This is a genomic window from Micromonospora trifolii (assembly GCF_022229005.1).
Lineage (GTDB): Bacteria > Actinomycetota > Actinomycetes > Mycobacteriales > Micromonosporaceae > Micromonospora > Micromonospora trifolii.
This window is the reverse complement of the sequence record NZ_JAKKFD010000023.1, coordinates 57,672-115,036: the sequence shown is the minus strand read 5'-3', so window position 1 is coordinate 115,036 and position 57,365 is coordinate 57,672. Positions and strand designations below refer to the sequence as shown.

The following is a 57,365-nucleotide window of genomic DNA, read 5'->3' as shown; positions in this document are numbered from 1 at the left end:
GCGTCGGTGAGCAGGGCGAGCACCGCGTCCTTCACAGTGGTCATCCGCTGTCGGGCGCCCATCGAGCCGCTCGCGTCCACCACGAACAGCACCAGGTTGCCCTCGCGCCCCTCACGAACCGCCTCGCGCAGGTCGTCGCGGCGCAGTCGCAGCGGACCGGTGACCCGGCCCCGGGCCGCCTGGTGCGGCGCGGCGGCGCGGATCGTGGCCGGCAGGTGCAGCGCGCCCACCCGACCCGTCGGCACCCGGGCGCCGGTGGTGCGGCCCCGCCCGGTGCGGGCCCGCGACCGTCGGCCCGGCACCCCGTCACCCAGGCCGGGCGCGGTGAGCACCCGCGCCTTCAGCCCACCCTTGGGTACGGCCACCGGCTGGGACTCCCCGCCGCCGGTCGGGTCGTCGGCACCGGTCGCCGATTGCCGGCCACCGCGCGGGCGGGGGTTCTGGCCGTCGCCGCCCTGCTGGTGCTGCGGCCAGCCGTCGTCGTCGCCCCGGTCGCCCGGCTGGCGCTGCGGCCAGCCGTCGGTGCCGTCCGGGCCGTCGGTGCGCCCGTCGGGGCCAGCGCCGCTCCGCGCCGCAGAGTGCTCCGTCGACCCGTGCTCAGAGTGGTCGACGCCGTCGCCGCCCTGCGGTCCGCCGCCACTCGGGCCGGCCCCGTTCGGGCCGCCGCCACCGGCCGGGCCACCGCCCTGCGGGCCGGCGTCGTCCGGGCCACTGTCGTCCGGCCCGCGGTCGTCCGGCCCGGCGTCGTCCGGGTCGTCGGGGTGGGCGTCCTGGGCGCGCTGCAACGCCTCGTCGAGGCGCTTCTCGTCCAGCCCCGGGGTGTCGAACGGATCGCGGCGGCGGCGGTGCGGCAGGGCCAGCCGGGCGGCCACCCGGACGTCGTCGATGGTGACCCGGTCCCGGCCGAGCCAGGCGGCGTGGGCGAGGGCGGTCCGGGCGGTGACGATGTCGGCGCGCATCCCGTCCACGTCGAACGCCGCGCACACCTCGGCGATCTGCCGCAACGCGGCGTCCGGCAGGCGTACCCCGGGAAGCCGGCGGCGGGCGGCGGCCACCTGGTTGGCGATCTCCGCGTCGGCGTCGGCCCAGCGGGCGGCGAAGCCCGCCGGGTCCGCGTCGGCGGCCAGTCGGCGGCGGACCACCTCGACCCGAATCTCCGGGTCGCGGCTGGCGCCCACCTCCACTGTGAGCCCGAAGCGGTCGAGCAGCTGCGGACGCAACTCCCCCTCCTCCGGGTTCATCGTGCCCACCAGCAGGAACCGGGCCGCGTGGCTGACCGAGACGCCCTCCCGCTCGACGTGGCTGCGGCCCATCGCCGCAGCGTCGAGCAGCAGGTCGACGAGGTGGTCGTGCAGCAGGTTGACCTCGTCGACGTAGAGCACGCCCCGGTGCGCGGCGGCGAGCAGGCCCGGCTCGAAGGCGCGTACCCCCTCACCGATCGCCTTCTCCAGGTCCAGTGCGCCGACCACCCGGTCCTCGGCGGCGCCCACCGGCAGCTCGACGAGACGGGCCGGACGGGTCTCGGCGGCGGAGCCGGTCGGGTGCGGGCCGTCCGGGCAGGCCGGGTCGGGCTCGGCCGGGTCACAGCCGAAACGGCAGCCCGCCACCCGCCGCACCGGAGGCAGCAGCGCGGCGAGAGCCCGCACGGCGGTGGACTTGGCGGTCCCCTTCTCACCCCGGACCAGCACCCCGCCGATCGCCGGGGAGACCGCGTTGAGCAGCAACGCCAACCGCATGTCGGCCATGCCGAGCACCGCACTGAACGGGTAGGTCACGGTCATGCCCGGTCCTCCAGATCGCCCTCACTGGCCAGGTACGTGTCCCGCAGCCGGTCGAGGGTGGCCGGCTCCGGCTTGGCCCACAGACCCCGGTCGGCGGCCTCCAACAGCCGCTCGGTGATGCCGCGCAGCGCCCACGGGTTGGACTGCTCCAGAAACTCCCGGGTGGTCTCGTCGAAGAGGTACGCGGCGGCAAGGTGTTCGTACATCCAGTCGTCGACCACACCGGCGGTGGCGTCGTAGCCGAACAGGTAGTCCACAGTGGCCGCCAGCTCGAACGCACCCTTGTAGCCGTGCCGGCGCATCGCGGCGATCCACTTCGGGTTGACCACCCGGGCCCGGAACACCCGTCTGGTTTCCTCGCCCAGGGAGCGGGTGCGCACGTCGTGCGGCATCGCCGAGTCACCCACGTACGCCTGCGGCGACGTGCCGGTGAGGTGGCGGACCATCGCCACCATTCCGCCGTGGTATTGGAAGTAGTCGTCGGAGTCGACGATGTCGTGCTCGCGGGTGTCCTGGTTCTTCACCGCCACCGCGATCCGGGCGAACGAGCGCTCCATGTCGGCGCGCGCCTCCCGCCCGTCCAGGCCCCGGCCGTACGCGTAACCGCCCCACACCGCGTACACCTCGGCCAGGTCGGCATCGCTGCGCCAGGTCCGGGCGTCGATCAGGGGCAGCAGGCCCGCCCCGTACGCGCCGGGCTTGGAGCCGAAGATCCGGGAGGTGGCCCGCCGCTCGTCGCCGTGCTCGGCGAGGTCGGCGGTGACGTGCGCCCGCAGGTAGTTCTCCTCGTCCGGCTCGTCCAGCGCGGCGACCCGCCGGACGGCGTCGTCGAGCAGCGCCACCACGTGGGGGAACGCGTCGCGGAAGAAGCCGGAGATGCGCACTGTGACGTCGACGCGCGGGCGGCCCAGCTCGGCGGTCGGCACCACCTCGATGCCGGTGACCCGCCGGGACCTGTCGTCCCAGACCGGTCGGCAGCCCAGCAACGCGAGAACCTCGGCGATGTCGTCGCCCTGGGTCCGCATCGCGCTGGTGCCCCACACGGTCAACCCCACCGAGCGGGGGTACGCGCCGGTGTCGGCGAGGTGCCGGGCCAGCAGCGAGTCGGCGAGGGCCACCCCGACGTCCCAGGCGTTGCGGCTGGGGATGGCCTTCGGGTCGACGGAGTAGAAGTTGCGGCCGGTGGGCAGCACGTTGACCAGGCCCCGGGTGGGTGAGCCGGACGGGCCGGGCGGCACGAACCTGCCGTCCAGCGCACCGAGGGTGTTGGTCAGCTCGTCGGTGGTCCGGTCCAGTCGGGGCACCAGCTCGGTGGCGGCGAAGTGCAGCACCGCGGCGACGTCCGGGATGGACTGGCCGGTCACCTCCGCCACCACGGCGTCGACAGCGTCCACGGCCCAGTCCAGGGTTTCCATGCCGATGACCAGCCGCCGTGCGAGGGCCTCGATGAGGTCGATCGCGTCGGCGGCGGTGCCGGCCGGCCCGTCCACCACGTCGGTCAGCGCCGCGGGCAGCGCCAGTCGCTGTCCCGGCGACGCGAGCAGCTCCTGCTCGTCGAGGGAGTACGCGACGGCGAGGGCCTGTCGCAGGCCGGGCAGGGCGCGGGCGCCGCCCCAGATCTGCGGGGCGCGCAGCACCGCGAGGACGAGGTTGACCCGTGGTTCGCCGGTGGGCGCGTCGGCGAGGATGTGCAGCCCGTCGCGGATCTGCACGTCCTTGACCTCGCACAGGTAACCGTCGAGGTGCAGCACGAAGTCGTCGAAGTCGTCCGCGTCGGGCATCGCCTCGGCGTGCAGGTCGTGGTGCAGCTCGGCGGCGCGCACGAGGTCCCAGATCTGGGCCCGCACGGTGGGCACCTTGGCCGGGTCGAGGGCCTGCACTGTCGCGTACTCGTCGAGCAGTTGCTCCAGTTTGGCCAGGTCGCCATAGGTCTCGGCGCGGGCCATCGGCGGGACCAGGTGGTCGACGACCACGGCGTGCGCCCGCCGCTTGGCCTGGGTGCCCTCGCCGGGGTCGTTGACGATGAACGGGTACACCAGCGGCAGGTCGCCGAGGACCGCGTCGGGCGCGCAGTCGGCGGCCAGACCGAGGCCCTTGCCGGGCAGCCACTCCAGGGTGCCGTGCTTGCCCAGGTGCACCACGGCGTCCGCGCCGAAGCCGCCGTCCGCGACGGGCGCTGTCAACCAGCGGTACGCGGCCAAGTAGTGGTGGCTGGGCGGCAGGTCCGGGTCGTGGTAGATGGCGATCGGGTTCTCCCCGAAGCCGCGGGGCGGCTGGATCAACAGCACCACGTTGCCGAAGCGCAGCCCGGCGAGCACGATGTCGCCGCCCTCGGTGTACAGCTCACCCGGCGGCTCACCCCAGTGCTCCCGCATCCGCTCGCGCAGCTCGGCCGGGACCTGGTCGAACCACCGCCGGTACGTCGACCCCGGAATACGGGCCTCGGCGGCGGCCAACTGCTCCGGGGTGAGCCACTCCACGTCGTGACCACCGGCGGCGATCAGCGCGTGGATCAGCGCGTCGCCGTCGTCGGGCGGTGACGCGTCACCCAGGTCGTAGCCGGCCTCGGCCAGCGCGGCGAACAGCCGGACCGCCGAGGCCGGGGTGTCCAACCCGACGGCGTTACCGACCCGGGAGTGCTTGGTGGGATACGAGCTGAGCACCACTGCGACCCGCTTGTCGGCGTGCGGCACGTACCGCAGCCGGGCGTGACGTACCGCGATCCCGGCGACCCGGGCGGCGCGCTCGGCGTCGGCGGCGTAGACCGAGAGCCCATCGGCGTCGATCTGCTTGAACGAGAACGGCACTGTGACGATCCGACCGTCGAACTCGGGGATGGCCACCTGCATGGCGGCGTCCAACGGGGACAGCCCGGCGTCGCTGTCGGCCCACTGCGCGCGGGTGCTGGTGAGGCAGAGCGCCTGGATGACCGGCACGTCCAGGGCGGCCAGGGCACCGACGTCCCAGGCGTCCTCGTCGCCACCACCGGAGGCGTCCGCGGCGACCGCGCCGCCGGCCGCGAGCACCGTGACCAGCAGCGCGTCACAGCGGGCGAAGAGCCCGAGCGGGCCGGCACCTGCGGTCAGTCCGCGCAGCGAGCCGCAGAAGATCGGCAGCGGGTTGCCGCCGGCGTCGTGGACCGCGTCCGCGAGGACGTCGACGAAGTCGGTGTTGCCGGCGAGGGCGTGCGCCCGGTAGAACACGATTCCCACTGTGGGCCGGTCCGGGTCGGCGGGGTGTTCGCCGTGCACGCCGTACGCCGGGGTGGGCGCGGGCGGGGCGAACCCCTCGCCGGTGAGCAGCACCGTGTCGGAGAGGAACCGGGCCAGCTGCCCCAGGTTGTCCGGGCCGCCCTCCACCAGGTACGCCAGCGCCTGGGTGACGACCCCGGACGGCACTGTGGAGATCGCCATCAGCTCCGCGTCGGGCAGCGCCTCGCCGCCGAGCACGACCGTCGGCACGCCGGTGGCGAGCACTGCGGCGAGGCCGTCCGGCCACGCCTGCCGACCGCCGAGCAGGCGTACGACGACGAGGGCGACCCCGTCGAGCAGGGCGGGCACCTCCTCGGCGGCGACCCGGGCGGGGTTGGCCAACCGGTAGTCGGCGCCGCTGGCGCGGGCGGCCAGCAGGTCGGTGTCGGCGGTGGACAGCAGCAGGATGCGCACGGCAGGCTCCGGAAAGTGACGCCCTGGGCCCTCGCGGGGGCAACCGGGGCGATGCGGGTGGGTGCGGCGTCAGCCGGTACGACGGCTCGCGCGAACGGCGCACCGACGCAGGCGTCGGGGCCGATCAGCGCCGGGCGATCAGCTCAGCGGTGCCGGTGGCCGGTGTCCTGGGAGCGCGCTGCCTGGAGCGCAATACGACGATGATTGTCGATGAATGAGACGCCGTGCGTCATCGGGTCCTCCTCGGGTGTCCACGCCCTGGGGTACATCCCGACGGCCGAAGTATCCTGGCTTCCGGATCGACGCTCTCCCCCGGCCTTCCAACCGCAGACACACGGCCGTGACTCACGAGGGGGGATCGCTCCCCGGTGACAGTGGCGGGACCGCGTCGGATTCGCACCGACTTCCTTCACTGCCGTCAGGCCGCGAATGCTGCCACACCGCCGCGCCGCCGGTCAACGCGGACCCCACCGCCACACGGCCACGCTCACCACATTGACCTGCGGAGATATCGGCGCACGGGGGTTGCCTCTCGCCGCGATGGCGGGCTGGGAGAACTGGTTGATCGGCCTCGCGGACTGGCCCCGGGCCAGGGGGCGGACTGGTCACGCGGACCCTTTGGAGCTGATGTCGTAGACGATTCAGCCGCCTCGGCTTCCGGCCCGCTCCTCGGCTTCCGGTCCGGACGTACGGCGATGCCGTCAACGATTCAGCTCCGAAGGCGCCGGACGACACACGCCCGGGACCAAACACGCCACGCGCGACAACCGACACCGGTCGACGCTCCGATCAGCGGGCGTGGCGTTCCGGGTGGGCTCGGCTCCAGGTTCGCATCCGCTCCGGGTAGCCGGTGCGCGCCGCCTCGTACAGCGGCACCGCGTGCTTGCGGGCGATGGCCCCGGCCGCGCGGGGCGTTCCGGTACGGCGGCGGATCCACTCGCCGTCGTGGGCGATCGCCACCACTGTGGTGTCCGTCGCGGTCGTCTCCGGCTCCAGGTAGAACTCCACCCCGCGTCGGGTGGCGATGAACGCCTCCAGCGCCGCGAGGTCGTCGCGGGTCGCCTCCCGGTCCAGCTTCGTCGGGGTCGCCTCGGCACCCCGTGACCGCCGATTGAACCAGCTCATGCCCCGCCCCTCTCGTCGACGCCCCTCCAGTGCAGCACCGGTTCCTGGCAATACGCTGCACGCCGGATGGGAGAGAGCTGACCCGCGTCGGGATCCCTGTGGAACCCGTGGCGGGTGGGCGGTGTCATGAGTGTGATCCGAACGGAGGCTCCCCTGGACGACGAGGCACTCGTCACCCGCGCTCGGGCAGGTGACCTGGAGGCGTACAACCTCCTGGTCGCCCGGCACACCGCATCCGCGTACCGGACCGCGGTGCTGCTCGGCGCCGGCTCGGACTCCGAGGACGTCATCCAGGAGGCGTTTGTGAAGGCGTACCGGAAGCTGTCCCGTTACCGGGGCGACGCGTCCTTCCGGTCGTGGCTGCTCGCGATCGTCGCCAACGAGACCCGCAACCTGCACCGCTCCCGGGGTCGGCGCGACGGGCTCGTCCTGCGGGCCGCGGCAGCGGACCCGACGTCCGAGGTCGCCGAGGACGACGCGGTCGGCGCGGTCCTCGCCGGGGAGCGTCGGGCGTCGCTGGTGCAGGCGCTACGGCAACTGCCGGTACGGGACCGCGAGGTGATCGTCTGCCGGTTCTTTCTCGATCTCACCGAGGAGGAGACGGTGTCGGCTCTGGGCTGGCCCCGGGGCACTGTGAAGTCGCGCACGTCCCGGGCGTTGGCGAAGCTTCGCGGCCTGCTCGACAGTGCGGAGGTCCGGCATGGGTGACCTCGAACGGGAACTGCGCGACCTGTCCGCCTGGCTGGACACCCCCGATCCGCCCGACGTGACCGCCCGGGTCCGCGTACGACTCGGCACGCCGGCGCCCCGGCGGCGCCGGTGGCGGTCGCTCGCCGCGGTGGCGCTCGTCACCCTGCTGGTGGCGGTGTTGCCGCCGACGCGGGCCGCCATCGCCGACGTCGTCACAGGGCTGCTGCGCTTCGCCGGGGTCAGCATCGCCACCTCAACCGCCCCGACGCCGACGCCGCCCGGCGGCACCGCGGCGCCGTTGCCCGGGCAGCGGGCCGTCGTCCTGGACGAGGCGCAACGGGCGGTGCGGTTTCCGATCCGCCTGCCGGCGATGCTGGGCCCGCCGGAGCAGGTGCTGGTCGCCGACCCGGACGCCACGGGCCGGTACCGGGTGGCGACGCTGCTCTACGACGGGGGCGCGCTGCGCGTCGACGCGTTCGACGGTCACCTCGACCTGGCCTTCCACAAGGAGGTCACCCCGCCGGGCGCGAACTGGGTCCAGGTCAACGGGGACTTCGCCGTCTGGGTCGACGGCCCACACGCGTTGTCCTACGTGGACCGGGCGGGCGAGATCCGCAGGGAGACCGCCCGGCTTGCCGGCTCGACCCTGATCTGGCAGGACAACGACGTGAGCTACCGGCTGGAGGGCAGCCTCACCAAGGCCGAGGCGATCGAGATCGCGCGCTCACTGGGCTAGTACGCGTTCGGGTCCCATTCCGCGAGCTGCTCCATCGGCTGGATGTCGCCGGTGGTCTCCAGGCCGTCGAGCGGGACTCGCTGGTAGAAGTAGAGGACCATCTCGCTCGCTGCGCCTCGCATCGCCATGTCGCCTGGCTCCGCGTCGGCGGCCAGGTCGTCGCAGCGGACGCCGTCGGCGTTGAGGGTCAGGCGCCAGGAGCGGCCTTCGATCGTGTGCAGGTCGATGGTCGCCGGCTTGAACGGCCAGGGGACTGTCGTCGCCGCGACGGTCGTCAGGAACTCGTCGACGCCCTCGACCGCGACGTCCGTCGGCAGCGGCTGTGCGGCCCCCTGGGTGAGCTGGGCGTCGTAGGTGTGGACCGCCAACTCCTGGATCTGGTGTCGGGCCACGGCTCCGCTGGTCTGCGGGGCCTGCGAGCGCCCCCACCAGGTCCAGCAGCCGCGGTCCGAACCGGCCTCGCGCATCGCGTCGAGCATGAGCGCGGTCGACTCGGCGAGCCAGGCGTCCAGGGCTTCGCGGTCGCGGGGCGCGGTCAGGGCGCCCTTCGGGTCCGTCCTCGCCGGGGGCTCAGCGTCCGGGCCCGCCGCGATGATGGCGGCCTGGCGGCGGCGGCCGTCGCCGAGGTGCTGCGCCAGTTCGCGCAGCGTCCAGTCCGGGCAGGTCGGGACCTGGACGTCAAGGTCGGGGGCGGACGCGATCGCGGCACGGAACGCGGCCGAGCGGTCGTCGATCAGCCGTAGGACCTCGGGGAAATCCACAATGTTCTGCACTTCGGTTGTGTATCACTACGCTCCGGCCACCGGACAGCGAATTTGTCGGACGAACGCGTTACGCCTCAGGGCAGCAGTAGTTCCTGGCCGGTCAGCCCGGTCTACGAGTCGTCTCGGCCCTGCCAGGTCGTCACACAAGCCTCGTTGCCCTCGATATCAGCGAGAACCCAGAAGGCGGGAGCATGGGCCGCGGATACGAGTCGGCCACCGGCCGTCAGGGCGGCTTCGATCCGCCGTGGTGCCTCGTCGTGCGGGACACAGATGTCGAAGTGGACGCGATTCCGGTCCGGGCGTGGCTGATCCATCTGCTGAAACCACATCGCCGGACCCTGCCCGACCGGGTCGACGATCGGATCCTTGGGACCGTCGGCTCCCGCCTCGTCCGTGTAGCCCAGCACGGCCTTCCAGAACGGCCGGACCGCTGCGATGTCGAGCGCGTCCACAGCGATCTCCACGAGCTGGACCGACCGCGGCGCTCCCGTACCAACCTCCGGCTCGGTCCGTAGCCCGACGTCCCGCATGGCGGCGGAAAGCCGACGCGCAAGGTCGATATCGCAAGCGGTGAGCGCCGCCTGATCCACCGACTGCAGGGTCAAGACGACCCGGTCTGGCCGGATATCAGCGCGTAGGTGGCCATCGGCGTCGCTACCGCACAGCGCCACCACACGCGCCGCCACCTCGGTTGCCTGGACCAGTGAGCCGACACGGACCGACGTACGCAACGCGCCCAGCAGATACCGCCATCCCTGGTCGCTGACCGCGTCCGAGGCCGCCTGCCGACCCAGTGTCTGTTCCACGTAGGCATCCTCACATGCGCCCGTGATTCCCCTCTGGCCCCGCCAGCCGGGTGGACATTCCCGGTCACTAGGAACCCTGCGGGCCTGGGCGGTGTCGGAAAGGTGCGATGAGTCCTCGGCGCGTACCGGAAAGGGGCGAGATGGGTTCCTGGGGCAGGTTGATGCTGGCGTCCTCGGTGGTCCTGCTGGCGGGGTGCACGCCCACGACCAGCGGCGCGGCGCCGACGGCGGGTTCGGCCACCACAGCGAGCGCCGCGACCGCCTGCGCGGCGCGGGTCGAGACGGGATCGCTGCCCGACTGGGCGGACGCCGGGTTCAGCGGGGACGCGCGCGTTCCGCACGTCTTCGGCGCGAAGGGTGACATCGTGGCGGTGCTGTTCGCCCATCCCCTGCGGCAGGTCCGGACGGACGGGTCGAACAACAAGATCCTCTGGGTGGCCCGCGCCGCCACGACCTCGCCCGACCCGACGGCACCGGCAACCCTGGTGATCACCGCGCGCCGGGACGGCACCGACACCCGGGTGATCCGGGAGGTCGCCGGCGGACCCGGTCCGTCGATCATCGACCTGCCGCAGGCCGGTTGCTGGCGCCTCGACCTGCGCTGGTCCGGCCACACCGACACGATGGACCTGGTCTACGCCCCCTGAGCCACCCCGGTCTCAGCGATCACCTCGAGCAATGCGGGAACGCGAGGTCCTGGCATGTCCGCACCACCACCGCCGCTTAGGGTGTGGTCGTGTCGATCACCTTTCAGCTTCCCGGGGATCGCAACGTGCTGATGGACCGGACCGCGGATCGGACCGAGGAGGAGCTGTCATGACCGTCCCAGGCCATGAGCCGTACTGGCATGCGGCGATCCACGTGGGTGAGCTGGCGGCAGCGGCATGACGCCGCTGTACGTGGCGGCGGACATTCACGGTCACCGGACCGAGTTCGGGGAGTCACTTCGCGAGGCCGGGCTCGTCGACCACACGGGGCACTGGTCCGGGGGTGACGCGCGGTTGTGGCTGCTCGGCGACTACGTCGATCGGGGCCCGGACGGTGTCGGCGTCATCGATGACATCCGGCGGCTCGCCGTCTCCGCGAGGGCAGCGGGCGGCCACGTCGGGGCACTGTTGGGCAACCACGAGGTGCAGTTGCTCGCCGCGCACCGGTTTGGTACCAGGTCCGTAGCCGGATGGGACGAGCCGGGCGGGTTTCGCGGTGGCTGGGCCCGATTCGGCGGACGTGAGAAGGACCTGCACCAGCTGACGCCACAGCATGTCGAGTGGATGACGCGTCTGCCCGCGGTCGCGGTCGTCGACGGGTTCCTGCTCGTGCACTCCGACACCGCCCGGTACCTGGAACTTGGATCGAGTGTGGCCACCGTGAACACGGCAGTCACAGCGGCTCTCGGCTCCAGTGACCCCGCTGCGTGGCTGGACTTCTGTGGCCGGATGAGCGATCGGGGCGCCTTTCGTGACGCCGTGCAGGCGAACCCCGACGATCCGGTGTCGCTGATGCTGCGCACGCTCGGGGGCGACGTGCTCGTCCACGGCCACAGCACCCTCACCAAGCACTTCGGCGTGGCACCGCAGGACGTCACAGTCGCACTGCGGTACGCCGACGACAGAGTCATCGCCATCGACGGCGGCGTCTACGAAGGCGGCCGGATCCTGCTCACTCGACTCCGCTGACCCTGGCTAGGCTGCCCGATGTGCTGAAGGACGCGCTGATGGCGGCGGCCCGCAACAACGCCGAGTGGTGCGACATCGTCTGTGGCAGCCACGGGCTGGCCGGCCGTACCGACGCCGACGCCTGGTCGGTCCCCGACCGTTCGCCACAGTGGTACCCGGACGCGGTCACAGTGCGGCCGGGCGTCGACGCCGAGGCCCTGCTGGCCCGGATCGACGCGGGGCCCGGCGCGTCGGTGAAGGACAGCTTCGCCGACCTCGACCTGTCCGGGTACGGCTTCCGGGTGCTCTTCGACGCGCAGTGGATCCACCGGCCACCGTCGGCACCGCCTGTCGGCACACCGCTGGCCCCGGTCACCACACCCGACGGGTTGGCGGCCTGGGCGGCGGCCCACGGCGGTGGGAAGCTGTTCCGGCCCGCGCTCCTGGCCGACCCCCGGGTACGGGTGCTCGCCCGTCACGACGACCGGGGTGTGGTCATCGGCGGGGCGGTGCTCAGCGGCGACGGCCCGTACGGCGTCTCCAACCTGTTCACCAGCACCGACGACCCCCGGGACATCTGGCGGGCGGTGTGCGCCACAGTGCCCGACGCGCCGCTGGTCGGCTACGAAACCACACCGGACCTCACGCCGGCGCTCTCCGCCGGCTTCACCACCACCGGCCCCCTCCGCGTCTGGCTGCGCGCCTAGCGCTCCGGCCACTGGCTCCGCGCACGGACAGCTATGCTGGGCGGCATCGGCACCGATCCGGCCATCACCGGGGAGCCTCCGGAAGAACGGGCAGCTCGGCCGCCCCAGTAGAACCGGACGTCGCGGCACGTCACGTCGCGAAATGGAGCGGCGCCCGCACCATCGAGGCGCAAGCGGGGTGGTACCGCGGGGTCCTGGCCATACGCCTGGCGCTTCGTCCCCGCGTGGGCAGTGAGCTGATGCCCGCGCGAGCGGATGTGGAGTGTAGGGAGAACGTCGGTGCCGGACGGACCATCGAAGTCGCCATTCGTGCCACTGCCCACCAAGATCGACCTTGGTGGGATGGACCGTGCGGTCATCGAGTGGTGGCAGGCCAACAACGTGTTCAACCGGAGTCTGGAGCAGACGGCCGACGGTCCTCCGTGGGTGTTCTACGAGGGGCCGCCGACCGCCAACGGCACGCCGGGCACCCACCACATCGAGGCGAGGGTCTTCAAGGACCTCTTTCCCCGGTACCGGACGATGCGGGGCTTCTCGGTGCCACGCCGTGCCGGGTGGGACTGCCACGGCCTGCCGGTCGAGCTCGCGGTGGAGAAGGAACTGGGGCTCAGCGGCAAGCCCGACATCGAGAAGATGGGCGTCGCGGAGTTCAACGCCCTGTGCCGCACCTCGGTGCTGCGGCACGTGGACGAGTTCGTCCAGCTCAGCGAACGCATGGGTTACTGGATCGACCTGGAGCATCCGTACCAGACCATGTCCCCGGAGTACGTGGACAGCGTCTGGTGGTCACTGAAGCAGATCCACGACGGTGGGCGCCTGGTGGAGGACTTCCGGGTCGCGCCGTACTGCACCCGCGACGGCACGACCCTCTCCGACCACGAGGTGGCGCAGGGGTACGAGACCGTCACCGACCCCTCCGTGTACGTGCGGTTTCCGTTGCGCGGGGAGATAGCCGGCCACAGCGGCGTCGACCTGCTGATCTGGACCACCACCCCGTGGACCCTGGTGTCCAACACCGCCGTCGCCGTACACCCCACTGTCACGTACTCCCTCGCCCGCACCGAGCAGGGCACGTTCGTCGTCGCCGAACCGCTGACCCGGCGGGTCCTCGGCGACGGGGCGGAGATCCTGGCGACCGTACCGGGGTCGGCCCTGGAGGGTTTGCGGTACGAGCGGCCGTTCGACCTGGTGGACATCCCGGACGCGCACCGGGTGGTCCTCGCCGAGTACGTCACGACCGAGGACGGCACCGGCCTGGTGCACCAGGCGCCGGCCTTCGGCGCGGACGACCTCGCCGTCTGCCGCGCCTACGGGTTGCCGCTGGTCAACCCGGTCGCCCCGAACGGGCGGTTCAACGACGGCATCGACCTGGTCGGTGGGGTGTTCTTCAAGGACGCCGACGCGCTGCTCATCGACAGTCTCCGGACGTCTGGCCGGTTGTTCCGGCACGAACCGTTCGAGCACCCCTATCCGCACTGCTGGCGGTGCCACACCCCGCTGATGTACTACGCGCAGCCATCCTGGTACATCCGGACGACCGAGGTCCGCGACGAGCTGACGCGGGAGAACGAGAACACCAACTGGTTCCCGGAGCACATCAAGCACGGCCGCTACGGCGACTGGCTGAAGAACAACATCGACTGGGCGGTGTCCCGCTCCCGGTACTGGGGGACCCCGCTGCCGCTGTGGCGATGCCCGGACAACCACGTGACAGCTGTCGGTTCCCGTACGGAGTTGGGAGAGCTGGCCGGCGCCGACCTGTCCGAGCTGGATCCGCACCGCCCGTACGTGGACGAGATCACCTTCGCCTGCCCGGACTGCGGCCGGATCGCCACCCGGGTCCCCGAGGTGATCGACGCCTGGTACGACTCCGGAGCGATGCCGTTCGCGTCGTTGGGCTACCCCCACGTGCCGGGTAGCAGGGAGGTCTTCGAGCGCACCTACCCGGCCCAGTACATCTGCGAGGCGATCGACCAGACGCGGGGGTGGTTCTACACGCTGATGGCGGTGGGCACGCTGGTCTTCGACAGGTCCCCGTACGAGAACGTCGTCTGCCTCGGGCACATCCTGGCCGAGGACGGCCGCAAGATGAGCAAACACCTGGGCAACATCCTGCTGCCGATCCCGTTGATGGACACGCACGGCGCCGACGCGGTGCGCTGGTTCATGGCCTGCTCCGGCTCACCGTGGTCGCCGCGCCGGATCGGGCCCGGCCCACTCGACGAGATCGTCCGCAAGGTGTTGATGACCTACTGGAACACCGCGGCGTTCTTCTCCCTCTACGCGGCGAACTCGACGTGGTCCCCGCACCTGGCCCAGCCGGTCGCCCAGCGACCGGTGCTGGACCGGTGGATCGTCGGCGAGGTCCACGCTCTCGCGGCCGCCGTCGACGAACGACTCCAGAACTACGACACGGCGCGCGCCGGCCGACTGCTCGCCGACTTCATCGACGACCTGTCGAACTGGTACGTGCGGCGCTCGCGGCAGCGTTTCTGGGAGGGCGACCCCGACGCGCTCACCACCCTGTACGAATGCCTCGACATCCTCACGCGGCTGCTCGCGCCGTTCGTTCCCTTCGTCACGGAGGAGGTGTGGCAGCAGGTCGTCCGGCGGGGGGTCGCGTCGGCCCCGGAGTCGGTGCACCTGGCAACCTGGCCCACGCCCGACACCACACTGATCAGCACCGAGTTGTCGGCCCAGGTGGCCACGGCGCGGGCGCTGGCCGAGGCGGGCCGGTCCGCGCGGAAGACGAGCAGTCTGCGGATCCGGCAGCCGTTGAGCCGCGCGCTCGTGGGGCTGCCGGCCGGCACCGTTCTCCCGCAGGCGTTGCTGGACGACATCGGCGACGAGTTGAACGTCAAGGTCCTCCAGCCGCTCGATCCCCAGGGCGGTGTGATCGACGTGCAGGTCAAAGCGAACTTCCGGGCCCTGGGCCGCCGGTTCGGCAACCGCACCCAGCACGTCGCGAAGGCCATCGCCGGCGTGGCCCCCCGGGAGCTGGTCGAGGGCGTCCGGGCGTACGGGACGTACCCGCTGTCGGTCGACGGTGCCCGGGTCGAGGTGGGCCTGGACGACATCCTGATCACGGAGGTGCCGCGCACCGGTTGGGTAGTGGAGTCCCAGCGTGGCGCGACGATCGCGTTGGACACCGAGATCACCCCCGAACTGGCAGCCGAGGGCGTCGCACGCGACGTCGTCCGCATCATCCAGCAGGCCCGCCGTGACGCTGACTTCGAGGTCGCCGACCGGATCACTGTGTCGATCGCCGCGCCCGCGGAAGTCGCGGCGGCGATCTCCGCGCATCAGAAGCTCATCGCGCACGAGACCCTCGCACTCCAACTGACCGTCGTGGACGCGTTGTCGGAGGGGTTCTCCGGCACCGTGGGCGACGGTCAGGAGATCGTCGTGCACGTCGTACGGGCCTGAGCGGTGACGCCGCGCGGACGATCAATGAAGACGGGTCAGGTCCTCCGGGGTCAGGCGTAGGGCTCCGGCGGCGATGTTCTGCGCCAGGTGGTCCGGGTCCGCGGTGCCGGGGATGGCGAGCACGTGGGCGCCCTGGTGCAGGGTCCAGGCGAGGCGTACCTGCTGCGGGGTGACGCCGTGGGCGCGGGCGACCGCCTCCACGGCCTCGCCCTGCGCGGTGCTCGCGCCCGCCTCCCGCCCGGTGCCGGCCAGCGCGAAGAACGGCACGAAGGCGATGCCCCGCTCACCACAGAGCCGGACGAACGCGTCCTGCTCCCGGTAGGCGTCCACCCCGTAGTTGTTCTGCACGCAGACCACCGGGGCGATGCCCGCCACCTCGTCCAGATGGTGCGGCCGCGCGTTGGAGAGCCCCAGGTGCCGGATCAGCCCGGCGGCCCGCAACTCGGCGAGCGCGCCGAACCGATCGGCCACCGGCACCGCACCCGGCCCCCGACCGAGGCGCAGGTTCACCACGTCGAGCTGGTCGCGGCCGAGCCGGCGAAGGTTCTCCTCCACCTGGGCCCGCAACTGCGCCGGGGTGAACGCCTCGGTGAAGCCCGCGTCCGGGTCGTACCCGAAACCGACCTTGGTGGCGATCACCAGGTCCTCCGGGTACGGGGCGAGCGCCGCGCGGATCAGCTCGGTGGCGTAGCGGGCCGGGCCGGTGCCGACGCGCAGGGTGCCCCCGGGTGAGACGTAGAACGCGGCCGTGTCGATGTGGTTGACGCCCAGCTCCACGGCGCGGTGCAGCAGGGCGACGGCCCGGTCACTGTCGGGGTTCGCGGTGATCCGCATGGAGCCGAAGCCCATCCGGTGCACTGTGCGGTCGCCCAGGGTCCAGGTGCCCGCCGCGGCGGCGGTGATCTCGTCGGTTGGCATCGGGCGACCGTAACCAGTGCGGGTGCGCGGCGCAGTCGGCCGCGCACCCGATACCGCCCGGCGGCGAGGTGGGTTAGTTTTTACCTACCGACGGAGCAGTGTCAGCTGAGTGCGGCGGGCGCAGGACCGGCACCAGCAGCAGGGTCGGCAGCAGCAGCAACGGCACCGCCAGCAGCGCGCGGAGGGTGCCGACCTCGTCGCCGACCAGCCCCAGCAACGGCGGGCCACCGAGGAACGCGGTGTAGCCGATCACCGCGACCACGCTCACCCGCACCGCCGCGTGCGCCTCGTCGTCGGCAGCCGCGCTCATCCCGACCGGGAAGCCCAGCGACGCACCCAGGCCCCACAGCGCGACGCCGACGACGGCCACCGGCCCGGAGCCCGCCAGCACGGCCAGGCCAGCGCCGACCACGGCCAGGCCGATGGCGCCGCTGAGCACCGGCACCCGACCCCACCGGTCCAGCGCGATGGTGCCGACGGTGCGTCCGACGGTCATGCCCACCACGAACACCGCGAAGACCGCCGCCCCGGCGGCCTCGCTCAAATCCCGTCCATCGATGAACGCCACGGCCAACCAGTCGTTGGCGGCGCCCTCGGTGAACGCCGCCACCAGCACGAACAGCCCGATCAGCAGGGTGTGCGGCTCCCGCCAGGCGGCGAGTTGCGCCCGGCGACGGGCGGCCGGGGTGGCGTCCGCCGGGTCGCCGGTGTGATCGCTGCCCACGGGCAGGAACATCCGGGCCGCGAGCGCGGTGCCGGTCGACACGACCACCGCCACCGCGACGAGATGCGCGCCGACCGACACGTCGAACCGGGCGGCCCCTGCGCCGAGCGCCGCGCCGGCCACCGAACCGAGGCTCCACCCGGCGTGGAAACGGGGCATGATCGTATGGCCCAGCCGCCGTTCCACCGCCGCGCCCTCGACGTTCATCGCCACGTCGCAGGCGCCGGAGCCGAAGCCGAAGGCGATCAGTCCCAGGGCGACGATGGCGAACGACCCGGTCATCGTGGCGCCCAGCCCCGCCACGGTCAGGCCGACCGCGGCCAGCACCATGGCCATCGTGACGGTGCGGGCCGCACCGAACCGCTGGGCGAGCAGGCCGGACGTGGGCATGGCGAGCAGCGCGCCGACGCTCATCGCCAGCAGCAGCAAGCCGAGTCGGCCGGCGGAGATGTCCAACGCCTCCCGGACCGCCGGGACTCGGGAGAACCAACTGCCGACGGCCAGCCCGTTGAGGATGAAGGTGACAGCGACGCCGTTGCGGGCGAGCCGCACCGTCCGCAGGGTCGGCGATGCGATGTCCGGGGCTACGGGTCGACTGGTGGGGGCGCTCACGAGGGTGGGTCCTCTTTCTCGGGGTGATCTGCTGGCACGATCGCACACCTGAGAGCGCTACCACCACAACCGGCAACCGCCCCTTACCGCTGCTGGTCTGGCCGGGGCATGATGTGAGCAGGCGTTGGTCCGACCGGACGGGCCGCCGCAGGAGGCGACGATGACGACAGCGGCACACCGACCGGCCACTCTCGAGGACGTGGCCCGGGTCGCCGGGGTGTCCCGGTCCACGGCGTCGCGCGTGATCGCCGGCACGGGGTTCGCCTCGCCGGCCGCCCGGAAACAGGTCACGGCAGCCGTCGACCAGCTCGGCTACGTGCCCAACCCGGCCGCCCGAGCGCTGGTCCGCGGTGGCGGCGTACGCCTGGTCGTGGCCGTTCTGGGCACCAGCGCCGCGGTGCTGGACGACCCGTACGTGCACCAGGTGGTCGGTGCCGCCGCCCGGGTGTGCACGCCCGCCGGTGTCGGGGTGGCGCTGTACCGGCTGCCGTTCGGCGACCCCCGCAGCCTCGACCAACTCGACGGGGATCGCAGCGTGTGCGGGGTGATCCTGGTCAACACCACCGAGCATCTGCTGGCGGCGGTGCCCCGGTCGCTACGCGGTCGGGTGGTCTCGATCGGTGTCGGCTCGGCGACCGTGCCGTCGTTCGACGTCGACAACGCCGCCGGCTCCGAGGAGGTGCTGCGCCACCTGTACGCCTCGGGTCGCCGCCGGATCGCCATGGTGACCGGCCCCCGGTGGCTGCCCTGCGCGCAGCGCCCGGTGCAGACGTACCGCCGACTCATGGCCGAGGCCGGCCTACCGGAGCGGATTCTCCCCGGGGACTTCAGGGCGGCGCGCGGCCGGACGGCGGCCGGCGAGGCGCTGCGCCGCTGGCCGGACATCGACGCGATCTACGCGATCAGCGACGACACCGCGCTCGGGGTGATCGCCGGCCTGCGGGACGCCGGTGCGCGGGTGCCCGGTGACGTCGCGGTGGCCGGCTTCGACGACATTCCGTTGGCCGGGATGACCGCCCCGGCGTTGACCACCGCGAGTCACCCGGTGGGCCGAATCGCCGTCGCCGCGGCCACCGCCCTGCTGGACGGACGCCCGGCGGCCCCGGTGACCCTCTTCCCTTCCGCCCTGGTGGCGCGGGCCAGCGCCTGAGTCGGCGCCCGGTCGAGCGCACTGACGGTTAACCCCGTACGGGCCGGGTAACCGCATCGGACCTTTCGTCCACAGCGAGGAGCGCCGACCCGTGTCCGACTCCGCGCCGTCGCACTGGGACCCGGCGCCGAGCCCTCGGGACGGCCGGTTGACCGCCCGCCGCCACCCGCCGGTGGGGCCAGGCCGCCCCGGGCTGGTGCCGATGACCGGCCCCGACGGTGACCGGCTGGCCCTCATGTACGCCCCGGAGCCGGCGACCGACGGTTCGGCGTACCGGTTGGTGCTGCTCCTGCACGGTGCGGGCGGTTCGGCGCGTCAGGGGCTGGACCTGCTGTTGCCGGTCGCTGACGCGCAACACCTGCTGCTTGTCGCCCCGGACTCGTCGGCGGCCAGTTGGGACCTGATCGCCGGCGGCTTCGGGGCGGACGTGGGGCGCATCGACGGGCTCTTGGCCACCGTCTTCGACACCTACCCGGTGTCCGACGTGACTGTCGGTGGCTTCTCCGACGGCGCCTCGTACGCGCTGTCGCTGGGCCTGGCGAACGGGGATCTGGTCGACGCGGTGCTGGCCTTCTCCCCCGGTTTCGCCGCGCCACCGGTCACCCATGGCCGGCCACGGATCTTCATCTCGCACGGCGTCGACGACCGGGTGCTGCCCATCGACGTGTGCAGCCGCCGCCTCGTCCCCCACCTGCACGACCTCGGCTACGACGTGACCTACCAGGAGTTCCCCGGCGGCCACGACATCCCCGCCCCGATCCGCGATTTTGCCATCGCCTGGCTCACCGCCCATCCCCCACGGGCAGGAAACCACCATTGAGCAGTGCGGACGTCAGACCGGCGGGAGGCCGAGGGCGTCGTCGACGCGGGCGAGGACGGCGGCGTCGTCCTCCGGGTTGACGCCGCGCAGCAGGTCGATGGCAGTGGCCCTGACCTGACCGATGATCATCGCTAGCGGGAGGGTCTGCGTGGGACCGAAGAGCTGCCCGGCGGCGTGCACCGCGGCCAACGCCGACTCGTCGGCCAGGGTCGCGTGCCGGTCGGCGGTTTCCTCCTGCCCGTTCAGGTCGGCGGCGAGGGCCGCGCCGGCCTGACGGACCGCCTCGGCCAGTGACCGCAGCGCGGCGCCCAGTTCGGGCGGGGCCGGGGTGTGCAGCCGGCTGAGGGTCACGCCCGCACGGGCCAGCACCCGGACGTTACGGACCGCGTAGTCGATCTGGCGGATCGACTCGTCCACCGAGCGCAGCCGACCGATGTGCCGACGTCGACGGACGTTGAGCCGCAGGGCCTCACCGGCGGCCAGCACACCGTCGCGCAGCCCGTCCACCCGGGCGTCCATCCCCCGCGCCTGCCTGAGCGCGGCGACCGCCGCCGGCTCGTCGCTGTCGTCCAACGCGTCGGCGATCCCGCCCAGCAGCCCGGCCAACCCGTCGAAGGTCCGCCGCACCTCCGCGACCAGCGGGGCGAGGGGATGCCGGGCGTCGACAAGCAGGCTGGCCGCGAGGGCGACCGCGCCGCCGACCAGCGCGTCGACGAAGCGGAACGGCACCAACGAGCCGTCCGGCGGTGCGACCACCACCAGGTAGAGCGCGGAGACCGCCGCCTGCACCAGCGTCACGCCGGTGGCCCCGAAGGCCACCGCGAGGAGGACGGTGAACAGGATGACGGTGACAACCGTCCAGGTGCTGCCCGGGCCGAGCGCCTGCACCACCAGGTCCGCGACGAGCACCCCGGCGGCGACCCCGAGGATGACCTCGACGGCCCGGCGGATGCGCTGCCCCCGGGCCTGCCCGAGGACGATCAGCGCGGCGGCCGGCGCGAAGAAGGGCTGCGGGTGCCCGAGCAGCCGGGTGGCCAGCAGCCAGGCCACTGTCGCCGCGACGGTCGCCTCCAGCACCGGCCGCCAGCCGTGCCGCAATCGCCCGCCGGCAGTCCGCAGACCGCTGAACCGCACCATCGCCCAACCTCTCCCGCCGCGCTGCCGCACTCCGGTCCGACACCGTGCTGCCAGCTCACGACGGCGCACCGCCAACGCGCGACATCGCACCGCCGGCTCACCGCAGCATGCCGTCCGCTCCCCCCTTTGGAGCTGATGCCGCAAACGAATCAGGCGCGATGTCGTAAACGATTCAGCTCGAAAGGGCCCGCCCACGGCACCAGACCGGTGGGTCACGGCCTCCCGAGGCGATCGTCTCCCATCACGCGCCGGACCTGAGCACCGGGCTGCGCCACGCCCCGGCCCGGGTGCCCACGCGCCAGCAGGCCCGCACGCCAGCAGGCCCGCACCCGACCAGGCCCGGACGCCAGCAGGCCCGGCGAGACGCTCGGCGACCGGGTCAGCTTCCGGTGAGGGCTCGCAGCAGCGTACGGACGGCGGCGCTCAGGTCGGCGCGGCTGGCCGTGGTGCCGGGCGGTGGGGCGGTGAGCGCGCCCGCGCCGGCCAGTCGGTCGAAGAGCAGCCCGTCCACGAACGCGACGAACTGATCGCCCTGCCGGTCGGGGTCGGTGGCCCCGGCCCTGGCCAGCAGGTCCCGGGCCTGCACCCGCAGGCCGGTGCCGTGGTGCAGGATGCCGCGCAGTTCGGGCCGGTGCACCGCCTCCAGCAGGCACGCGTAGCGGGCGAGGCTCCGGCTGCGTCCGGTGCTCAACCAGCGGTCGAGCACCTCGGCGACGCCGGTGGCGAGCGCGTCGAGGTCGCCGCTGTCGAGCCGGGGGGCAGGGGTCGGGGGCGGCGGGCCGGTCGGCAGGTCGTACGCGGCCAGGTCGGCCCGGTCCCGTTCGGCGAGCCGTCCGACGACCGCCTCGATCAGCGCCTGTCGGGTCCGCAGGTACGCGGAGGTGGTGCCCGGCGGCATTCCGGCGCGGCCGTCGACCGCCCGGTGGGTCAGGGCTCGCATGCCACCGTCGGCGATCAGTTCGATGGCCGCGTCGGTCAGCGTCGCGATCCGGTTCGCCCGCGCCGTCATGGCACTCCTCCTTTCCGGGGTCCCCAGGTAGTATCACTCTTCTACAGGTGTAGAAGGAGGATCGACATGGACGACTCACACGCGGTGGTGGTGGGCGCCGGCATCGGCGGGTTGAGCGCGGCGCTCGCCCTGCACCGGCACGGATGGAGGGTCACAGTGCTGGAGCGCGCCCCCGAAATGCGCGAGGTCGGCGCCGGTCTGAGCCTGATGGCCAACGCCGTGCGTGCTGTGGACGCCCTCGGCCTCGGCCCGGCCCTGCGCCGGGGCGGACACGGTGAGGCACCCGGCGGGATCCGCAACCGGCACGGGCGGTGGTTGTCCCGGGTGGACGCCTCGGAGATGATCAGGCAGCTGGGCACCACTGCGCTCGGCGTGCACCGGGCCACGCTGCACCGCACCCTGCGCGAGGCCCTGCCGGCCTCGTCTCTGCAGACCAACGCCACAGTGCGGCACGTCGAGTCGGGCCCGGACCGTGCCGAGGTGCGCTATCAGGGGCCGGACGGCGCGCACACCCTCAGCGCCGATCTGGTGGTCGGCGCCGACGGCCTGCGCAGCCGGGTCCGCGCCCAGCTCTGGCCGCACCACCCCGGCCCGGTGTACGCGGGATCGACGACGTGGCGGGCGGCCATCGCGTTTCCCGATCCGATCCCGGCCGCCATCACGTGGGGGCCGGGAGCCGAGTTCGGCATGGTGCCGATCGGTGACGGCCAGCTCTACTGGTACGGCGCGGTGAACGCCCCGCCCGGCGGCCACGCCCCCGACGAGCTGGCGGCCGTGCGGGAGCGCTTCGGCGACTGGCACGACCCCATCCCGGCGCTTCTCGCGGCGACCCCACCCGACGTCGTGCTGCGCAACGACATCCACCACCTGACCGAGCCGCTGCCCTCGTACGTGCGGGGGCGGGTGGCGCTGCTCGGCGACGCCGCGCATCCGATGACCCCCAACCTCGGGCAGGGCGCCGGGCAGGCGATCGAGGACGCTGTGGTGCTCGGCGCGGTCTGCGCCGCCGGCGCCGAGGGAGTGCCCGCCGCCCTGGCCGCGTACGACGAGCAGCGTCGCCCACGCAGTCAGTCCGTTGCCCGCGCCTCCTACGTCGCTGGGCGGTTCGGACAGCAGCTGCACAACCCGATCGCCGTCGCGATGCGGACCGTCGCGTTGCGGGTCACCCCGGGCCGGGTCGCCCTGCGCAGCATGGCCCGCTACGCCGACTGGCGACCGCCGGCGGGCTGAGCCGGCCCGGCGATCCGGCCGGTGGCCAGGGCGGCGTACTCCGCCGAGGCGAGGAACTCGGTCAACACCTCCACGGTGCCCGGCGTCCACGGACGACCGTCGAGCACCTCGGCACCGGGGACGAAGAGCATGGCCGCGCCCTCGCCGAGCACCACGTCCTCCTGCCGGGCCCTGGTGCTGCCGAGGAAGTAGTGCTTCACCCGATCCAGCTCGGGCAGCGTTTGCACGGCTACCGGGTGCAGTCGCCCGTCGGCCCGCAGGCCGGTCTCCTCCAACAGCTCCCGCTCGGCGGTCTGCTCCGGCGTCTCCCCCGGCTCGCCGTGACCGCCGGGCAGCCCCCACACGTTCGGGTGGTGCGTCGCGTCGCCGTCGCGCAGTTGCAACAGCAACTGCCCGTCGGGATCTATCAGCAGGACGCACGCGACAATTCTCATCGGACCAGACTACGGCCGACGAGGAACCGTCGTGGCCCCAAAGCTCCAGAATAGTCAACCGGGTCGCCGTCGGAGCTAATCAAAGACGACAGCGCGCCGGTACAATCGGCGACTTCGTTGTGACCGATCGCTGACTGCTGATGGTGAAAGCGATCACACACACTGAGCCCATGAACAGGAGAGTCAACCGCGGTAGGGCACTCCGCGTCGCGGTGTGCCTCCTCCTTCTCGCCGCGCTGAGCGGCTGCATGCAACTCAACATGGGCTTGACCGTCAACGCCGACGACACGGTCGACGGGCAGCTCCTGCTGACGGCCCAGAAGTCCGTGCTGAGCGGCCGCAACAAGAACCTCCCGGTCGCCTTCGCGGAGCTGCGGCAGAACATCCCCGCCCTACCGGCGGGCGAGGAGACTCTTTACCAGGACGACACTTTCTACGGCTCCCAGATCAGTTACCGCAAGGCGCCGCTGGCCGGTTTCGACACCGAGAGCGTGAAACTGGTCCGGGACCGAGATCTCTACCGCTTCACGCTGCCGCTCGATCCCAAGAAATATGGCGGAAAGGTTGCGGAGCAGAATCCGCAAAACCAACAGGCGTTCCTCAAGCTCATGTCGTTCGAGATCTCGGTGACATTTCCCGGCCGGGTGATCGACAGTAATGGCACCGTCAACGGCCGCTCGGTCAGTTGGAAGGTCGATCCCAACCAGGAGAAGCCGGCCGAGCTGCGGGCCGTGGCCGAGGCGCCACCTCGACCGTCCACCTCGCCGGTTGCCGCCGGCGAGGAGGACGACGGCGGATTCCCCTGGCTGCTGGTCGTCGGCGGTGTCCTCCTCCTGCTGCTGCTCGCCGCTGTGGGCGTACTCCTGGTCCGCCGTCACTCCGCGGCGCCGGCTGCGCCCGGTCCGACCCCGCCGCCGGGCCCGCCCGCCGGCGCACCGGGGCCCGGCTGATCCATCTGGTGGCCGGCTCAGCCGGCCACGCCCGGCCCCGGCCGCCCCCGAAACGACGGCGACCGGCCCCGGTGCCCCCGTGAGGGCACCGGACCTCACCACCACCACATCCCGGTCGCACCATCGCAGAAGGGGGATCGTCATGAACGATCTCTTCACCTGGGCAGCCCTGGGGAGCATCGCCGGCGCGAGCGCCGCCACCCTGCTGGCCACCAACGTCATCGGCGGGCTGATCGGCCCGAGCGGCGACAAGCTCCGCAAGTGGATCGCCATCGCCATCGCGCTGCTGCTGTCCTACGTGACAGCGGCGTTCGCCGACGACGCCGGCGGCGAGAAGTGGGTCATCGCGTTCTTCAACGCGCTGGTCATCTTCTCCGCCGCGCTCGGCGTCAACCAGTTCCCGCCCGGCAACCGACAGGCGACGCCGACCCAGGTCGCGAGCGGTCGTGAGCCCCGAGTCTTCCGTTCCTGGGTCTGAGGGGTGCCGTCATGGTCTTCGGAATTCTCAGCGCAGCCATCCAGGTCGGCTTCGCCGCCCTGCTCGGCTTCCTCGCCGGTGGCCCGATCGGGCTGCTGATCGGCGCCGTCGTGGGCCTGGTGATCGGCGCGGTCTTCGGCTGGTCGGTGGCCTCCGCCGGGGTGTACGCCTCGGACGCCCGCGGCATCTTCCTCTTCGTCGTCGACCACACCTGGAGTCTGCTCAACACTGTCGTCGGCGCCATCTACCTGACCGTGCACCTGATCTTCGGGCACTCGCTGGACCGGCCCACGTCGCTCAACAGCGGTCGGGTCAGCGTGGTGGAGGGGGTCTCACCCCGCTACGCCACCACCATCGGCACCGTCTGCGCCGGCTCCAGCTCGGGCATCCAACGGCACGAGGACGTGCACATCTTCCAGGGTCGCCTGCTCGGGCCGCTCTACATCCCCCTCGTCCTGGCCAACTACGTCCTGTTCACCATCGCGCCGGTGTGGCTGCTCTACCACGACCACACCAACGCGCCGATCAACCGCTTCACCCGGTACTTCGAGATCGGCGTCTACCCACACGTGTGGAACGAGGCCATCGCGTACCGGATCCAGGGGACGCCGCCGCGATGACCACCCACGGGCGCGGACCGATCGAGACCGCCACCGCCGAGCTGGTCGCCTGGGTGACCAGAGCGGCGGGGGAACCGGTCCCGGTCGGCCCGCCCCGTCCGTGTGACGACGCCGACGGGCTCACGCTCTGGCCGATGGAGCTGCGCCCGGCCCGGCAGACCCGCTCCAGCGGCGCTGTCCGCGAACCGTACCGGTTCACGGTCCGCCACCTGCTCTGCGTCACCGGGCCGGCCGGGTTGCCCCGGCTGGACCGGGTGCTCACCGCCGCGACCAGCGACGGCACCTACCCGGTCGTGCTGGAGGCCGGCGACCCACCACTGTGGACGGCATTCGGTACGGCACCCCGGCCGGCGCTGCTGATCGACGTCGCGGCGCAGGTGGACCACCCGACTCCGGCCGCGCCGCCGGTGCTGCAACCGCTGCGGTTGCGGCAACTCGACGTGCGCAGCCTCAGTGGGCGGGTGGTCGGCCCCCAGGAGCAGCCACTGGCCGCGATGCGGGTCGAGCTGCCCGGCATCGGGTCCGCCACCCGCACCGACAGCGAGGGCCGCTTCCTGATCGTCGGCGTCCCGCACGACCCCGAGCACCCGAGCCCGGTCCGGCTGCGGCTGACCGGACGCGGGCTCGTCCTCAGCGCCGACGTCGACCCGGCCGAGGACGACATCGTCATCGTCTGCGCGCCACCGACCCACTGACACCCACAGGCACAGGAGGACCGATGCCCAGTTACTTCTCCCCCGGCATCTATGTCGAGGAGGTCCCCAGCGGCGCCCGACCGATCGGGCCGGCGAGCACCAGCATCGCGGCCTTCGTCGGCGTCGCCCCGGATCGCTCCGCCCACCTGGGCAAGGCGGTACCGGTCAACAACTGGACGGAGTTCCTGCGGCTCTTCGCCGGTGGGGAGCGGGTGGAGAGCACCCCGCTGGCCCGCGCGGTCTTCGGCTTCCTGGACAACGGGGGCGCCCGCTGCTGGGTGGTCAACGTCGGTGAGGGTGGCGCGATCACCGGCTCCGGGCAGCGGCGCGGCGGTCTGCAACTGCTGGAGGCCGTCGACGAGATCTCCATCATCGCCGCGCCCGGCTTCCACGACGTGGTGTCCCACGAGGCGCTGCTGAGCATGGCCGAGCGCACCCGCACCATGGTCGCGATCTGCGACCCGGCACCGGACATCGACGACATCTCCGCGTTGACCCGGGTCGCCACGCCGTCCTCCGGCAAACCCCCCAAGCCCGCCGAGGGTACGGGCGGCAGCGCGGCCGGCGGTCCCGGCGGCGGTCCGGGCCAACCGGGCGGCTCCGGCGGCCACGAGGGGGCCGCCTACCGGCCGCGACAGTCCGAGTTCGGTGCCTTCTACTACCCCTGGCTGCGGGTCCGCGACCCGATCAGCGGCGAGTTGGAACTCACCCCGCCGAGCGGGCACCTGGCCGGCATCTGGGCCCGCACCGACGCCCTGCGCGGGGTGCACAAGGCCCCGGCCAACGAGCCGGTGCGCGGCGCAGTCGACCTGGGCTACCTGGTCACCCGGCCGGAACACGACGTGCTCAACCCCAAGGGCGTCAACGTGATCCGCTACTTCGCCGGCGAGGGGATCCGTGTCTGGGGCGCCCGTACGCTCGCCGCCGAGGCCAGCGAGTGGCGCTACCTCAACGTCCGACGCCTCAGCATCGCCATCGAGCAGGCCATCGCCAACGGCACCCGGTGGATGGTGTTCGAGCCCAACGACTTCACCCTCTGGCGTTCGATCCGGCGCGACATCGGGGCGTTCCTCACCCGGGTGTGGCGCGACGGCGCGCTGCTGGGGCGCAGCCCGGAGGAGGCGTTCTTCGTCAAGTGCGACGAGGAGACCAACCCGGTGGACGTCCGCGACGCGGGCATGGTGATCGCCCACATCGGCATCGCGGTCGTCAAGCCCGCCGAATTCGTGGTGTTCAAGCTGAGCCAGTGGGCCGGCGGCACCGAGACCGAGACGATCGGAGGCTGACATGCCCACCACCGCCACCCCGCAACCCGGGGCCCCGGTCGACCCGTACCGGGCGTACAACTTCCGACTTCTCATCAACGGCGTCACCAACGGCCACTTCACCGAGATGACCGGGTTGGAGGTGAACATCCCCGGGCAGCCGTACCGGGAGCACGGCCTGGGTCGGATGCGGATGGTGCCCGGCCAGGCCGAGTACGAGCCGGTGACGTTGCACTTCGGCATCACCGCCTCCCGGGAGCTGTGGGACTGGGTGAACGCCACCGCCCAGGGCACCCTCAACCGTCGCAACGTCTCGGTGGTGCTGCTGGACTCGGTGGGGACGGCCGAGGTGCTGCGCTGGAACCTGATCGACTGCTGGCCCACCCGGTGGCGCGGGATGCACCTCAACACGCTCAGCCACGAGATCGCCATCGCCTCGCTGACCCTGCGCTACGAGGGCCTGGAGCTGGAGACCGGCGGTGCCACCGCGCCGACGCCCGGGTAGCTGGCTGGCCGGCCGGCTGCGCTCGGCCGCCGGGGCGGTGCAGCGCCTCGCCGGGCGGTTCGAGCCCGCCGACCACCTTCCGCCGCCGCAGACGCCCGCGGCGACACCACGCCGGTTCGGGGAGCCTCCGCAGCACTGGCTGGACCTGGTCGCCGCCCACGCGCCCGGCCTGCTGCACGATCTGGACCTCGACCCGTCCCCGGCCGGCAACGCCGAGGGCGGAGCCCGCAGCGACGGGCAGGGCGAGTTGGCCGGTCGGGTCGACGGCGCGGACGCCGGTCCCGCCAGGCTCGCCAGGTCCGGCAGGTCCGACAGGTTCGACAGGTTCGACAGGTCCGCCGGGCTCGGCAGGTTCGACAGCGAGGCCGACGTGGGCAGCCCCGGTGCGAGCGGGGACGAGGGACCGACGAGGTCGCGTGCCGAGAGTCGGACCGGCGGGCCGGGCCGCCCGTCGCGGATCGGTGACCGGCCCGACGGTACGGGGACCCGTACCGTCGGCCCATCCGGCGACGGCACGCCTTCGTCCCGCTCGGACCTGACCACCCCGCCGGCCGGAACCACCTGGCCGGAGGCGTCGACCCCACCAACCGGCTCGACCCGGCCCACGGGGCCTGCGGTGCCTCCGGTACGGCGGGCGGCCCGGGGCGACACCACGGCCCCTAACACCACGACCGTCGACACGACAGCCCTCGACACCACAGCCCTCGACGCGGGCGGGCTGCCCCGGGCGGATGGGTCCCGGGAGCCGGTCCGCTCCATGGTCTTCGGGCCGCACAGTTCGCCGAGTGGCCGCCCGCACCGGGCGGAGGCCGATGCCACCTCACGGCCACCCCGGGACGCACTGCGCTCCGGCGAGGTCGACCACTGGCGATCCCCGGAGTCGTCCCCCGTAGGCCGCACGGGCGACCGGCTCTCGGGTGGTCGCGACGGGTTCCGGGGTGACTCGGCGGATGGCCAGGCCCGGCCTGGACAGAACCACGGCGGGCACTCGCGTGGTGACGCACCGGGCGCGGCCCGGACGTCGCGAGTGGACACAGTGGCGGTGGGGCAGCGCTCTCCGGACGGGCCGAGCCGGGGCGGGGTCGGCGCGTCCTGGGCCGGCTCGACGGCGACGAGCGCCGGAACCCCGTCGACCTCTGCGCGCGGCGACCTGGATCGCCTCGTGGACGGTGGACCCTGGCTGGCACTGCCCGGCGAACCGGCACCGCCCGGTCGCCCGGTCGCGCTGCGCGACGGCGGGACGGGAACGGCCGGCGGCGGACGAGCGACCGGAATCGACGGGCCGCCGGCCAGCACGGCGGCGCGCAGCGTCGACCCGTGGCCGGCGCTGCCCGACGACACCGCCTTGTGGTCGGTCGCCGGCGCGGCGGTGGACACCGTCCAGCTGACCCGGCTGGACCGGGAACAGGCGGGTGACTGATGGAACGCGTCGCCTTCCTCATCGACTCCTCCGGCGAGCGGGTGGACTGCCTGCTCAACCCGGAGACCGTGCAGGTGACCCGGCTCGCTGGCGTACGCCAGCGGGGTGCCGGCGGCGGGCAGCTCACCGGGTCCGGTCTGGCCGACGATCCGCTGGTCTTCACCGGCGGGGGTCGTACCGAGCTGGTGCTGGACCTGCTCTTCGACGTCGACTTCGTGGAGGCGCAGCTGCGTCCGGCCGACGTCCGGGTGCTCACCCGTCCGCTGTGGATGCTGGCGGAGAACTCCACCGCCGAGCATGGTTGGCTGCGACCGCCGTTGGTCCGGTTGGTCTGGGGCAAGACCTGGAACGTGCCCGGTGTGATCATCGCGGTGGCGGAACGGTTCGACGCGTTCACCGGCACCGGGTCGCCGCGACGGTCCTGGTTGCGGCTGAAGCTGGTCCGCGCCGCCGAGACGGCCGATCAGGCCGAGGCCGGCTTCGCCGAGGAGTTGGCCGCCGCGAGCACCCCGACCGCCGCGCCGGGCAGCGCGGTGATCGCCGCCGGTGACGGCGCGGCCGAGCCGGGTCGCTCCGGCGTGCGTTTCGACCTGCTGGCCAACGACGCGCTGGGCTCGCCACTGCGCTGGCGGCTGCTGGCCGAACACAACCGGATCACCGATCCTCTCGCGGTGCCGGCCGGCACCACCCTCGCCGTCCCACCGACCGTCGGCACCGGTGCGGTGGCCGGGTTGGCGCAGGCGGTGGCCGGTGCGGTAGGCGCGGGAGCGTCGTACCTGGGTACCTCGGTCGCCGGCGCGCCGTGGAACGCGGCGACCGGCCCGACCGTCCCGGCTCCGAGCCCGTTGGGCAACCCCGGGGGTACGCCATGACCAGCGTCGCGCCCCGGGCGTTAATCGTCCTCCTGGACGGCACCGAGTTGGTCGCCGCGGCTCGTCAGCGGGTCCGCTCGCTACGGGTGGCGGCCCGCCTCGACCAGCCCACCCAGGCCGAGTTGGTGCTCGCCACCACCGCCGGGACCGGTGCGTTCGACCCGCCGGTACGCCCCGGCACGGTGCTCGACGTTCGGCTCGCCGACCACGCGGACACCCTGTTCACCGGTGAGGTCACCTGCGTGGAGGTGGAGTACGCCGCCGACGGGGCGGCGGTGCTGCGGCTGCGGGCGTACGACCCGCTGCACCGGCTGCGCAAGCGGCAGGGGTTGCGGGTCTTCACCTCGGTGACCGCCGTCGAGCTGGCCCGGGAGCTGTGCGGCGCGGTGGGGCTGGCGGTGACCGCCGAGGTCGACGGCCCTCGGTTGGAGCGGCTTCTCCAGCACCGGCACAGCGATCTGGAGCTGCTGCGCGAGGTGACCGGCCGGGCCGGGCTGCACCTGGCCGCCGACGCTGACGGCGTCCGGCTGGTCACCCTCGCCGGCTACGGGGAGCCGGTCGCGTTGACGCTCGGCGCGGGGGTGCACACAGTGCGGTTGTCCACGAACACCGACCAGGCCAGCGGTGCCAGCGCGGCCCTGGGCTGGCACCCGCAGCGGGCCGAGGTGATCAGCCAGCAGGTCGACGAGGCGCGCTGCGGGCGACCCGCCGACGACCGGCCGGACCCGGCCGACGTGGGCGCCGACGGCGTTCGCACCGCCGTGGACCAGCCCGGCCGCAGCGACGACGAGCTGGCGGCGCTGGCCCAGGCCCGCCTGGACACCCGGGCGGCGACGCTGGTCACGGCCGAGGGGATGGCCGAGGGCGACCCGGCGCTTCGGCCGGGCCGCCGCGTCGACCTCCGCGGGGTGCCCGACCCGGTCGCCGGGACGTACGTGCTGACCGAGGTGGTGCACACGGTGGACGGCAACGGTCACCTGACCCGTTTCTCCACTGTGCCACCGGCCACCCCGGCGACGCCGACCGGCGGCGCGGCGGTCACCCTCGGCAGCGTCACCGACGTCGCCGACCCGGACGGGCTGGGCCGGGTGCGGTTGACCCTGCCGGCGTACGGGGACCTGGACGCCGGCTGGCTCGCCGTGCTCTGCCCCGGCGCCGGGCCGGGCAAGGGCCTGGTGGCGCTGCCCGATCCGGGCGACACAGTGCTGGTGGTGCTGCCCGGCGGCGAGCCGGCCTCGGGCATCGTGCTCGGTTCGCTGTTCGGCGCCGTCGAGCCGTACGACGCGGGCATCGACGACGGAAAGGCCCGCCGCTGGACGATGCGCACCGCCGGCGGGCAGTCGATCGTCGTCGACGACGTGCGGCGCAGCCTGCGGCTGGGCACCGAGGGCGGCAGCTTCCTGGAGTTGACCCCCGACCTGGCCACCCTGCACGCGGCGTCCGACCTGGTGATCTCCGCACCCGGCCGGGCCATTGTGGTGCGCGCCCGCAGCGTGGACTTCCTGCACGCCGACTCGACCGAGGACCCGACCACCGCGGCGGAGCAGGCCCGTTCGCTCGCCCGCGCCCACCACAAAGGAGGCGGCTGATGCGCTGGATCCACAGTGACTCCGTGATCACCTGCGATCACGACGGCCGGGTCGAGAACCGACCCTCGCGGCAGTGGGTGACCGTCACCGGTGTACCCGTGCTCGTCGACGACGACCCGGAGGGACGCACCATCATCGCCTGCCCGAACTACGGCCCGACCATCAAGCCGTGCACGACGACGCTGACCGTCCGGGTCGGCTACAGCGACTGGGTCCGCGTCGACGGGCACCGGGTGGTGCTGTCGCACCTGGAGGGGTTCACCAACGGCACACCGCCGGGGTTGGTCAAGCACACGGTGCGCGACCCCGCTCAGGGGTTCCTGGGGGCGGACCGATGAGGGCCTTCCGCTTCGTCGGCGCCGGCTTCGACGCCGGCCGCACCGGCGGGTTGGCGCTCACCGCGGCCGGCGGCCTGGCAATGACCGAGGGCGACGAGAGCGTACGGCAGGCGCTGTTCCTGCTCCTGTCGACGACGCCGGGCGAGCGGCTGATGCGACCCGGGTACGGCTCCCGGCTGCACCGGTTGGTCTTCGCGCCCAACGACGACACCACCGCCGGCCTGGCCATCCACTACGTCCGGCAGGCCATCGCCCGTTGGGAGCCCCGGGTCGAGGTGATCGACGTGGACGCCGGGCCGGACCCGGACGACGCGTGGCGGCTGGTGATCCGGTTGGACTACCGGGTGCGGGCCAGCCTGACACCCGGGCAACTGGTCTTCTCCGTGGACCTGCTCCCGGTCGACGAACCCGCCCAGGGAGGAGCGTCATGACGCTGCCCGTGCCGCACCTGGACGATCGCGGCTTCCTCGACCTGGTCACCGAGGCCCGGGAACGGATCCGGCAGTCCTGCCCGGCCTGGACCGACCTGTCGGCGCACGACCCCGGCATGGCGCTGGTGGAGACGTTCGCGCACCTCACCGAGGTGATGATCTACCGGTTGAACCAGTTGCCGGAGAAGGCGTACGTCTCGTTCCTGAACCTGCTCGGGGTCACCCGGCACGCGCCGACAGCGGCCTGGGCGGACGTCCGGTTCACCCGTACCGGCACCGACCGCGGCGCGGTCCGGATCCCGGCCGGGCTGCGGGTCGCGGCGGCCCGGGGCGCGGACCCCCGGCCGGTCCTGTTCGTCACCACCGAGCCCACGCTGCTGCCCGCCGACGAGACGTCGGTGACCGTACGGATGCACCACTGCGAACCGGTCGAGGCGGAACTGCTCGGAGTGGGCACCGGCCAGCCGGGGCAGGTGCTGCGCGCGGCGCACGCGCCACTGACGCACACCGCCGAGTCGCTGGACCTGCTGCTCGGGGTGGAGGTGCCGGCCGGCACTGTCGAGTTGGGTGCTGCGGCCCGCGAACACGACGGTCGCACGTTCGAGATCTGGCAGCCGGTGGACAGCTTCGCCGGGCTCGGCCCGCAGGCCAAGGCGTACCTGGTCGACCGCTGCTCCGGCACCGTCATCTTCGCCCCGGCCCTCGACCTGCGACCCCCCGCCGGGGCGACCCCGCCCGGTGAGGTCACGGCCGACGCGACAGCACCGACGAGCACCGTGCCGCCGGTGACCGTCGCGGCGGTCCCGCCGGCCGGACGGCAGATCCGGCTCTGGTACCGCGCCGGTGGCGGACCCACCGGCAACGTGGCGGCGGGCACGCTGACCAGCCTGCGCGACCCGCTACCCGGGGTACGCGTGGACAACCCCGCCCCGGCGGCCGGCGGCCGGGAGATGGAGGCGCTGGAGTCGGTGCTGCTGCGCGGCCCGTACGAGTTCTTCGCCCAGCAGCGGGCGGTCACCGCCCGCGACTTCGAGGTCCTCGCGACCAGCTCCGGCGCAGTGGCGCGGGCGCGGGCGTTCACCCGCGCGGCGGTGTACAGCTTCGCCCGGCCGGGCGAGGTCGAGGTGGTGCTGGTGCCGTACGTGCCGGAGGCGGCCCGACCGGGCGGTCGGCTGCCGGTGGCGGTGCTGCGTGAGCACGAGGTACCCGAGGCGCGGCACCGGGTCGAGGCGGACCTGGAGGAACGCCGGATGCTCGGCATCCGCTCCCGGGCCACCTGGGCGCGGTTCAAGGCGGTGTCCGTGCGGGCCCGGGTGGTGGTCCGCCGCGAGGAGGACGTGGACGCGGTCCGGCGCCGCATCCACGACCGGCTGCACCAGACGTTGAGCCCGCTGCCCACCGCGCTCAACCCGACCGGCTGGCCGTTCGGCGAGCCACTGCGGGCGTCCAACGTGTACCGGCTGCTGGAGCACGCCGAGCCGGGGGTGCGCTACGTCGAGTCGGTGCGGTTCGTGGTCGACGAGGCCCCCGACGCGAACGTCCGCGCCCTCGCCGTGGACCAGTACCAGCCACGCACCTGGTACGCGGGGCGCGGCTCGGTGTTGTTCCGCTCCAGCAACGGCGGCGCGGGTTGGGAACCGGCAGGTCGCTTCGACGACGACGAGACGGTGCTGCGGGTGGCGCCGGCGCCCGCGCCGGTGCGGCCCGGCATCGTCGCGCGTGCCGGCTCGGTGGCGGTGGTGACGCTGCGCGCCTCGGGCGGCTCCCGGGTGCACCTGAGCACCGACCTGGGCGAGACGTGGTCGCTGCTCACCGACCTGGACTCGCGGATCTCCGACCTTGCCTGGCTGGACCGCGACGGCGCGGGCGCGCTGCTGGTGGCCACCGACACCGGCCTGTACGAGGTGTCGCTGCTGCCCGGGGCGGTGCCGTTGCAGATCCTGGTCGACCCTACCGACGCCGACCGGGGCTTCTACGCGGTCCGCACGTTCGTCTCCGAGCGGGGCGCGCCGGGGGTGGCGGTGGCGGCGCAGGCCAGCTTCGGGGTGTACCTGTCGACCAGCGGCGGCCGACCCGGCAGCTTCAGCCACGTCGGTCTGGCCAACGTGGACAACCGGGTCCTCGCCGTGCAGTACGACGGCCCGGCCACCCTGCTGTGGAGCGGCGCCGGCGAGCCGGATCCGAGGAAGCCCGGCCAGGGCTGCCACCGCACCAGGCTGTTCGAGTCCGACGTGAAGTGGCAGTCGATGCAGGCCGGGTGGGTCGGCGGCACCTGCCGGGACCTCGCGTTCGCCGGCCAGCAGGCGGTGGCTGCCACGCAGAGCGGCGGGGTGCTGCGGCTGGACAGCCTCGCCGCCCAGCCGCAGTGGCAGTCCGTGTCGGTCAACTGCGGCTTGCCGTTGCGGGACCGGACCCGGTTCGTCCCGGTCGACGCCATCGCGGTGAGCGGCCCGACAGCCGGCAGCGCGGCAACCGGCGGCGCGACAACCGGCGGCACCGTCGCGGCGGAGCGGTTGATCCTGGCCAGCGGCGAGCGCGGCGTGCACCGCAGCGCCGACGCCGTCACCTGGACGCCCAGCGCCAACCAGGCCACCGCCGACGCGGTGACAGTTCCCGATACCTGGCTGCTCTGCTCCGGCGAGCACGACATCGAGGTGGTGCGCCAGGATGCGACGCTCGGCGATTGAACGGCTGCTGCCCGCCGCCTACCAGCGGGCCTGCGTGCCGGGCAGCGTGCTCTGGGCGCTGCTGGACGTGATGGAGGGGCTGCACGCCCCGGACGAGGCGATCCTCGCCGAGGTGGACGCGCTGTTCGACCCGTACCGGGCGCCGGACGGGCTGGTCGTGCGGTTGACCCGCTGGGTGGCGATGGACCACGTGGTGGCCTCGCCCCGGCCGGACACCCCACTGCCGCTGCCGGTGGGGCGGCTGCGCGACCTGGTGGCCAACGCCGCCCTGCTGGCCCGGTGGCGCGGCACCCCGTACGGGATGCGAAGAGCTCTCGAGGTGGCTACCGGGTTGAGTGGTTTCGCTTTGGACGAACCGGCCGACCAGCCGTTCCACGTCGTGGTGCGGGTGCCGGTCGCCGCCGCCGGTCAGCTCGCCGTGATCACCCGCATCGTCGAGGCGGAGAAACCCGCCTCGGCCACTGTCGAGATCGTCCTGGAAGAGGAGTCGTCATGACCACCGAATGGGCGGTCGTCGCCGCCGCCGAGCAGTTCACAGTCGACCCGCGCAACAGCGGCGAGCTGACCTTCACCGTCTCCAACCCGGGCAACGCGCCGGACACCGTGGTGTTCGACGTGGCGCCCGGTGACGGCTCCCAGCGGGCGTGGTTCACCGTCGCCGAACCCCAACGGGTGGTACCCGGGCAGGGCTCGGTGTCGTTCCTGGTCAAGCTCGCGGTGCCGGCCGGCACCGCGCCCCGGCGCTACGACATGACCGGGTTCGCGTACTCGGCGAACACCGCGCCGGAGGAGAGTTCGCGCTCCAGCGGCCGGGTCACGTACGAGGTGCGGGCGGTCGCGCCGCCACGGCGTACCCCGTGGTTGTGGATCGCCGCCGCGGCGGCGTTGGTGCTGGTGGTGGTCGCCGTGGGGGTGGTGTTGCTGACCCGCGACGGCGAGCCGACCCCCGGCGAGCCGCGGGTGGTCACCGTCGAGGCGGAGAGCCTGGTGCCGGGCGCGGTGGTGGACTCCCCGGCGAAGAACGGGGCGAAGGTGGAGGCGCAACCCAACTGCTGCGGGGTGACCTGGTCCGGCGACAAGCAGTTGTTCTTCCAGGGGCTGGCCATCGGCGACAAGGTCACGGTGACGGTGCAGATCCCGGCCGACGGCACCTGGCGTTTCGCCGCGGTACGCACCACCTCCCTCGACTACGCCAACACCGTCTTCGCCATCGACGGCAACCAGGTCGGCGGCACGTTCCTCGGCTTCACGCCGACGGTGCGAAAGACTGAGTTCCTGGACGTCGGCACGGTGCAGCTCGCCAAGGGCCCACACCAGGTGACGCTGCTGGTGGTCGGCAAGACGCAGGGCACCAACCGCTACTTCGCTGGCGTCGACGAGATCCGGTTCACCGAGATCGTGGCGCAGGCCGTGGCCCGATGAGTGGTCGGCAGAAGGCGCTGCTGGGGCTGCTCGCCGCCGTGCTGGTGGCGCTCTTCGTGGTCGCGGTCGGCGCGGGCAGTGACGACCGGGGTGATCCGGGGGCCCGGCACGGGTTCGTCGACCGGTTGGGCGCCCTCGGCGGCGAGCGTTCCTCGGTGGATCCGGCGACTGTCAGCGCCGAATGCGCCGACGAGGCGGGCCGGCTGGAGTTCTCCGGCAGTTGCGTGGTGCGGGTCGCGGACCCCGGCGGGCTGCGCACCCTGGTGCTGCGCAGCGCGGCCCGGTTCACCGTCGTCGCCCCGGCGCCCGGCGACGCCGACCTCACCATCCGCGACGAGGTCGAGCCGACGGCGGACGGCACCGGCGCGGTGGCGAAGATCGCCGTCGACCAGGCCACCGAGGTGGGTCTGGTCTGCCCCGGCCTGGGCGGCTGCGTTGTCGTCGTGGCCACGTCCTGACCCGACCTGGACCGAGAGGAAGGTGCCGCCGTGGGTGACCTGCGCAAGCCGTTCCTGCTGATGGCCATGCTCGCCATCGTCCTGGCGATCGGGGTGGAACTCGGCGCCGGGCTGCTGCTCGGCGGCGCCGACGCCGGTGCGGCCCTCGCGGACAGCGCCGGCGCGCTGGACGTGGAGATCGACGACGTGTCCGGGGTCAGCGAACCGTCCGGCCGGGGCACCGGCTACCTGGCGTTGATCGACGCGGTGGCGGTCTGGAGCACGGGGCTGTTCTGCCTGGGCCTGCTGCTGCCCGAGCGCGTACAGGGTCGGGTGCAGGGCGTCGCCAGCCTGATCTTCTCGATCATCCTGATCATCGTCGGGCTGATCGCGCTGGTCATCGCGTTCGTGGAGCTGTCCATCATGGTGTCGCTGTTCCTGGCCGTTCCGTTCGGCACCCTGGCGTACCTGGCGCTGTGGGGGTTCTTCCCGGTCGGCGAGGCGGCGGTGCTGCTCGGGCTGGTGCTGCTGCTCAAGCTGGTGTGGGCCGGGATGCTGGTGCTGGCCCAGCCACGCTTCCTGCAGAACAAGGGTCTCGTCCTGCTGATCCTCACCACACTGCTGTGCACCGTCGTGCTGGAGTTCCTGCACAACCTGGTGCCGGTGATCCTGGTCAGCATCGTCGACGACGTGGCGGCGCTGGTCTTCGCGATCATCGCGATCATCTGGGGGCTGGTGCTGTTGATCGGCTCCATCCCGGCGATCGTCAAGGCCATCCGCGTCACCGCCGCGCTACCGACCCGTTGACGTTTGCGGTATCGGCAGCGCCCGGGTGGATTGTCTGTGACCCTGACGGCGTGGACGAGACGCCGGGGCGCGACGCCGTGGAGCTGCGGGTGCACGGCATCTCCGGCGTCACCGCCGAACGGATCCTCGACCACCCGATCGTGACCCGGGTCGCCGGGAACACGCATGCGGGCTTCTTCCGGCCCCGGCCGGGCAGCGGCACCGCCGGCGGGGCCACCGACGGGGTCGCCGTCGAGGCGTACCGCTGGGGTTCGCTGACCGCCGGCGCGGCGGTACGGACGGCCTCGATGTTGCTGCTGCTGCCCTTCATGTTGAGCAACCTGGCGATCTGGCTCCGGCCACCGGGGCACGACCGGTGGGGGCTGCTCGGCGTGCTGTGCCGGTTGCTCGCCGGCACCCTCACTGCCACGTTCATGCTGGCGGCGGTGGGCGTCACACTGGACCTGGTCGGCTGGCAGTGCGTGCCGTACCCCGGGTGCCGGGCCAGCCGCCCCTACCTGGCGTGGCTGCACAACGTCCCGGCCGGGCCCCGGCTGGCCCTGCTGTCGATCGTTCCCCTGCTGGCGCTGCGGGTCGTCTGGGCCATCGGCACCCGGTCGGCGCGGGCCTTCGAGGGGTTCGGCCCGTCGTCGGCGCAACGCCTGTCCGGTGAACCGGCCGGGAGCCTCACCGACCCCGGCTTCTGGCAGGACGAGCAGACGACGAGTTGGCTGCGGCAGCTCCACGTGGTGCTCGGCATCGGGACGCTGGACGTCGCCCTGCTCGCCGGCATCTCACCGGGTGGCGTGGGCGCGCCCGGTCACGGCGCGCTGTTCGGGGTCGCCGTCGGGCTGCTCGTCATCGCGGTGGCCCTCCTCGCCGTGCCCGTGCCGGCCAGCCCGGCGAGGGCCCGACGGTTCCTCCGCCCCCTCTGGCTGGCCACCGTGGTGGTGACCGTGTGCTGCCTCGGCTCGGCCGCGCTCGCGGACGGGGAACCGTCCGGGTCGGGCAAGCTGCCCGGGTACGAGGGCGCCGCCGCCGGGGTGGTCGCCGCGCAGGGCCTCCTGCTGGTCGTGCTCATGCTCGTCACGTACACCCGCCAGCGTGCCGCCCGCGACGACGAACGTCCCTTCCTGCGCGGGCTCGGCACCCCGATCGTGGCGGCCGCGGCGGTGAGCGTCGGCGCGGCCTTCACCGCGACCCTGGTCTACCGCGTCGCGGACGCCCTCGACCACGGCGACATCCCCGATCCGATCCGGCCCAACCCGCCGATCGTCGGCCCGCTGGAGCCGCCGGTGGCCTACTGGTGGGCCGCGCTCGCCGGGCTCGCCGCGCTGCTGATCGGCGCGGCGGTGACCTCGGCGACCCTCCTGCTGACCCGGCGACGGCGACGGAGGCTGGCGGCGGGGATCATCGAGCGGGACTACCCGGACGTGCCGGCCGAGGACGCGCACCGGCTGCGCCTGGTCCGGGAGACCATCGCCCGGTCCCGGATCACCGAGGAGTTGGGCCCGGTGCTTGTCGCGTTCCTGCTGATCGCGTCGCTCGGGCTGGCCACCGTCGCCTTCGACGTGATCGGGGTCGGTCCCACCCAGCTCGCGGACCGCCTGGGCGGGCACGGTGGCGCGGCCGCCGTACTCGCCGCGTACGTCACCGACGCCGGGGTCTGGGTGATCAGCCTGCTGGTGATCTGCCTCATGATCCTCGGTTTCCGCGCGTACCGGTCGGCCCAGACCCGGCGGGTGGTGGCGGTGCTGTGGGACCTCGGCACGTTCTGGCCCCGGACGGTCCACCCGTTCGCGCCGCCCTGCTACGCCGCCCGCGCCGTTCCGGAGCTGGCGAAACGGGTCACCGGGCTCACCGCGCGGGGGCCGGTGGTCATCTCCGGGCACAGCCACGGGTCGGTGCTCGCCGCGGCCACCATCCTGCAACTACCGCCGTCCGTGCTGGCCCGGGTCTCCCTGTTGACCTACGGCTCGCCCCTGCAACGCACCTATTCGCGGCTCTACCCGGCGTACCTCGGGCCGCGGACCCTGCGCGACCTGGGCGGGCGGATCGGGTGGCGGTGGCGCAACCTGTGGCGCGACACCGACCCGATCGGCGGGCCGATCTTTCCTCCGGGCCCGCACGGAACACCGCCCGGCATCGACGTCGACATTCGACTGCGTGATCCCCGCAGCCTGACCATCGACCCGGCGGACACCGTGCCGCCGCCGATCGAAGGACACTGGCCGTACCACACCCAGGCCGCGTACCAGGTGGCAATCCGTGAGCTGACCGACCGCTCCGGCTGACCCCCGGGGCGGCGTGGGGTTCACGGCACCGTCGTGACCAGGGCTCCGACACCGTCCCGGTCGAGGGTCCCGTCGGCCACCCACACCCGGTACCGGCCGTGCCGACTCCCGCCGGCCGGCACCAGCGCCGGGCTGTCGAACGCGAACGCCACGCAGACCCCCGGATACATCCCGGTCCGCACGAACCACCGGTCGTCGCGGCCGAGACCCGTGAAGACCAGTGTGTACGCCCCACCGCCCGACCCGGCGCCGGTCAGCGCGAGCCACGGCGCCGCACTGCCGTTGACCGTCTCCTCCCCGGCCGCGTCGGCGGTGAACACCGCCGGTTCGCCGTCGGCGGCGGCCCGCCAGAAGAACCCGCCGTAGCCGGCCCCGCCCGGGCGGCCGTTGGTGGCCGGGCTGCCCAGTCGGATCTCCCTGTCGTCCGGGGCGACGAGGACGGACTCCAGCTCGAGCCGCCAGGCGCCCGGCGCGACCATTGACGCGGTGAGCCACCTCCGCTCGGTCAGCAGCACCCCGCCGGCGCGGTCGCGCCACTGGAGATCGTGCGCGTACCGGCCCGGGGAGCGTTCGACGTCGCCGGTGTGCGCGATGACGCCGTGATCGTCCCGCCACGTGTAGCCGACGTCGCGGACGTAGGTGCGCCCGCCCCAGAGGTTGCTGCCGTCGACGTCCTGCACCGCGAGGGACGCGCCGAGGTGCCACACGTGGTCGGCGGGGAGCGCGTCGGTGACAACGGTGCCGCCGAGGGTGCGTACCGGGTGCAGGTACGGTCGGGGCCCGTGCCGCGCGTCCAGCGCCGGGTCGAGCACGTACTCGGCCACCTCCGTGGCCCCGACCGTCAGCCGCACCGGCTCCCCGCTCACCGCAGCTCCCGGCGGCCGAGAACCGCTGCGGGGACCGGCCGGCGGACGGTGACGGCGTGCAGGGCGGCCACCGTGTAGCCGGCGAGGATCGGCACCGCGACCGGGGTGACCAGGACGGTGAGCAGCCCGGCCAGCGCGACGACCCCGGTGAGCGCGGCCCAACGGGTGGGCGAGTCGAGGCAGGCGCGGGCGGCGGACCGGGCCGAGGCCCGCCACCGCCCGCCCCCGTTGCCGCCCACCTCGACGACGACCAGTCCGGCGTACCCGGCCAGGCCGGCCGCGATCAGCGCCGTCACCAGCAGCGCCGCCGGGCCGCCCGGCACCCGACCGGTGGCCAGCGCCGCCAGGTCGGCGGCGAGCAGCGCGGCGACGGCGAACGCGAACAGGCTGGCCGGCACACCGGGCAGCACCGCGCGACCGAACCGACGCACTGTCGTGCGCGCCGACGGCCAACTGCCGGTGCGTGTCCAGTCGTGCACCGCCGCGCTGGCCGTGCCCGCCGCCGCGGCGGCGGTGAGCAGGGGCACCGCCGCGAGGGTCAGGAGGATGCCCAGCAACGCAAGGTCGGCGGCGTCGCGGGCGACGTCGCGCCAGTCCCGCCTCCCGCCGGTGTCGACGGCTTCAGCCCTTGATGCTGGTTCAGCCCTTGATGCCACTGGTGTTGATCCCCTCGACGAGCATCCGCTGGAACGCGACGAAGAACAGGAAGACCGGCAGCAGCGACAGCACCGACATGGCGAACATCGGGCCGACCGCGCTCTGGCTGGTCGAGTCGATGAACAGGGTCAGCGCGACCGGGACTGTGTAGTCCTCCAGTTGGGACAGGAAGACCAGTTGGCGGAAGAAGTCGTTCCAGGTCCAGATGAACGAGAAGATCGCCGTGGTGACCAGCGCCGGGCGGCTCAGCGGCAGGATGATGTGCCGGAAGATGCCGAACGGGCCGGCGCCGTCGATGCGGGCCGCCTCGTCCAGCTCCCGGGGGACGCCGCGCATGAACTGCACCATGAGGAAGACGAAGAACGCCTCGGTGGCCAGGAACTGCGGGATGAGCAGCGGCAGGTACGGCCAGTCGCCGCCGACCAGGCCGAGCGTGCGGAACAGGATGTACTGCGGCACGATCAGCACGTGCTGGGGCAGCAGCAGCGTGCCGATCATGACGGCGAACCACATGCCGCGTAGCCGGAACCGCAGCCGGGCGAAGGCGTACGCGGCCAGTAGGCAGGACAGCCCGTTGCCGATGACGGTGAGCAGGCTGACCATCGCGCTGTTGAGGAAGAACCGGCCGAAGCTGACGTCGAAGTTGGACCACCCGGCGGTGTAGTTGCCCGGGGTGAACCGCTCGGGTAGCAGCCCGACGTTGTTGACGATCTCCTCCTGGGACTTCAGCGAGGTGCCCACCATCCAGATCAGCGGGTAGAGCACCACGGCGACGATCGCCACCAGGATCAGCAGTCGCAGCACGGGCCGTCCGCCCTGTCGTCGGCGCGCGTTCGGCGGCGCTGTGGTCGGCGCTGCGGTCGTCGGGGTCACGGTCACCATCACCGGTCCTCCCCGTCGGAGTAGTGCACCCAGAACCGTCCGGTGCTGAAGAAGATCGCGGTGATGACCGCGATGGCGAGCAGGAACACCCAGGCCATCGCCGAGGCGTAGCCCATGTTGAGGTCGGTGAAGCCGGTGATGTAGAGGTTCAGCGTGTACATCAGTGTGGAGTCGACCGGGCCGCCGGTGCCGTTGCTGAGCACGAACGCCGCGGTGAAGCCCTGGAAGCCGTTGATGGTCTCCAGCACCAGGTTGAAGAAGATGACCGGGGAGAGCATCGGCAGTGTGACGTTGCGGAACTGGCGGAACCGGCCGGCCCCGTCGACAGAGGCGGCCTCGTACAGCTCGGTGGGCACCTGCTTGAGCCCGGCCAGGAAGATCACCATCGGCGCGCCGAACTGCCAGATGGCCAGCACCATCAGTGTTTCGAGGGCCCAGTCCGGGTCGTTGACCCACGGCTTGCCGGTGATGCCGAAGAGGCTCAACAGCGAGTTGAACGCGCCGTCGCGGTTGAACATGTTGACCCAGACGATGGCCAGCGCGACGCTGCCGCCGAGCAGGGACGGCAGGTAGAACAACCCGCGGAACACCCCGACGCCGCGCCAGGCGCGGTTGAGCAGCAGCGCCACGCCGAGCGCCGCGGCCAGTTTCAGCGGTACGGCGATCAGCGCGAAGGTCAGTGTGACCCGCACCGCGTGCCAGTACGACGGGTCGGCGGTGAACATCCGTTCGTAGTTGGCCAGGCCCACCCACTGCACCTCGGAGAAGGGGGTGAGGATGTCGTAGTTGGTGAAGCTCAGGTAGAGCGACAGCAGCATGGGGACTGCCGTGATGCCCATCAGGCCGATGAGCCACGGCGACAGGAAGACGTACCCCGCCAGACCTTCGCTGTTCCGGAAGCGTCCGGGCCCACGCCTCTCAGCGTGGGCCCGGTCGGATCCGGGGCCGCGTCGGGTCGGGTCGGGCGCCGTGGTCAACGCCACGAACAACTCCTCTCCTCGCGGGCGGTCAGGCGATGGCGGACTTGCACGCCTCGATGAACTGGGCGGCGGCCTCGGCGGGGGTGGCCCGGCCGTACTGCGCGTTCTCGGCGGCCTTGATCAGCTCGGACTTCACCTTGCTGTGCCCCTTGATCGGCACCTGCGGCGACGCGCCGAACTTCTGGGTCAGCTCGGCCTCGACGGCGATCGACTGCTTCATGGCCGGGTCGGTGGTGTCGTCGCTGACGACCCGGCGCAGGTCCAGGTTGGACGGCAGGCCGCGGTCGGTGCCGAGCAGCTTGACCGCCTCCACGTCGTTGTTCAGGAAGTTGATCACATCGATCGCGACGTCCTTGTTCTTGCTGCCCTTGAACACCGACCAGTACATCGAGGCCCGGGCCCACTGCGCGCTGGGGTCACCGGGGTAGGCGATCACGCCCAGCTCGTCCTTGGTGTTCTTCTTCAGATCCGGCATCTGGTTGGCCCAGACCCAACTGGTGCCCGCCTTGCCGGTGACCACCAGCTGCTTGGTGATGTCGGTGGCGTTGCCCTCGTGGATGACGTCGGCGGTCGGGGTGGCCTTGCGGTCCCGGGCGCCCTTCCACAGGTCGAACCACTTGGTCACGTCCTCGGCGGTGAAGCCCAGCTCCTTGCCCTTGTAGAGGTCCTTGCCCTGCTGGCGCAGCCAGACCCAGAACGCCTTGTAGTCGGCGCTCGGGTCCTGGGTGCCGGGCACCTTGGTCTTGGCGGTGACCTGCTCGGCCCAGGCGATGTGCTCCTCCCACGACATACCGGTGGTCGGCTCGGGCAGGTTGTGCTTGGTCAGCAGCGTCTTGTTGTAGACCAGGCCCTGGGTGTTCTCCCCGGCGGCCAGACCGGCGAGCTTGCCGTCGACCACGCCGTACTGCCAGAGGCTCTCGGGGAACTTGGACGTGTCCAGCTTCCCGGACTTCTGGTACGAGGTCAGGTCGAGCGTGGTGTTGCGGGCCGCGTACTCGGCCAGGTAGTTGTCGTCGATCTGGAACAGGTCCGGCGGGTTGCCGCCGGCGGTGAGGGTGGCCAGCTTGTCGAAGTAGCCCTGATTGGCCTGCCAGGTCTTCTCGAAGGTCACGTTCGGGTGCTTCTTGGTGTAGAGCGCGAGGGCATCCTCGGTCAGCTTGGCCCGGGCGTCGCCGCCCCACCAGAAGATGGAGAGCTTGACCGGGGCGTTCGGGTCGGCGGCGCCGCCGTCGTCGTCTCCGCAGGCAGCGGCCCCGAACATCAGCGGCGCGGCGACCGTCACGGCGAGCAGGCCGCGCAGCAGGCGCCGCCGAGGCAGCGCGGTACGGTGATTGCGCCCGGCAGGCGCGTTAGTGGTGGGGGGCGTTGCGGGGTGCATGTGCGCTCACTCCTCGGCATTAGGAGGCGACGGCGTCACCGGTGGCCGCGGTCGGGATGCCCGGGCCCGCAGGGCAATGCGGGTCCGGGCCACGCGGTGCGGCCAGGGGACGTGCCGGTCGGGCGTACGGGCCCGGGCCGGTCGAGTCGCGGATGACCAGGTCGGTCTGGAGCATTACCTGTGCGGTGGTACGACGGACGCCGATCGCCGTTCCGGCACCGGACCCCCGCGCACCGCGCGGTGACTCGATGTCCTGTTGCAGCAGCATGTCGACGGCCGTCCGGCCGGCGGCCCCGGTGGGTGTGGCCACCGTCGTCAGTTTGGGGCGGGTCAGCCGGCTCAGGGTGATGTCGTCGACCCCGACGACGCTCACCTCCTGCGGCACCCGGACCCCGAGCGCGTCCAGCCCCTCGATCAGGCCGATCGCCATCAGGTCGTTGTAGGCGAGCACTGCCGACACGCCGCTGCGTCGCACCTGCTCGGCGACGGCGGAGCCGCCGACCTCGGTGGGCGCGTTGGGGCCGAGCACTGTCAGCTCCGCGCCGCCGGCTCGGGCGGCCGCGCCGGCGGCACGGCGCATCTCCCGGTTGGTCCACGAGCTGCGTGGGCCACCGAGCAGCGCGATGCTGCGGTGCCCCAGGCCGACCAGGTGCTCGATCGCCGAGCGGGCGCCCTGCCCGACGTCCATCAGTACGCAGGGCAGGCCGGTCACCTGGCGGTTCACCACGACCAGTGGCACCTCGCGGCTGAGCTGCTCGATCAGGCTGTTGCTCATCCGTGGGCTGCACAGCAGCACCCCGTCCACCTGCTTGGCCAGCGCGTGGACCAGCTCTTCCTCGGCGGTCGGGTCCTCGTTGGTGTCGGCCACGAAGACGTGGTAGTCGCGGTGCCGGGCCTGACTCTCCGCCGCCTTGATCAGCGGCGGGAAGAACGGGTTCGCGATGTCCGCGATGATCAGCCCGATGTTGTGCGTCCGCCCGGTGATCAGGGCTCGGGCGGCACGGTTGGGCCGGTAGCCCAGATCCTCCGCGCAGGCCAGCACCCGGACCCGGGTCTCCGGGTTGACCAGGTGTGGAGCGGAGAAGGTGCGGGACACGGTGGAGATGTGCACACCGGACGCTCGGGCGACGTCCCGGATGGTGACTGGCACGGCGGCCCCTTCGTCCGATGTGGTGGCGGTCACGCAGGTGTGGCCCATTAATGCAAACGGTTGCGCCACTGTCAACGGTCAATGGTTACGGCTTTGTTGCACCCGCACTCCCCTTGGTGACCGACTGCCCCTCAAACACTGACAAATGACGCCGATCCCGCCGTCGTCGTTGACGCGAACGGATCGATCGTGATTACTTCATTGCAAACCTTTGCAGCACCACGGGAGGCGACCGCATGTCACCGAGAGCCGCCGGACGGGTCCGGTACGCCGTCGTGGGCACCGGCGCGCGGGCCGAGATGTTCGTCCGGGCACTGGTGCTCGACCACGCCGACACCACCGAGCTGGTCGCCTTCGCCGACGTCAACCAGGCCCGGATGGACGCGCACAACCGCTGGCTGGGCGAGCTGGGACACCGCCCGGTGCCCACGTACCCGGCCGGCGACTTCGCGACCATGCTGGACAAAGAGCGTGTCGACGTCGTCCTGGTCACCAGCGTGGACGTCACCCACGACGAGTACGTGGTGGCCGCACTGCGCGCCGGCCGCGAGGTCGTCACCGAGAAACCGATGACAGTGGACGTGGCACGCTGCCGGCGCATCCTGGACACGGTGACCGAGACCGGTGGTCGGGTGACCGTCGCGTTCAACTACCGCTACAACCCGCTGCACGAACAGGTTCGCCGGCTGCTCGCCGAGGGCGCGGTCGGCGAGATCGGCTCGGTGCACTTCGAGTGGCTGCTCGACGTCCGCCACGGCGCCGACTACTTCCGCCGCTGGCACCGCGACAAGGCCACCTCCGGTGGACTGATGGTGCACAAGGCCAGCCACCACTTCGACCTGGTCAACTGGTGGCTGGCCGCCACACCCGTCGAGGTGTACGCGGCCGGCCGGCTCTTCTTCTACGGCGAGGACGGTCGCCGGCACGGCTACGCCCGCGACTACGACCGGGCGCACGGCTCCCCCGCAGCCGCCGGCGACCCGTTCGCGCTGCGGCTGGACGCCCACCCCCGGCTGCGCGAGCTGTACCTCGACGCCGAGGCCGAGGACGGCTACCAGCGCGACCGCAACGTCTTCGCGCCCGGGGTGAGCATCGAGGACGACATGGCGGTGCTGGCCCGCTACTCCACCGGCGCCACCATGACCTACCACCTCACCGCGTACGCGCCCTGGGAGGGCTACCGGGTGATGGTCAACGGCAGCCGGGGCCGACTGGAGCTGGACGTGGCCGAGAACGACCACGTCGACCGGGGCACCGCCGGCGCGGTCAAGGGCGCCGCCCTGCACGGCACCGAGGCGCCGGCCGAGGGCGGTGGTGCGACGCTGACCCTGCGCCCGTTCTGGGCCCCGCCCCGGCAGATCCCGGTGGAGGGCCGCAGTCGGCACGGGCACGGCGGCGCGGACGCCCGGATGACCGGGGTGCTCCTCGGCGGGCAACCCGACCCGCTGGGCCGCGCCGCGACCGCCGACGACGGCGCGTTGGCCCTGCTCACCGGCTTGGCCGCCAACCGGTCCTTCGAGACCGGCCAACCCGTCCGGGTCGCCGACCTGCTCACCCCCCGCTGACACAGGAGACGAGGAGCCCCACCCCGTGCCCACGTTCGACAACACCGACCTGCTCCTGCCGCCCGAACCGGGCCAGCGCGCGCTGGCCCGGGAGCTGTACGCCCTGGCGGCGGAGCAACCCATCATCTCGCCGCACGGGCACGTCGACCCGGCCCTGCTCGCCGAGGACCGCCCCTTCCCGGACCCGGCGCAGCTGCTCATCGTGCCCGACCACTACCTGACCCGGATGCTGCTCAGTCAGGGCGTACCCCCGGCGGATCTGGGGGTGCCCACCCGCGACGGCAGCCCGGTGGAGACCGACGGCCGGGTGATCTGGCGACGCTTCGCCGCGCACTGGCACCTGTTCCGGGGCACCCCGTCGCGACTCTGGCTGGAGCAGACCTTCCGCACCGTGTTCGGTGTGCACACCCCGCTCGGCCCGAACACCGCCGACGCCCTCTACGACGAGATCGCGGCCCGGCTCGCCGAGCCGGACTTCCGGCCCCGTGCACTGTTCGAACGGTTCAACATCGAGGTGCTCGCCACCACCGAGTCGCCGCTGGACGACCTCGCGCAGCACGCCAAGCTCGCCGCCGACGGGTGGGGCGGGCCGGGCGGCCGGGTGGTCACCACGTTCCGCCCGGACGACGTGGTGGACATGGAGTTCGAGGGCTGGTCGACCAATGTGGACCGCCTCGGGGACCGGGCCGGTGAGGACACCGGCACGTACGCCGGCTACCTGAGCGCCCTGCGGACCCGACGCGCCGCGTTCATCGCCGCCGGCGCTACCTCCTCCGACCACGGCCACCCCACCGCCCGCACCCTGGACCTCACCCCGGCCGAGGCCGAACGGCTCTACGACCGGGGCCGGCGAGGCGAGGCCGACGCCGCCGACGCGGAGGCGTTCCGGGCGCACATGCTCGTGGAGTTCGCCCGGATGTCGCTCGACGACGGCCTTGTCATGCAGCTGCACCCCGGCGCGGTGCGCAACCACAACCGGTGGTTGCACGCCCGGCACGGCCGCGACGTCGGCGGCGACATCCCGCAGGCCACCGAGTACGTGCACGCGCTCGCCCCGCTGCTGGAGCGCTACGGCAACGACCCCCGGCTGCGGCTGGTGCTCTACACCCTCGACGAGGACACCTTCACCCGCGAACTGGCGCCCCTCGCGGGCGGGTACGCCGCGCTGCTGCTCGGCGCGCCCTGGTGGTTCCTGGACTCCCCGGAGGTGCTGCGCCGCTTCCGGGAGACGGTCACCGAGAGCGCCGGCTTCTACAACACCACAGGGTTCGTCGACGACACCCGGGCGTTCTGCTCCATCCCGGTACGCCACGACGTGGCCCGCCGGGTGGACGCCGGCTTCCTGGCCCGGCTCGTCGCCGAACACCGGCTGCCGATGGACGAAGCCGCCGAGACCATCGTCGACCTGGCGTACCGGCTGCCCAAGCGGGTCTTCAACTTCGGAGGACAGGCTCAATGACCGTCACCATCACCTCCGTCGAGGTGCACGACGTGCGGTTCCCCACCGCCGCCAGGGGCGACGGCTCCGACGCGATCAACAGGGGTGACTACTCGGCGACGTACGTGGAGCTGGGCACCGACGCCGGCCCGACCGGCGCCGGGTTCACCTTCACCAACGGCCGGGGCAACGAGATCACCTGCGCGGCGGTGCGCGCCCTGGCCCACCACGTGCGGGGACGCACCATCGAGGAGATCACGGCCGAGCCGGTGGCGTTCTGGCGCTCGCTCAGTGCCGACGTGCAGCTGCGCTGGCTGGGCCCGGAGAAGGGCGTCATCCACATGGCGACCGGCGCGCTGGTCAACGCGGTCTGGGACCTGCGGGCCACACTGGCCGGCAAGCCGATGTGGCGCTTCCTCGCCGACCTGCCCACCGACGAGCTGGTGGCCAGCGTCGACTTCCGGCACATCACCGACGCGCTCACCCCGGACGAGGCGGCGGCCATCCTCGACAAGGGGCGCGACGGGCTGGCCGACCGGTTGGCCACCCTCGAACGTGACGGTTTCCCGTCGTACACCACCTCGGTCGGGTGGCTCGGCTACCCCGACGACAAGGTGCGGGCGCTGACCCGGCAGGCGTACGCCGACGGCTGGCGGGCGATGAAGATGAAGGTCGGCGGCCCGCTCGCCGACGATCTGCGGCGGGCCCGGATCATCCGGGAGGAGATCGGCCCGGACGCGCTGCTGATGATGGACGCCAACCAGGTCTGGGACGTCGACGAGGCGATCACCGCGATGGCGGCGCTGGCCGAGGTGGACCCGTACTGGATCGAGGAGCCCACCCATGCCGACGACATCCTCGGGCACGCCCGGATCGCCCGCGCGGTGGCCGAGTTGACCGCCGGCCGCTGCCGGGTGGCCACCGGTGAGGTGGCCGCCAACCGGGTGATCTTCAAGCAGCTGCTCCAGGCCGAGGCGATCGGGGTGATGCAGATCGACGCCTGCCGCGTCGGCGGCGTCAACGAGGTCCTGGCCGAGCTGCTGCTGGCGGCGAAGTTCGGCGTGCCGGTCTGCCCGCACGCCGGCGGCGTGGGCCTCTGCGAGTACGTCCAGCACCTGGCGATCTTCGACTACCTGCGGGTGGGCACCGGGCTGGACGGTCGGATGATCGAGTACGTCGACCACCTGCACGAACACTTCGTCGATCCGGTGCGGACCCGCGGTGGCCGCTACCTGCTGCCCGAGCGGCCCGGTTACAGCGCCACCATGAAGCCCGCGTCGATCGCGGAGTTCCGCTTCCCGGACGGCCCGGCATGGCGGTGACCGTCGGTGCCTCCCGGCTCGGCCTGGGCATGCTGCGCCGTCTGCCCGCCGAGGCCCGCCCGCTGATCCGGCCGGGCACGGTGCCGACCGGCGTCGTACACCTGGGGTTGGGCGCGTTCCACCGGGCCCACCAGGCCGTCTTCACCGAGGCGGCGGTCGGCGCGGCCGGCGGTGACTGGGGCATCGTGGCCGTCGCCCCGCGCAGCACCGCAGTGGTCGAGGCGATCGCCGCGCAGGACAACCTGTTCAGCGTCAGCGCCCTCTCCGCCGCCGGCAGCTCCACGCGGGTGGTCGGCGCCCTGAGCGGCGTCCGACACGCGCCCAGCGACCCGGACGCCGTGGTGGCGCTGCTCGCCGACCCGGCGATCCGCGTGGTGACCCTGACCGTCACCGAGAAGGCGTACCAACTCGACCCGGTGACCGGCCGGCTGTCCCCGGACTCGGCGCTCGCCGCGGACCTGGCCGGAGGCGGTCCGCCCAGCACGGTGCCGGGGCTGCTGCTGCGCGGGCTGGCCGCCCGGGCCGCCGCGGACGCCGGGCCGGTGGCCCTGGTGAGCTGCGACAACCTGCCGGCCAACGGTCGACGACTGCGCGGCATGCTCGACCAGGCGGTCGGCCGGGCCGGCGGGGTGCCCACCGGGCTGGTCGAGTGGGTGGCCGGCAACGTCACCTGCCCGGGCACCATGGTGGACCGGATCGTGCCGGCCAGCACCCCGGAGACGATCGAGGCGGCCCGCCGCGCGCTCGGCGTGACCGACCTGGCCGCGGTGGCCGCCGAGCCGTACGCGCAGTGGGTGATCGAGGACGATTTCCCCGGCGGCCGGCCCGGTTGGGAGTTCGCCGGGGCGGTGCTCACCGACGACGCCGGCCCGTGGGAGCGGTTGAAGCTGCGCGCCCTCAACGGGGTGCACTCCGCCATCGCGTACCTCGGAGCGTTGGCCGGTCGGGAGACGATCGCCGACGCGCTGGAGATCCCGCACCTGCGCGACGTGCTGCGCCGGCTGATCGCCGAGGACGTGGCGGCCAGCTTCACCCCGCCGGACGGGGTCCGGGTGGTCGACTACGGCGAGCAGGCCCTTGCCCGCTTCGGTAACCCGGCGATCCACCACCGCACCCTCCAGGTGGCGATCGACGGCTCCCAGAAGCTGCCGCAGCGCGTCCTGCACACCATCGCCGACCTGCGCGCGGGCGGGCGGTCCGCGCGCTGGGGCGCGCTGGTCGTGGCGTCCTGGTTGCGCTTCGCGCTGGGGTACGCCGACGACGGCCGGCCGTTGCCGTTCCAGGACCCACTGGCCGGGCCGATCCGGGCCGCGCTGGACGCCGGGGCGCAGAGCCCGGCGGGTGCTGTCGACGCGGTCTTCGCGTTGCGCGACGTCATCCCGATGGAGGTGGCCGAGGACGACGAGGTCCGCGCCGACGTGATCGCCTGGCTGACCGCGTTGGAGCGGCACGGCGTCGAGGCCACTCTGGCCGGTGCCCGGTGACCGGGTTGACCCGGACCGGTGGGTGGTGAGCGGGGCCGCCCCGCCGCCCCGGGTGGCGGTGATCGGGGCGAACGGGCACGGTCGCTGGCACCGGCGGGTGATCGCGCCCCTGCACGCCGCCGGTCGACTGCGGTTGGTCGCCCTGGTCGACGTCCGACCGGTGGAGGACGACCCGGCCGCCCCGGTGCCGCCCGGGGTGGCGGTCTTCACCGACCACCGGGCGATGCTCGCCGCCACCCGACCGGATGTGGTGGTGATCTGCACGCCGCCGCACACCCACCTGGCGATCGCCCGCGACGCCCTGGCCACCGGCGCGGATCTGCTGCTGGAGAAGCCGCCGGTGCTGTCGTTGGCCGAGCACGAGGAGTTGACCTGGGCCCTCACCGCCGCCGGTCGGGTGGCCCAGGTCGGTTTCCAGGCGCTCGGCTCGGCGGCCCTCACCGCGCTGACCGACGCGCTGGCCGCCGGTCGGCTGGGCACTGTCACCGGTATCTCCACCATCGCCGCGTGGCAACGGCCGGACGCCTACTACGTCCGCTCCCCCTGGGCCGGTCGGCGGAGTCTGGACGGTCGGCCGGTGCTGGACGGCGCGCTCGCCAACCCGCTCGCGCATGCGGTGATGCAGTGCCTGGCGATCGCCGAGGCGCTCGCCGGGGCGACGCCCTGGCCGGTCGCGATCGAGGTGGAGCGTTACCGGGTCCGGCCGATCGAGGTGGAGGACACCGCGGTGCTGCGGGTCCGGTTCCGCGCCGGGCCGCCGGTGCTGGTGGCGGTGACCCTGGCCGCCGAGGAGTTCGTGGCGGGCGAGGTGGTGGTGACCGGTACGGCGGGCCAGGCGGTGTTGGAGTACCCGACCGACCGGTTGCGGCTGCCCGGGGACGTGGTGACCCGCCGGGTGCCGGGGCGGCTGGGGCTGCTGGAGAACCTGCTCGCCCACCGGGCGAACCCGTCGGGCGTGCCACTGATCGCGCCGCTGGCCCGTACCGCGCCGTTCACCGCGCTGCTGGACGCGTTGCGGCCCGCGCCGGAACCCCGGCTGCTCGACGGCGAGTTGGTGACCATCCTCGGCGAGGGCGGGGAGCGGGTCCGCCACCTGCGCGGCGTCGTCGAGGTGTTGCGCCGGGCGGCCGAGCGGGGGGCGCTGCCGAGCGAGCTGGGGGTGCCGTGGGCGTCCGGCGCGTACCGCGCCGAGCTGGCCGGATAGCGGCAGACACCACCTGGGACGGACAGCCACACCACAAACGAATGGAGCGAGTCGATGCGCAGAATCCTCGGCGGCGCCACAGTGGTCGCCCTTCTCCTGGGCGCCACCCTGGGTGCCACCCCGGCCGCCGCCGCTGCTCGTCCGGACGCACCGTCCGCCGACCGGCTCTCCTGGTTGGCCGACCACCTCGGCCGGCAGACGCTGCCCGAGCGCGACGGTTGGGCGGCCGACGGCCCCGGCACCACCGGCGGCTCGGCGGCCACCCCCGAGCGGACCCGGGTGGTCCACGACCGGGCCGAGCTGGTCGCCGCGCTGGGCGGCGACAACGCCGGCAACGCCACCGACGCCACCCCGAAGCTCATCTACGTCGACGGTGCCATCGACGGCTTCGAAGGGCCCGACGGCACGCCGCTGAGCTGCGCCGAGCTGGCCGACCCGGGCTACCGGTTGGACGCCTACCTGGCCGCGTACGACCCGGCGGTGTGGGGACGGGTGCCACCGAGTGGGCCGCTGGAGGAGGCCCGGGTGCGCTCGGTGACCAACCAGACCCGGCAGACCCAGATCAACGTCGGGCCGAACACCACTGTCGTCGGGCTGCGCGGCGCTCGACTGACCGGGCTCACCCTCATGATCGACCGCGCGTCGAACGTCATCGTCCGCAATCTGACCCTCGTCGACGCCCGGGACTGCTTCCCCGCCTGGTCGCCGACCGACGGCGAGGCCGGCAACTGGAACAGCCAGTACGACCAGATCTCCGTGCGCCGCAGCGAGAACGTCTGGGTCGACCACAACACCTTCACCGACGGCGACAACCCGGACAGCGCCCAGCCGGTGTACTTCGGTCGGCCGTACCAGGTGCACGACGGGTCGCTGGACGTGACGCACACCGCCAGCCTGGTCACCGCCTCCTGGAACCGCTTCACGGGTCGGGACAAGCTGATGTTGATCGGCTCGTCAAACACCGTCGGTCCGGACGTGGGCCGACTGAGGGTCACAGTGCACCACAACCTCTTCGACGGTGTCCTGCAACGGCTGCCCCGGGTGCGTTTCGGTCAGGTCGACGTCTACAACAACCACTACCGACTCGGTGGCGGCGACTTCCAGTACGCGCTCGGCGTCGGTGTCCAGTCGGCGATCTACGCGCAGAACAACTTCTTCACACTGGACGCGGCGGTCGACCCGGCGGACCTGCTCTACGACTGGGGCGGCACCGCGTTGACCGAGCGCGGCTCCTGGGTCCGCCAGGGCGGCGGCGCGGCCCGACCGGTCGACCTCCTGGCGGCGTACAACGCGAGCCATGACCCCGACCTGGGGGCGGACGCGGGCTGGACGCCCACCCTGCGCCGCGACCCCGTCCTGCCGGCGCCGCTGGTCCCCCTCCTGGTGCACCCGCTAGCCGGCGCCGACCGCCTGCCGATCTGAGATGACGGGTCGGGTCGGCGACGTACGGGCTCATCGATGTGGTGAAGATCGGCTATAAGTGACGCATGGACTTCCCGCCGCACCTGGGCAGCATGCCGATGCACGCGATCACCGAGATCCACGGCGAACCGGGCCTGCTGGAACGTTTCCGGTTGGAGGTCCAGCAGTTCGACGACGCCGCCCGGGCGCGGTTGACCGCGGCGCTCGACCTCGCCGCCGAACTGCACCGCGACGATCGACGCGTCCGCGAGCCGTACCTGAACCACCTGCTGCGGGTGGCGATCCGGTTGATGCACCACTATCAGGTGCGGGACGTGGACGTGATCGTCGCCGGCCTGCTGCACGACGCCGTCGAGGACCATCCGGTCGAGCTGGCCGACGGCGACCCGGGCACCGACCCGACCGGGGCCGCGCTGGCCGCGCTCGCCGCGCGGTTCGGGTCGCGGGTGGCCACCCTGGTCGCCGCTGTCACCAATCCGGTGTACGACCCCGAGCGGGACCGCAACGCACAGTACCGGGAGCATCTGGCGGTCAGTCTGGACCGGGAGCCCTGGGCCCGGGTGATCAAGGTGTCGGACTTCACCGACAACGGGGTGGGCGTGATCCACACGGTCGGGCCGAAGGTGATCTCGTCGGCCCGGAAGTACCGACCGCTGGTGCCGCTGTTCCGGGACCTGATCGGCCGGCCGGACACCCCGTTGTCGCCCGAAGTGAAGCGGCACATCTTCGGCCAGCTGGACCTCGCCGAGGAGCGGTTCAGCGCCATCCTGGACCAGCCCGCCCCGAACTGACCCGTTCCGGATCACCCGACCGGGTTCCGTGACAAGTTCTCAGATCTGTCCGGGAGCCTCGGGCATTACGGTTGGTTTGCGCCAGATGAGAGGAAAGTTCCCTCTCGGTTCATCTTTCGGGCGTGTCACCAATCGAGAGGATTCGGACCATGCGCGACCTGTCCCGTCGTGATCTGCTCAGGGCGACGGCCGTCGGCGCCGGAGCGGTCGCCATCCCAAGCGTGATCGCCGGCAGCTCGGCCATCGCGGCCGACGGTCCGGGGTGGCCCTCCGACATGAAGTTCCCGCCGGCGCAGCTGACCGGCCGGATCGTCCGCCCGCAGAGCCCCAACTACGCGGAGGCCAGCCTCGGCTGGGACGAGCTGTTCGTGCACTATCCGCTGGTCATCGTCTTCGCCCAGGAGACCCAGGACGTGGTCAACGCACTCACCTGGGCGCGGCAGCACAACGTCGCGCTGCGGGTCCGCAGTGGCCGGCACAACCTGGAAGGCTGGTCGAACGTCGACAACGGCATCGTGATCGACGTCAGCGAGTTGAAGGACGTCCACATCGACACCACCGCTCGCGTGGCGAAGGTCGGCGCGGGGCTCACCCAGTCGGAGGCGGTGACCGCCCTCGGCGAGCACGACCTCGCGGCGACGACGGGCACGGAGGGGACCGTGGGCCTCTCCGGCGCCACCCTCGGCGGCGGCCTCGGCTTCCTCACCCGCTACCTCGGGATGGCCTGCGACAGCCTGATCGGCGCGGAGATCGTCGTGGCGGCGGGCGCCGACGGGGCGAAGGTGCTCGAGGTGGACCCGTGGAACTACCCGGACCTGCTGTGGGCGCTGCGCGGAGCGGGCAACGGCAACTTCGGGATCGTCACCTCCCTGACCTACCAGGTCGCTCCGCTCACCAGCGTCGCGTACCTGCAGGTGACCTGGCCCGGTCTCGACGACCTGCACGAGGTCTTCGACACCTGGCAGCGCGTCGCACCCTTCACCGACCCGCGCCTCGGCAGCCAGCTCGAGGTCCACCCGGAGGAGATCCTGTTCTTCGCGGTGCTGGCGGACGGATCCGAGGCGGAGGCCAGGAAGCTGCTGGCGCCGATCCTGTCGATCGGCAACCCCACCGTCACAGTGCAGACCGGCAACTGGGGCGACGTCTACGCCGGCTTCCAGACGCCGAACGAGGACGACCCGGCGAACTGGAAGTTCTTCTCCCAGTTCACCCGCGAGCCGTTCCCGGAGAAGGCCGTCAGCATCGTCCGTGAGTTCATGGAGAAGGCGCCCTCGCCCGACAGCAACTTCTTCACCCAGGCCTTCGGCCGGGGGGCGCAACGACAGGAGCCATTCGGCGGCGCGGCGTTCCCGCACCGCGACGCGCTCTTCTACTCCGAGCCCGGCGCGGGTTGGGGCACCCGCGGCGAGCCCGACAGCGACGACGCCGTCACCCCGATCGCCCAGACCTGGATCGCCGAGTTCAGCCAGGCGCTGCGGCCCTACGTGGACGGCGCCTACGTGAACGTGCCGAACATCGGCATGGCCGAGTGGGAGAAGGCCTACTGGGGGCGCAACTTCCCCCGGCTGCGCAAGATCAAGGCGAAGTACGACCCGCACAACGTCTTCCAGTACGAGCAGAGCATCCCGCCCGCGACGCACTGACCCGGCTGACCGGCGGTGCGGGTGCCACCCGCACCGCCGGTCGCGGCCAACCCGCCCCGTGCGCGGGAGACCCTGGGGGTCGGTCGGAACCGGCGCGCGGGGCGGGACGGCGGGATGGTGGTGCGGCCCCTCAGGGGTACGGGAGCGCGGAGCCGGACCTGCCGGCCTGCACGAGGTGCTCCAGCCAGGGTGTCGGGGCGACACCGAGCTCCCGGTCCAGGTCGGCGCGGAACAGCTCGAAGCGTCGTACCGCCTCGTTGATGTTGCGCTCCGCCAGGTGCACGGCGATCAACGCGCGGGTGGCGCTCTCCCGCAGCGGCTCCAACTGCACGGCGGTCAACGCCACCTGCACCGCCTCGCCGAACCGACGCCGCGTGGTGAGCCACTCGGCGAGCGTCTCCAGCG

Annotated in this window: 51 protein-coding genes and 1 riboswitch (2 of these 52 cut by a window edge); of the genes, 34 read left to right on the top strand and 17 right to left on the bottom strand. The window is 72.6% G+C overall.

Annotated features, from left to right (window positions below):
• The 3 genes from NIE79_RS16150 to NIE79_RS16140 all read right to left on the bottom strand — a co-directional run.
• Window positions 1-1,781: the 5' portion of a magnesium chelatase subunit D family protein gene (locus NIE79_RS16150; RefSeq protein ID WP_308193184.1), read on the bottom strand. Its footprint begins 448 nt before the window's first position; the window shows 1,781 of its 2,229 coding nt (coding positions 1-1,781); its start codon is at window positions 1,779-1,781; the stop codon falls past the left edge of the window.
• Entirely contained in the window at window positions 1,778-5,446 is a 3,669-nt protein-coding gene (gene cobN, locus NIE79_RS16145) for a cobaltochelatase subunit CobN (RefSeq protein WP_238679379.1), read from the bottom strand. Before cobN ends, NIE79_RS16150 begins: the two co-directional genes overlap by 4 nt.
• A 258-nt stretch (window positions 5,447-5,704) precedes the next feature.
• Window positions 5,705-5,881: riboswitch (cobalamin riboswitch) on the bottom strand.
• Between the two features lie 354 nt (window positions 5,882-6,235).
• Entirely contained in the window at window positions 6,236-6,571 is a 336-nt protein-coding gene (locus tag NIE79_RS16140; protein WP_238679378.1) for a hypothetical protein, read from the bottom strand.
• A gap of 126 nt (window positions 6,572-6,697) precedes the next feature.
• Between NIE79_RS16140 and NIE79_RS16135 the strand changes: the two genes are divergently transcribed.
• Together NIE79_RS16135 and NIE79_RS16130 are read left to right on the top strand one after the other, a co-directional pair.
• A complete protein-coding gene (locus NIE79_RS16135) occupies window positions 6,698-7,279 on the top strand; it encodes an RNA polymerase sigma factor (protein ID WP_238679377.1) in 582 nt (193 codons plus the stop codon).
• Window positions 7,272-7,997: a DUF4367 domain-containing protein gene (locus tag NIE79_RS16130; RefSeq protein ID WP_238679376.1), complete on the top strand. Its 726-nt coding sequence runs from the start codon at window positions 7,272-7,274 to the stop codon at window positions 7,995-7,997. The genes NIE79_RS16135 and NIE79_RS16130 overlap by 8 nt, the downstream gene beginning before the upstream one ends.
• Here NIE79_RS16130 and NIE79_RS16125 read toward each other — a convergent pair.
• Together NIE79_RS16125 and NIE79_RS16120 are read right to left on the bottom strand one after the other, a co-directional pair.
• Entirely contained in the window at window positions 7,994-8,770 is a 777-nt protein-coding gene (locus NIE79_RS16125) for a maleylpyruvate isomerase family mycothiol-dependent enzyme (protein ID WP_238679375.1), read from the bottom strand. The two genes, NIE79_RS16130 and NIE79_RS16125, sit on opposite strands and share 4 nt — an antisense overlap.
• Window positions 8,771-8,871: 101 nt before the next feature.
• Window positions 8,872-9,567 carry a 4a-hydroxytetrahydrobiopterin dehydratase family protein gene (locus tag NIE79_RS16120; RefSeq protein WP_238679374.1) on the bottom strand — a complete coding sequence of 232 codons (696 nt, stop codon included), beginning with the start codon at window positions 9,565-9,567 and terminating at the stop codon, window positions 8,872-8,874.
• Window positions 9,568-9,674: 107 nt separating this feature from the next.
• Between NIE79_RS16120 and NIE79_RS16115 the strand changes: the two genes are divergently transcribed.
• The 4 genes from NIE79_RS16115 (at window position 9,675) to ileS (ending at window position 15,355) form a co-directional block, all read left to right on the top strand.
• Window positions 9,675-10,214, top strand: a complete 540-nt coding sequence (locus tag NIE79_RS16115; RefSeq protein ID WP_238679373.1) for a hypothetical protein — start codon at window positions 9,675-9,677, stop codon at window positions 10,212-10,214.
• 237 nt (window positions 10,215-10,451) lie between these two features.
• Window positions 10,452-11,243, top strand: coding sequence for a metallophosphoesterase (locus tag NIE79_RS16110; RefSeq protein ID WP_238679372.1), 792 nt, complete (start codon window positions 10,452-10,454; stop codon window positions 11,241-11,243).
• A 20-nt stretch (window positions 11,244-11,263) separates the two neighbouring features.
• A complete protein-coding gene (locus NIE79_RS16105) occupies window positions 11,264-11,929 on the top strand; it encodes a hypothetical protein (RefSeq protein ID WP_238679371.1) in 666 nt (221 codons plus the stop codon).
• Window positions 11,930-12,208: 279 nt separating this feature from the next.
• The gene (gene ileS / locus NIE79_RS16100) at window positions 12,209-15,355 is read left to right on the top strand and encodes an isoleucine--tRNA ligase (protein ID WP_308193183.1); all 3,147 of its coding nucleotides are present in this window, start codon (window positions 12,209-12,211) and stop codon (window positions 15,353-15,355) included.
• Between the two features lie 21 nt (window positions 15,356-15,376).
• Here the strand turns inward: ileS and NIE79_RS16095 are convergent, their stop codons facing one another.
• Complete coding sequence (locus NIE79_RS16095) at window positions 15,377-16,273, bottom strand: aldo/keto reductase (protein WP_238679370.1); 897 nt, start codon at window positions 16,271-16,273, stop codon at window positions 15,377-15,379.
• Window positions 16,274-16,346: 73 nt separating this feature from the next.
• A complete protein-coding gene (locus tag NIE79_RS16090) occupies window positions 16,347-17,609 on the bottom strand; it encodes an MFS transporter (protein WP_238679369.1) in 1,263 nt (420 codons plus the stop codon).
• A gap of 160 nt (window positions 17,610-17,769) precedes the next feature.
• On the opposite strand from NIE79_RS16090, the gene NIE79_RS16085 reads away from it, so the two are divergent.
• Window positions 17,770-18,759, top strand: a complete 990-nt coding sequence (locus NIE79_RS16085) for a LacI family DNA-binding transcriptional regulator (RefSeq protein WP_238679368.1) — start codon at window positions 17,770-17,772, stop codon at window positions 18,757-18,759.
• Between the two features lie 91 nt (window positions 18,760-18,850).
• Entirely contained in the window at window positions 18,851-19,579 is a 729-nt protein-coding gene (locus tag NIE79_RS16080; protein ID WP_238679367.1) for an alpha/beta hydrolase, read from the top strand.
• A 12-nt stretch (window positions 19,580-19,591) separates the two neighbouring features.
• Here the strand turns inward: NIE79_RS16080 and NIE79_RS16075 are convergent, their stop codons facing one another.
• Both NIE79_RS16075 and NIE79_RS16070 read right to left on the bottom strand, forming a co-directional pair.
• A complete protein-coding gene (locus NIE79_RS16075) occupies window positions 19,592-20,716 on the bottom strand; it encodes an FUSC family protein (RefSeq protein WP_238679366.1) in 1,125 nt (374 codons plus the stop codon).
• Window positions 20,717-21,095: 379 nt separating this feature from the next.
• Window positions 21,096-21,725, bottom strand: coding sequence for a TetR/AcrR family transcriptional regulator (locus tag NIE79_RS16070; protein ID WP_238679365.1), 630 nt, complete (start codon window positions 21,723-21,725; stop codon window positions 21,096-21,098).
• A 66-nt stretch (window positions 21,726-21,791) separates the two neighbouring features.
• Between NIE79_RS16070 and NIE79_RS16065 the strand changes: the two genes are divergently transcribed.
• The gene (locus NIE79_RS16065; RefSeq protein WP_238679364.1) at window positions 21,792-22,955 is read left to right on the top strand and encodes an FAD-dependent oxidoreductase; all 1,164 of its coding nucleotides are present in this window, start codon (window positions 21,792-21,794) and stop codon (window positions 22,953-22,955) included.
• On the opposite strand, the gene NIE79_RS16060 is transcribed toward NIE79_RS16065, so the two are convergent.
• Window positions 22,925-23,389, bottom strand: a complete 465-nt coding sequence (locus NIE79_RS16060) for an NUDIX hydrolase (RefSeq protein WP_238679363.1) — start codon at window positions 23,387-23,389, stop codon at window positions 22,925-22,927. The genes NIE79_RS16065 and NIE79_RS16060 overlap by 31 nt on opposite strands.
• 170 nt (window positions 23,390-23,559) lie before the next feature.
• Here NIE79_RS16060 and NIE79_RS16055 point away from each other — a divergent pair, with 170 nt between their 5' ends.
• The 17 genes from NIE79_RS16055 (at window position 23,560) to NIE79_RS15975 (ending at window position 40,178) form a co-directional block, all read left to right on the top strand.
• Window positions 23,560-24,339: an LppM family (lipo)protein gene (locus tag NIE79_RS16055; RefSeq protein WP_238679362.1), complete on the top strand. Its 780-nt coding sequence runs from the start codon at window positions 23,560-23,562 to the stop codon at window positions 24,337-24,339.
• Window positions 24,340-24,481: 142 nt separating this feature from the next.
• Window positions 24,482-24,817, top strand: a complete 336-nt coding sequence (locus tag NIE79_RS16050) for a hypothetical protein (protein WP_238679361.1) — start codon at window positions 24,482-24,484, stop codon at window positions 24,815-24,817.
• Between the two features lie 11 nt (window positions 24,818-24,828).
• Window positions 24,829-25,437: a glycine zipper family protein gene (locus NIE79_RS16045; protein WP_238679360.1), complete on the top strand. Its 609-nt coding sequence runs from the start codon at window positions 24,829-24,831 to the stop codon at window positions 25,435-25,437.
• On the top strand, window positions 25,434-26,132 hold the full coding sequence (locus NIE79_RS16040; protein WP_238679359.1) for a carboxypeptidase-like regulatory domain-containing protein: 699 nt from the start codon (window positions 25,434-25,436) through the stop codon (window positions 26,130-26,132). The genes NIE79_RS16045 and NIE79_RS16040 overlap by 4 nt, the downstream gene beginning before the upstream one ends.
• A gap of 23 nt (window positions 26,133-26,155) precedes the next feature.
• Complete coding sequence (locus NIE79_RS16035; RefSeq protein ID WP_238679358.1) at window positions 26,156-27,418, top strand: phage tail sheath family protein; 1,263 nt, start codon at window positions 26,156-26,158, stop codon at window positions 27,416-27,418.
• A gap of 1 nt (window position 27,419) precedes the next feature.
• Window positions 27,420-27,902, top strand: coding sequence for a phage tail protein (locus tag NIE79_RS16030; RefSeq protein ID WP_238679357.1), 483 nt, complete (start codon window positions 27,420-27,422; stop codon window positions 27,900-27,902).
• Window positions 27,877-29,322 (top strand): hypothetical protein, encoded by a 1,446-nt coding sequence (locus NIE79_RS16025; protein WP_238679356.1) that lies wholly within the window; start codon window positions 27,877-27,879, stop codon window positions 29,320-29,322. Before NIE79_RS16030 ends, NIE79_RS16025 begins: the two co-directional genes overlap by 26 nt.
• Window positions 29,322-30,194 carry a CIS tube protein gene (locus tag NIE79_RS16020; RefSeq protein ID WP_238679355.1) on the top strand — a complete coding sequence of 291 codons (873 nt, stop codon included), beginning with the start codon at window positions 29,322-29,324 and terminating at the stop codon, window positions 30,192-30,194. Before NIE79_RS16025 ends, NIE79_RS16020 begins: the two co-directional genes overlap by 1 nt.
• Window positions 30,191-31,783 carry a contractile injection system protein, VgrG/Pvc8 family gene (locus NIE79_RS16015; RefSeq protein ID WP_238679354.1) on the top strand — a complete coding sequence of 531 codons (1,593 nt, stop codon included), beginning with the start codon at window positions 30,191-30,193 and terminating at the stop codon, window positions 31,781-31,783. The genes NIE79_RS16020 and NIE79_RS16015 overlap by 4 nt, the downstream gene beginning before the upstream one ends.
• Entirely contained in the window at window positions 31,783-32,121 is a 339-nt protein-coding gene (locus NIE79_RS16010) for a hypothetical protein (protein WP_238679353.1), read from the top strand. Before NIE79_RS16015 ends, NIE79_RS16010 begins: the two co-directional genes overlap by 1 nt.
• The gene (locus NIE79_RS16005; RefSeq protein WP_030489705.1) at window positions 32,118-32,552 is read left to right on the top strand and encodes a GPW/gp25 family protein; all 435 of its coding nucleotides are present in this window, start codon (window positions 32,118-32,120) and stop codon (window positions 32,550-32,552) included. Before NIE79_RS16010 ends, NIE79_RS16005 begins: the two co-directional genes overlap by 4 nt.
• Window positions 32,549-35,239, top strand: coding sequence for a putative baseplate assembly protein (locus NIE79_RS16000; protein ID WP_238679352.1), 2,691 nt, complete (start codon window positions 32,549-32,551; stop codon window positions 35,237-35,239). The genes NIE79_RS16005 and NIE79_RS16000 overlap by 4 nt, the downstream gene beginning before the upstream one ends.
• Window positions 35,220-35,735 carry a phage tail protein gene (locus NIE79_RS15995; protein WP_238679351.1) on the top strand — a complete coding sequence of 172 codons (516 nt, stop codon included), beginning with the start codon at window positions 35,220-35,222 and terminating at the stop codon, window positions 35,733-35,735. The genes NIE79_RS16000 and NIE79_RS15995 overlap by 20 nt, the downstream gene beginning before the upstream one ends.
• Window positions 35,732-36,661: a carbohydrate-binding protein gene (locus NIE79_RS15990; protein ID WP_238679350.1), complete on the top strand. Its 930-nt coding sequence runs from the start codon at window positions 35,732-35,734 to the stop codon at window positions 36,659-36,661. The genes NIE79_RS15995 and NIE79_RS15990 overlap by 4 nt, the downstream gene beginning before the upstream one ends.
• Window positions 36,658-37,119, top strand: coding sequence for a hypothetical protein (locus NIE79_RS15985; protein ID WP_238679349.1), 462 nt, complete (start codon window positions 36,658-36,660; stop codon window positions 37,117-37,119). The genes NIE79_RS15990 and NIE79_RS15985 overlap by 4 nt, the downstream gene beginning before the upstream one ends.
• Window positions 37,120-37,149: 30 nt before the next feature.
• A complete protein-coding gene (locus NIE79_RS15980) occupies window positions 37,150-37,905 on the top strand; it encodes a hypothetical protein (RefSeq protein ID WP_238679348.1) in 756 nt (251 codons plus the stop codon).
• Between the two features lie 50 nt (window positions 37,906-37,955).
• Window positions 37,956-40,178, top strand: coding sequence for a hypothetical protein (locus NIE79_RS15975; protein ID WP_238679347.1), 2,223 nt, complete (start codon window positions 37,956-37,958; stop codon window positions 40,176-40,178).
• Window positions 40,179-40,198: 20 nt separating this feature from the next.
• Here the strand turns inward: NIE79_RS15975 and NIE79_RS15970 are convergent, their stop codons facing one another.
• The 6 genes from NIE79_RS15970 to NIE79_RS15945 are packed head-to-tail and all read right to left on the bottom strand — an operon-like array spanning window position 40,199 to window position 46,091.
• The gene (locus NIE79_RS15970) at window positions 40,199-41,044 is read right to left on the bottom strand and encodes a DUF6807 domain-containing protein (protein WP_238679346.1); all 846 of its coding nucleotides are present in this window, start codon (window positions 41,042-41,044) and stop codon (window positions 40,199-40,201) included.
• The gene (locus NIE79_RS15965) at window positions 41,041-41,700 is read right to left on the bottom strand and encodes a hypothetical protein (protein ID WP_238679345.1); all 660 of its coding nucleotides are present in this window, start codon (window positions 41,698-41,700) and stop codon (window positions 41,041-41,043) included. The genes NIE79_RS15970 and NIE79_RS15965 overlap by 4 nt, the downstream gene beginning before the upstream one ends.
• Window positions 41,684-42,583, bottom strand: a complete 900-nt coding sequence (locus NIE79_RS15960; protein ID WP_238679344.1) for a carbohydrate ABC transporter permease — start codon at window positions 42,581-42,583, stop codon at window positions 41,684-41,686. The genes NIE79_RS15965 and NIE79_RS15960 overlap by 17 nt, the downstream gene beginning before the upstream one ends.
• Window positions 42,583-43,566, bottom strand: a complete 984-nt coding sequence (locus tag NIE79_RS15955; protein WP_238679343.1) for a carbohydrate ABC transporter permease — start codon at window positions 43,564-43,566, stop codon at window positions 42,583-42,585. The genes NIE79_RS15960 and NIE79_RS15955 overlap by 1 nt, the downstream gene beginning before the upstream one ends.
• A gap of 25 nt (window positions 43,567-43,591) precedes the next feature.
• A complete protein-coding gene (locus NIE79_RS15950) occupies window positions 43,592-44,941 on the bottom strand; it encodes an ABC transporter substrate-binding protein (protein WP_238679342.1) in 1,350 nt (449 codons plus the stop codon).
• A 19-nt stretch (window positions 44,942-44,960) separates the two neighbouring features.
• Window positions 44,961-46,091, bottom strand: coding sequence for a LacI family DNA-binding transcriptional regulator (locus tag NIE79_RS15945; protein ID WP_238679341.1), 1,131 nt, complete (start codon window positions 46,089-46,091; stop codon window positions 44,961-44,963).
• A 236-nt stretch (window positions 46,092-46,327) separates the two neighbouring features.
• Here NIE79_RS15945 and NIE79_RS15940 point away from each other — a divergent pair, with 236 nt between their 5' ends.
• From NIE79_RS15940 to NIE79_RS15905, 8 genes are all read left to right on the top strand, one after another.
• Window positions 46,328-47,656: a Gfo/Idh/MocA family protein gene (locus tag NIE79_RS15940; protein ID WP_238679340.1), complete on the top strand. Its 1,329-nt coding sequence runs from the start codon at window positions 46,328-46,330 to the stop codon at window positions 47,654-47,656.
• Window positions 47,657-47,681: 25 nt separating this feature from the next.
• Window positions 47,682-49,115 carry a glucuronate isomerase gene (gene uxaC, locus NIE79_RS15935; protein ID WP_238679339.1) on the top strand — a complete coding sequence of 478 codons (1,434 nt, stop codon included), beginning with the start codon at window positions 47,682-47,684 and terminating at the stop codon, window positions 49,113-49,115.
• Window positions 49,112-50,416, top strand: coding sequence for an enolase C-terminal domain-like protein (locus NIE79_RS15930; RefSeq protein WP_238679338.1), 1,305 nt, complete (start codon window positions 49,112-49,114; stop codon window positions 50,414-50,416). Before uxaC ends, NIE79_RS15930 begins: the two co-directional genes overlap by 4 nt.
• On the top strand, window positions 50,407-51,900 hold the full coding sequence (locus tag NIE79_RS15925) for a mannitol dehydrogenase family protein (RefSeq protein WP_238679337.1): 1,494 nt from the start codon (window positions 50,407-50,409) through the stop codon (window positions 51,898-51,900). The genes NIE79_RS15930 and NIE79_RS15925 overlap by 10 nt, the downstream gene beginning before the upstream one ends.
• Entirely contained in the window at window positions 51,890-53,104 is a 1,215-nt protein-coding gene (locus tag NIE79_RS15920; RefSeq protein ID WP_238679336.1) for a Gfo/Idh/MocA family protein, read from the top strand. Before NIE79_RS15925 ends, NIE79_RS15920 begins: the two co-directional genes overlap by 11 nt.
• A 54-nt stretch (window positions 53,105-53,158) precedes the next feature.
• Window positions 53,159-54,526 (top strand): pectate lyase family protein, encoded by a 1,368-nt coding sequence (locus NIE79_RS15915; protein ID WP_238679335.1) that lies wholly within the window; start codon window positions 53,159-53,161, stop codon window positions 54,524-54,526.
• Between the two features lie 65 nt (window positions 54,527-54,591).
• Window positions 54,592-55,317, top strand: a complete 726-nt coding sequence (locus NIE79_RS15910) for an HD domain-containing protein (protein WP_238679334.1) — start codon at window positions 54,592-54,594, stop codon at window positions 55,315-55,317.
• A 149-nt stretch (window positions 55,318-55,466) separates the two neighbouring features.
• Window positions 55,467-56,960, top strand: coding sequence for an FAD-binding oxidoreductase (locus NIE79_RS15905; RefSeq protein ID WP_238679333.1), 1,494 nt, complete (start codon window positions 55,467-55,469; stop codon window positions 56,958-56,960).
• Window positions 56,961-57,090: 130 nt separating this feature from the next.
• On the opposite strand, the gene NIE79_RS15900 is transcribed toward NIE79_RS15905, so the two are convergent.
• Window positions 57,091-57,365: the final stretch of an AfsR/SARP family transcriptional regulator gene (locus NIE79_RS15900; RefSeq protein ID WP_238679332.1), read on the bottom strand. Its footprint extends 505 nt past the window's final position; the window shows 275 of its 780 coding nt (coding positions 506-780); its start codon lies beyond the right edge, outside the window; the stop codon is at window positions 57,091-57,093.

Excerpts from the sequence above, each read along its gene's own strand:
- NIE79_RS16140 (WP_238679378.1), bottom strand. The coding sequence starts at position 6,571 with ATGAGCTGGTTCAATCGGCGGTCACGGGGTGCCGAGGCGACCCCGACG.
- NIE79_RS16135 (WP_238679377.1), top strand. The coding sequence starts at position 6,698 with ATGAGTGTGATCCGAACGGAGGCTCCCCTGGACGACGAGGCACTCGTC.
- NIE79_RS16130 (WP_238679376.1), top strand. The coding sequence starts at position 7,272 with ATGGGTGACCTCGAACGGGAACTGCGCGACCTGTCCGCCTGGCTGGAC.
- NIE79_RS16115 (WP_238679373.1), top strand. The coding sequence starts at position 9,675 with ATGAGTCCTCGGCGCGTACCGGAAAGGGGCGAGATGGGTTCCTGGGGC.
- NIE79_RS16110 (WP_238679372.1), top strand. The coding sequence starts at position 10,452 with ATGACGCCGCTGTACGTGGCGGCGGACATTCACGGTCACCGGACCGAG.
- NIE79_RS16095 (WP_238679370.1), bottom strand. The coding sequence starts at position 16,273 with ATGCCAACCGACGAGATCACCGCCGCCGCGGCGGGCACCTGGACCCTG.
- NIE79_RS16085 (WP_238679368.1), top strand. The coding sequence starts at position 17,770 with ATGACGACAGCGGCACACCGACCGGCCACTCTCGAGGACGTGGCCCGG.
- NIE79_RS16075 (WP_238679366.1), bottom strand. The coding sequence starts at position 20,716 with ATGGTGCGGTTCAGCGGTCTGCGGACTGCCGGCGGGCGATTGCGGCAC.
- NIE79_RS16070 (WP_238679365.1), bottom strand. The coding sequence starts at position 21,725 with ATGACGGCGCGGGCGAACCGGATCGCGACGCTGACCGACGCGGCCATC.
- NIE79_RS16065 (WP_238679364.1), top strand. The coding sequence starts at position 21,792 with ATGGACGACTCACACGCGGTGGTGGTGGGCGCCGGCATCGGCGGGTTG.
- NIE79_RS16060 (WP_238679363.1), bottom strand. The coding sequence starts at position 23,389 with ATGAGAATTGTCGCGTGCGTCCTGCTGATAGATCCCGACGGGCAGTTG.
- NIE79_RS16055 (WP_238679362.1), top strand. The coding sequence starts at position 23,560 with ATGAACAGGAGAGTCAACCGCGGTAGGGCACTCCGCGTCGCGGTGTGC.
- NIE79_RS16050 (WP_238679361.1), top strand. The coding sequence starts at position 24,482 with ATGAACGATCTCTTCACCTGGGCAGCCCTGGGGAGCATCGCCGGCGCG.
- NIE79_RS16045 (WP_238679360.1), top strand. The coding sequence starts at position 24,829 with ATGGTCTTCGGAATTCTCAGCGCAGCCATCCAGGTCGGCTTCGCCGCC.
- NIE79_RS16040 (WP_238679359.1), top strand. The coding sequence starts at position 25,434 with ATGACCACCCACGGGCGCGGACCGATCGAGACCGCCACCGCCGAGCTG.
- NIE79_RS16035 (WP_238679358.1), top strand. The coding sequence starts at position 26,156 with ATGCCCAGTTACTTCTCCCCCGGCATCTATGTCGAGGAGGTCCCCAGC.
- NIE79_RS16030 (WP_238679357.1), top strand. The coding sequence starts at position 27,420 with ATGCCCACCACCGCCACCCCGCAACCCGGGGCCCCGGTCGACCCGTAC.
- NIE79_RS16020 (WP_238679355.1), top strand. The coding sequence starts at position 29,322 with ATGGAACGCGTCGCCTTCCTCATCGACTCCTCCGGCGAGCGGGTGGAC.
- NIE79_RS16015 (WP_238679354.1), top strand. The coding sequence starts at position 30,191 with ATGACCAGCGTCGCGCCCCGGGCGTTAATCGTCCTCCTGGACGGCACC.
- NIE79_RS16010 (WP_238679353.1), top strand. The coding sequence starts at position 31,783 with ATGCGCTGGATCCACAGTGACTCCGTGATCACCTGCGATCACGACGGC.
- NIE79_RS16005 (WP_030489705.1), top strand. The coding sequence starts at position 32,118 with ATGAGGGCCTTCCGCTTCGTCGGCGCCGGCTTCGACGCCGGCCGCACC.
- NIE79_RS16000 (WP_238679352.1), top strand. The coding sequence starts at position 32,549 with ATGACGCTGCCCGTGCCGCACCTGGACGATCGCGGCTTCCTCGACCTG.
- NIE79_RS15995 (WP_238679351.1), top strand. The coding sequence starts at position 35,220 with ATGCGACGCTCGGCGATTGAACGGCTGCTGCCCGCCGCCTACCAGCGG.
- NIE79_RS15990 (WP_238679350.1), top strand. The coding sequence starts at position 35,732 with ATGACCACCGAATGGGCGGTCGTCGCCGCCGCCGAGCAGTTCACAGTC.
- NIE79_RS15985 (WP_238679349.1), top strand. The coding sequence starts at position 36,658 with ATGAGTGGTCGGCAGAAGGCGCTGCTGGGGCTGCTCGCCGCCGTGCTG.
- NIE79_RS15960 (WP_238679344.1), bottom strand. The coding sequence starts at position 42,583 with ATGGTGACCGTGACCCCGACGACCGCAGCGCCGACCACAGCGCCGCCG.
- NIE79_RS15950 (WP_238679342.1), bottom strand. The coding sequence starts at position 44,941 with ATGCACCCCGCAACGCCCCCCACCACTAACGCGCCTGCCGGGCGCAAT.
- NIE79_RS15940 (WP_238679340.1), top strand. The coding sequence starts at position 46,328 with ATGTCACCGAGAGCCGCCGGACGGGTCCGGTACGCCGTCGTGGGCACC.
- NIE79_RS15930 (WP_238679338.1), top strand. The coding sequence starts at position 49,112 with ATGACCGTCACCATCACCTCCGTCGAGGTGCACGACGTGCGGTTCCCC.
- NIE79_RS15925 (WP_238679337.1), top strand. The coding sequence starts at position 50,407 with ATGGCGGTGACCGTCGGTGCCTCCCGGCTCGGCCTGGGCATGCTGCGC.
- NIE79_RS15915 (WP_238679335.1), top strand. The coding sequence starts at position 53,159 with ATGCGCAGAATCCTCGGCGGCGCCACAGTGGTCGCCCTTCTCCTGGGC.
- NIE79_RS15910 (WP_238679334.1), top strand. The coding sequence starts at position 54,592 with ATGGACTTCCCGCCGCACCTGGGCAGCATGCCGATGCACGCGATCACC.
- NIE79_RS15905 (WP_238679333.1), top strand. The coding sequence starts at position 55,467 with ATGCGCGACCTGTCCCGTCGTGATCTGCTCAGGGCGACGGCCGTCGGC.